This window comes from Microbacterium sp. AISO3 (genome assembly GCF_002204305.1).
In the GTDB taxonomy this organism is placed as follows: Bacteria; Actinomycetota; Actinomycetes; order Actinomycetales; family Microbacteriaceae; genus Microbacterium; species Microbacterium arborescens.
In genome coordinates, this window is the sequence record NZ_NHRF01000005.1 from 111,915 (window position 1) to 168,210 (window position 56,296).

At 71.2% G+C, this 56,296-nt stretch carries 54 protein-coding genes (2 of these 54 only partly in view); 31 read left to right on the top strand and 23 right to left on the bottom strand.

Annotated elements, in window-relative coordinates:
* On the top strand, positions 1-19 hold the final stretch of the coding sequence (locus tag CBF90_RS09275) for an Hsp20/alpha crystallin family protein (RefSeq protein ID WP_064956137.1). It extends 407 nt beyond the left edge of the window; 19 of the gene's 426 nt are visible here — the last part of the coding sequence; the start codon falls outside the window, past its left edge; the stop codon is at positions 17-19.
* 229 nt (positions 20-248) lie between these two features.
* On the opposite strand, the gene CBF90_RS09280 is transcribed toward CBF90_RS09275, so the two are convergent.
* Together CBF90_RS09280 and CBF90_RS09285 are read right to left on the bottom strand one after the other, a co-directional pair.
* The gene (locus CBF90_RS09280; protein WP_242435642.1) at positions 249-1,685 is read right to left on the bottom strand and encodes an HNH endonuclease signature motif containing protein; all 1,437 of its coding nucleotides are present in this window, start codon (positions 1,683-1,685) and stop codon (positions 249-251) included.
* A 187-nt stretch (positions 1,686-1,872) separates the two neighbouring features.
* The gene (locus CBF90_RS09285) at positions 1,873-2,304 is read right to left on the bottom strand and encodes a MarR family winged helix-turn-helix transcriptional regulator (protein ID WP_088380438.1); all 432 of its coding nucleotides are present in this window, start codon (positions 2,302-2,304) and stop codon (positions 1,873-1,875) included.
* A 35-nt stretch (positions 2,305-2,339) separates the two neighbouring features.
* On the opposite strand from CBF90_RS09285, the gene CBF90_RS09290 reads away from it, so the two are divergent.
* Both CBF90_RS09290 and CBF90_RS09295 read left to right on the top strand, forming a co-directional pair.
* A complete protein-coding gene (locus tag CBF90_RS09290) occupies positions 2,340-4,139 on the top strand; it encodes a DUF2207 domain-containing protein (protein ID WP_242435644.1) in 1,800 nt (599 codons plus the stop codon).
* 286 nt (positions 4,140-4,425) lie between these two features.
* Positions 4,426-4,758: a hypothetical protein gene (locus CBF90_RS09295; RefSeq protein WP_088380439.1), complete on the top strand. Its 333-nt coding sequence runs from the start codon at positions 4,426-4,428 to the stop codon at positions 4,756-4,758.
* Positions 4,759-4,834: 76 nt separating this feature from the next.
* Here CBF90_RS09295 and CBF90_RS09300 read toward each other — a convergent pair whose 3' ends face one another.
* From CBF90_RS09300 to CBF90_RS09315, 4 genes are all read right to left on the bottom strand, one after another.
* A complete protein-coding gene (locus tag CBF90_RS09300) occupies positions 4,835-5,899 on the bottom strand; it encodes a sodium:calcium antiporter (protein ID WP_088380440.1) in 1,065 nt (354 codons plus the stop codon).
* 93 nt (positions 5,900-5,992) lie between these two features.
* Complete coding sequence (locus CBF90_RS09305) at positions 5,993-7,231, bottom strand: amidohydrolase (RefSeq protein WP_036304663.1); 1,239 nt, start codon at positions 7,229-7,231, stop codon at positions 5,993-5,995.
* Between the two features lie 23 nt (positions 7,232-7,254).
* Positions 7,255-7,689, bottom strand: a complete 435-nt coding sequence (locus CBF90_RS09310; protein WP_103841198.1) for a VOC family protein — start codon at positions 7,687-7,689, stop codon at positions 7,255-7,257.
* Positions 7,690-8,044: 355 nt separating this feature from the next.
* Positions 8,045-9,067, bottom strand: a complete 1,023-nt coding sequence (locus CBF90_RS09315) for a lytic transglycosylase domain-containing protein (RefSeq protein ID WP_023952314.1) — start codon at positions 9,065-9,067, stop codon at positions 8,045-8,047.
* A 230-nt stretch (positions 9,068-9,297) separates the two neighbouring features.
* Here CBF90_RS09315 and CBF90_RS09320 point away from each other — a divergent pair, with 230 nt between their 5' ends.
* The 4 genes from CBF90_RS09320 (at position 9,298) to CBF90_RS09335 (ending at position 14,222) form a co-directional block, all read left to right on the top strand.
* Positions 9,298-9,771, top strand: coding sequence for an S-ribosylhomocysteine lyase (locus tag CBF90_RS09320; protein ID WP_023952312.1), 474 nt, complete (start codon positions 9,298-9,300; stop codon positions 9,769-9,771).
* 37 nt (positions 9,772-9,808) lie between these two features.
* Positions 9,809-10,453 (top strand): hypothetical protein, encoded by a 645-nt coding sequence (locus tag CBF90_RS09325; RefSeq protein ID WP_088380442.1) that lies wholly within the window; start codon positions 9,809-9,811, stop codon positions 10,451-10,453.
* Positions 10,454-10,534: 81 nt separating this feature from the next.
* Complete coding sequence (locus tag CBF90_RS09330) at positions 10,535-12,034, top strand: PepSY domain-containing protein (protein WP_088380443.1); 1,500 nt, start codon at positions 10,535-10,537, stop codon at positions 12,032-12,034.
* Between the two features lie 88 nt (positions 12,035-12,122).
* The gene (locus CBF90_RS09335) at positions 12,123-14,222 is read left to right on the top strand and encodes a glucose PTS transporter subunit IIA (protein WP_064956128.1); all 2,100 of its coding nucleotides are present in this window, start codon (positions 12,123-12,125) and stop codon (positions 14,220-14,222) included.
* A gap of 106 nt (positions 14,223-14,328) precedes the next feature.
* On the opposite strand, the gene CBF90_RS09340 is transcribed toward CBF90_RS09335, so the two are convergent.
* A complete protein-coding gene (locus CBF90_RS09340; RefSeq protein WP_088380507.1) occupies positions 14,329-15,954 on the bottom strand; it encodes an FAD-dependent oxidoreductase in 1,626 nt (541 codons plus the stop codon).
* A gap of 65 nt (positions 15,955-16,019) precedes the next feature.
* On the opposite strand from CBF90_RS09340, the gene CBF90_RS09345 reads away from it, so the two are divergent.
* Positions 16,020-16,574: a helix-turn-helix domain-containing protein gene (locus tag CBF90_RS09345; protein WP_023952305.1), complete on the top strand. Its 555-nt coding sequence runs from the start codon at positions 16,020-16,022 to the stop codon at positions 16,572-16,574.
* 98 nt (positions 16,575-16,672) lie between these two features.
* Here the strand turns inward: CBF90_RS09345 and pgi are convergent, their stop codons facing one another.
* Together pgi and aztA are read right to left on the bottom strand one after the other, a co-directional pair.
* Positions 16,673-18,358: a glucose-6-phosphate isomerase gene (pgi, locus tag CBF90_RS09350; RefSeq protein ID WP_088380444.1), complete on the bottom strand. Its 1,686-nt coding sequence runs from the start codon at positions 18,356-18,358 to the stop codon at positions 16,673-16,675.
* The gene (gene aztA, locus CBF90_RS09355; protein ID WP_023952301.1) at positions 18,355-19,074 is read right to left on the bottom strand and encodes a zinc ABC transporter ATP-binding protein AztA; all 720 of its coding nucleotides are present in this window, start codon (positions 19,072-19,074) and stop codon (positions 18,355-18,357) included. The genes pgi and aztA overlap by 4 nt, the downstream gene beginning before the upstream one ends.
* Before the next feature lie 54 nt (positions 19,075-19,128).
* Here aztA and aztB point away from each other — a divergent pair, with 54 nt between their 5' ends.
* From aztB to CBF90_RS09385, 6 genes are all read left to right on the top strand, one after another.
* The gene (gene aztB, locus CBF90_RS09360; protein ID WP_088380445.1) at positions 19,129-20,010 is read left to right on the top strand and encodes a zinc ABC transporter permease AztB; all 882 of its coding nucleotides are present in this window, start codon (positions 19,129-19,131) and stop codon (positions 20,008-20,010) included.
* Positions 20,007-21,254 (top strand): hypothetical protein, encoded by a 1,248-nt coding sequence (locus CBF90_RS09365; protein ID WP_064956125.1) that lies wholly within the window; start codon positions 20,007-20,009, stop codon positions 21,252-21,254. The genes aztB and CBF90_RS09365 overlap by 4 nt, the downstream gene beginning before the upstream one ends.
* Positions 21,251-22,153 carry a metal ABC transporter substrate-binding protein gene (locus CBF90_RS09370; RefSeq protein WP_064956124.1) on the top strand — a complete coding sequence of 301 codons (903 nt, stop codon included), beginning with the start codon at positions 21,251-21,253 and terminating at the stop codon, positions 22,151-22,153. The genes CBF90_RS09365 and CBF90_RS09370 overlap by 4 nt, the downstream gene beginning before the upstream one ends.
* Before the next feature lie 29 nt (positions 22,154-22,182).
* On the top strand, positions 22,183-23,367 hold the full coding sequence (gene aztD, locus CBF90_RS09375) for a zinc metallochaperone AztD (RefSeq protein ID WP_088380446.1): 1,185 nt from the start codon (positions 22,183-22,185) through the stop codon (positions 23,365-23,367).
* Between the two features lie 77 nt (positions 23,368-23,444).
* Positions 23,445-24,275, top strand: a complete 831-nt coding sequence (locus tag CBF90_RS09380) for a hypothetical protein (protein ID WP_088380447.1) — start codon at positions 23,445-23,447, stop codon at positions 24,273-24,275.
* A 57-nt stretch (positions 24,276-24,332) separates the two neighbouring features.
* Entirely contained in the window at positions 24,333-25,736 is a 1,404-nt protein-coding gene (locus tag CBF90_RS09385; protein WP_277921430.1) for an MFS transporter, read from the top strand.
* On the opposite strand, the gene CBF90_RS09390 is transcribed toward CBF90_RS09385, so the two are convergent.
* The 4 genes from CBF90_RS09390 to CBF90_RS09405 form a co-directional block, all read right to left on the bottom strand.
* Complete coding sequence (locus tag CBF90_RS09390; protein ID WP_023952290.1) at positions 25,711-26,922, bottom strand: MFS transporter; 1,212 nt, start codon at positions 26,920-26,922, stop codon at positions 25,711-25,713. The two genes, CBF90_RS09385 and CBF90_RS09390, sit on opposite strands and share 26 nt — an antisense overlap.
* Before the next feature lie 219 nt (positions 26,923-27,141).
* Positions 27,142-28,032: a DUF4097 domain-containing protein gene (locus CBF90_RS09395; protein WP_141097143.1), complete on the bottom strand. Its 891-nt coding sequence runs from the start codon at positions 28,030-28,032 to the stop codon at positions 27,142-27,144.
* A complete protein-coding gene (locus tag CBF90_RS09400; RefSeq protein WP_071918466.1) occupies positions 28,029-28,706 on the bottom strand; it encodes a response regulator transcription factor in 678 nt (225 codons plus the stop codon). The genes CBF90_RS09395 and CBF90_RS09400 overlap by 4 nt, the downstream gene beginning before the upstream one ends.
* Complete coding sequence (locus CBF90_RS09405) at positions 28,694-29,962, bottom strand: histidine kinase (protein ID WP_088380448.1); 1,269 nt, start codon at positions 29,960-29,962, stop codon at positions 28,694-28,696. Before CBF90_RS09405 ends, CBF90_RS09400 begins: the two co-directional genes overlap by 13 nt.
* A gap of 120 nt (positions 29,963-30,082) precedes the next feature.
* Between CBF90_RS09405 and CBF90_RS09410 the strand changes: the two genes are divergently transcribed.
* From CBF90_RS09410 to CBF90_RS09420, 3 genes are all read left to right on the top strand, one after another.
* On the top strand, positions 30,083-30,886 hold the full coding sequence (locus CBF90_RS09410; protein ID WP_088380449.1) for a Cof-type HAD-IIB family hydrolase: 804 nt from the start codon (positions 30,083-30,085) through the stop codon (positions 30,884-30,886).
* A 63-nt stretch (positions 30,887-30,949) separates the two neighbouring features.
* Positions 30,950-31,780, top strand: coding sequence for an aldo/keto reductase (locus tag CBF90_RS09415; protein WP_036304662.1), 831 nt, complete (start codon positions 30,950-30,952; stop codon positions 31,778-31,780).
* 23 nt (positions 31,781-31,803) lie between these two features.
* Entirely contained in the window at positions 31,804-33,882 is a 2,079-nt protein-coding gene (locus tag CBF90_RS09420; protein ID WP_071918463.1) for an alpha/beta fold hydrolase, read from the top strand.
* A 90-nt stretch (positions 33,883-33,972) separates the two neighbouring features.
* Here the strand turns inward: CBF90_RS09420 and CBF90_RS09425 are convergent, their stop codons facing one another.
* The 4 genes from CBF90_RS09425 to CBF90_RS09440 form a co-directional block, all read right to left on the bottom strand.
* Complete coding sequence (locus CBF90_RS09425; RefSeq protein ID WP_088380450.1) at positions 33,973-34,698, bottom strand: membrane protein insertase YidC; 726 nt, start codon at positions 34,696-34,698, stop codon at positions 33,973-33,975.
* A gap of 119 nt (positions 34,699-34,817) precedes the next feature.
* A complete protein-coding gene (locus CBF90_RS09430; protein ID WP_088380451.1) occupies positions 34,818-35,099 on the bottom strand; it encodes a DUF6412 domain-containing protein in 282 nt (93 codons plus the stop codon).
* Positions 35,099-35,638, bottom strand: coding sequence for a DUF805 domain-containing protein (locus CBF90_RS09435; RefSeq protein WP_088380452.1), 540 nt, complete (start codon positions 35,636-35,638; stop codon positions 35,099-35,101). The genes CBF90_RS09430 and CBF90_RS09435 overlap by 1 nt, the downstream gene beginning before the upstream one ends.
* A 111-nt stretch (positions 35,639-35,749) precedes the next feature.
* A complete protein-coding gene (locus CBF90_RS09440) occupies positions 35,750-36,535 on the bottom strand; it encodes a siderophore-interacting protein (protein WP_088380453.1) in 786 nt (261 codons plus the stop codon).
* Positions 36,536-36,635: 100 nt separating this feature from the next.
* Here CBF90_RS09440 and CBF90_RS09445 point away from each other — a divergent pair, with 100 nt between their 5' ends.
* Genes CBF90_RS09445 through CBF90_RS09460 form a run of 4 tightly spaced genes read left to right on the top strand, consistent with a single transcriptional unit; the run spans position 36,636 to position 40,423 of the window.
* Positions 36,636-37,622, top strand: coding sequence for a siderophore ABC transporter substrate-binding protein (locus CBF90_RS09445; RefSeq protein WP_242435645.1), 987 nt, complete (start codon positions 36,636-36,638; stop codon positions 37,620-37,622).
* Positions 37,623-37,678: 56 nt separating this feature from the next.
* On the top strand, positions 37,679-38,653 hold the full coding sequence (locus CBF90_RS09450; protein WP_088380455.1) for an ABC transporter permease: 975 nt from the start codon (positions 37,679-37,681) through the stop codon (positions 38,651-38,653).
* Entirely contained in the window at positions 38,646-39,668 is a 1,023-nt protein-coding gene (locus CBF90_RS09455; protein ID WP_088380456.1) for an iron chelate uptake ABC transporter family permease subunit, read from the top strand. The genes CBF90_RS09450 and CBF90_RS09455 overlap by 8 nt, the downstream gene beginning before the upstream one ends.
* Positions 39,665-40,423: an ABC transporter ATP-binding protein gene (locus CBF90_RS09460; RefSeq protein ID WP_023952270.1), complete on the top strand. Its 759-nt coding sequence runs from the start codon at positions 39,665-39,667 to the stop codon at positions 40,421-40,423. The genes CBF90_RS09455 and CBF90_RS09460 overlap by 4 nt, the downstream gene beginning before the upstream one ends.
* Positions 40,424-40,535: 112 nt before the next feature.
* Here the strand turns inward: CBF90_RS09460 and CBF90_RS09465 are convergent, their stop codons facing one another.
* The 3 genes from CBF90_RS09465 to CBF90_RS09475 all read right to left on the bottom strand — a co-directional run bounded on the left by CBF90_RS09465 (position 40,536) and on the right by CBF90_RS09475 (position 42,532).
* The gene (locus tag CBF90_RS09465; protein ID WP_023952268.1) at positions 40,536-40,754 is read right to left on the bottom strand and encodes a hypothetical protein; all 219 of its coding nucleotides are present in this window, start codon (positions 40,752-40,754) and stop codon (positions 40,536-40,538) included.
* Between the two features lie 25 nt (positions 40,755-40,779).
* Entirely contained in the window at positions 40,780-41,739 is a 960-nt protein-coding gene (locus CBF90_RS09470) for a DNA-3-methyladenine glycosylase (RefSeq protein WP_052007781.1), read from the bottom strand.
* Positions 41,740-41,839: 100 nt separating this feature from the next.
* A complete protein-coding gene (locus CBF90_RS09475) occupies positions 41,840-42,532 on the bottom strand; it encodes a winged helix-turn-helix domain-containing protein (RefSeq protein WP_064956109.1) in 693 nt (230 codons plus the stop codon).
* 403 nt (positions 42,533-42,935) lie between these two features.
* Between CBF90_RS09475 and CBF90_RS09485 the strand changes: the two genes are divergently transcribed.
* The 8 genes from CBF90_RS09485 (at position 42,936) to CBF90_RS09520 (ending at position 50,508) form a co-directional block, all read left to right on the top strand.
* Entirely contained in the window at positions 42,936-43,502 is a 567-nt protein-coding gene (locus tag CBF90_RS09485; RefSeq protein WP_237049203.1) for a toxin, read from the top strand.
* Entirely contained in the window at positions 43,499-43,792 is a 294-nt protein-coding gene (locus CBF90_RS09490; protein ID WP_023952259.1) for a GNAT family N-acetyltransferase, read from the top strand. The genes CBF90_RS09485 and CBF90_RS09490 overlap by 4 nt, the downstream gene beginning before the upstream one ends.
* A gap of 113 nt (positions 43,793-43,905) precedes the next feature.
* A complete protein-coding gene (locus CBF90_RS09495; protein ID WP_023952257.1) occupies positions 43,906-44,136 on the top strand; it encodes a hypothetical protein in 231 nt (76 codons plus the stop codon).
* Positions 44,133-44,492: a hypothetical protein gene (locus CBF90_RS18790; protein WP_023952255.1), complete on the top strand. Its 360-nt coding sequence runs from the start codon at positions 44,133-44,135 to the stop codon at positions 44,490-44,492. Before CBF90_RS09495 ends, CBF90_RS18790 begins: the two co-directional genes overlap by 4 nt.
* 150 nt (positions 44,493-44,642) lie before the next feature.
* Positions 44,643-46,103 (top strand): MFS transporter, encoded by a 1,461-nt coding sequence (locus CBF90_RS09505; protein ID WP_023952253.1) that lies wholly within the window; start codon positions 44,643-44,645, stop codon positions 46,101-46,103.
* 62 nt (positions 46,104-46,165) lie between these two features.
* Entirely contained in the window at positions 46,166-47,314 is a 1,149-nt protein-coding gene (locus CBF90_RS09510; RefSeq protein WP_088380457.1) for an exonuclease SbcCD subunit D C-terminal domain-containing protein, read from the top strand.
* A complete protein-coding gene (locus CBF90_RS09515) occupies positions 47,311-50,316 on the top strand; it encodes an AAA family ATPase (protein WP_088380458.1) in 3,006 nt (1,001 codons plus the stop codon). Before CBF90_RS09510 ends, CBF90_RS09515 begins: the two co-directional genes overlap by 4 nt.
* 9 nt (positions 50,317-50,325) lie before the next feature.
* Positions 50,326-50,508: a hypothetical protein gene (locus CBF90_RS09520; protein WP_023952247.1), complete on the top strand. Its 183-nt coding sequence runs from the start codon at positions 50,326-50,328 to the stop codon at positions 50,506-50,508.
* On the opposite strand, the gene CBF90_RS09525 is transcribed toward CBF90_RS09520, so the two are convergent.
* Both CBF90_RS09525 and CBF90_RS18895 read right to left on the bottom strand, forming a co-directional pair.
* Entirely contained in the window at positions 50,496-51,062 is a 567-nt protein-coding gene (locus tag CBF90_RS09525; RefSeq protein ID WP_242435646.1) for a nucleoside phosphorylase, read from the bottom strand. The two genes, CBF90_RS09520 and CBF90_RS09525, sit on opposite strands and share 13 nt — an antisense overlap.
* Entirely contained in the window at positions 51,059-51,190 is a 132-nt protein-coding gene (locus CBF90_RS18895) for a hypothetical protein (protein ID WP_023952243.1), read from the bottom strand. Before CBF90_RS18895 ends, CBF90_RS09525 begins: the two co-directional genes overlap by 4 nt.
* 143 nt (positions 51,191-51,333) lie before the next feature.
* On the opposite strand from CBF90_RS18895, the gene CBF90_RS09530 reads away from it, so the two are divergent.
* Positions 51,334-51,915 (top strand): hypothetical protein, encoded by a 582-nt coding sequence (locus CBF90_RS09530; protein ID WP_023952241.1) that lies wholly within the window; start codon positions 51,334-51,336, stop codon positions 51,913-51,915.
* Positions 51,916-51,940: 25 nt separating this feature from the next.
* Here CBF90_RS09530 and CBF90_RS09535 read toward each other — a convergent pair whose 3' ends face one another.
* Complete coding sequence (locus tag CBF90_RS09535) at positions 51,941-54,010, bottom strand: NAD(+) synthase (RefSeq protein WP_088380459.1); 2,070 nt, start codon at positions 54,008-54,010, stop codon at positions 51,941-51,943.
* Positions 54,011-54,080: 70 nt separating this feature from the next.
* On the opposite strand from CBF90_RS09535, the gene CBF90_RS09540 reads away from it, so the two are divergent.
* On the top strand, positions 54,081-56,296 hold the 5' portion of the coding sequence (locus tag CBF90_RS09540; RefSeq protein ID WP_088380511.1) for a bifunctional RecB family nuclease/DEAD/DEAH box helicase. 1,303 nt of this gene lie beyond the right edge of the window; the window shows 2,216 of its 3,519 coding nt (coding positions 1-2,216); it begins with the start codon at positions 54,081-54,083; its stop codon lies beyond the right edge, outside the window.

Sequence of the window (56,296 nt, forward strand, 5' to 3'; positions counted from 1 at the left end):
GGTGCCGATCGAGAACTGATCGCGCAGATCCGCGTTCGCACGACGGGCGGCCGCAGCTCCCTCGGGGGCGGCGGCCGCCCTTCGCGTGCGGGGCGGTGCCGAATGCGTCGCGGATGCGCGGATGCGCGGATGCGCGGATGCGCGGATGCGCCGATGCGTCGCGGCTGAGCCGATGCGTCACCGATGACCAACGGCGCGCGAGTCCGTCGTGCCCGGCCTCGGAACGTGCGCGGGCACACGCCCCGAACTCAGAACGGTGGAGATTCGTCCGTCGGTGGCCCGCCGCTTCCGGCATCCCGTGGCGGGCTCGCGGTGTCGATGGTGAAGCAGACGGCCGGTATGGGGACGTCTTCGCGGTAGGTCCTGCCGAGGGGTGAGGTCCATTCGAGAACCCCGCCTCCGATCTGTCTGACCTCCCACTTGGTGAACTGCTTCATCGAGTGGTGTCTTTGGCAGAGGTGGGCGAGGTTGAAGATGTGGGTGTGCCCGCCAAGGGCGTAATCGATCGTGTGGTCGATCTCGCACCGGATCGCGGCGCGCCGGCATCCGGGGAACCGGCAGTGCTGGTCCCGCACCATCAGGAGTTTCTTCATCGATGCGGTGGGCCGATAGGTGTCGATCTCGACCGGTGTGCGGATGACCGGGTCGATGAAGAGCCGGTCCCATTCGCTGACCTGCCCGGCGAGTCGTCGGACGGTGTCGGCATCGACGAGCCCGGCCCCGACGGCTTCGGCGGGGTTCTCGTCCTTGCCCATCAGTGTCCCCGCGGCGACGGCGACTTGCACGCGTGCCCGGATCGCCCCCAGCCCACCGGCCCGGTCGGTCCCGTAGGTCGGGTCGACCACGGGCGCGCCGCCGAGAACGAGGTCGCCCAGGATGTCCGCGCGCAGCTGGTCCATCGTCCGGGTATCGGCGGGCTCGCCCGCTTCTGCGGCATCCGCCGCCGAACTCTCCCCGGCATCCGCGCCGGCGCCCCGGCCAGCGGCATCCGCCCCGCCCGCCCCGGCACCGCCAGTGCCCGCGACCCGGGCGTCCTTCACCGACTGTCCCATCTGCGTGAGCCGGTCGAGCATCCCCGCCGCGATCACCGTGGGCAGACTGGCGACGAGGTTCGACATTCCGTCGGTTCCGTGGAACACGCGCACGCACCGTTCCGCGACCGCGGTCTTGTGCCGCTCTGTGAACGTCTGCGTATGCAACCGGGCCGCCAGGGTCTCCAGCGCACCCCGCACGCGGGAGGGCACATCCCGCTCACACACCCCGATCGCGGCCTCCGCGAACGAATCCCGCATCGCAGCCGGCACCCCCGCGCCGACGCGCACCACCAGATCCACGTGTCCGCGTTCGATCCGCCGCTGCACCCACGCGTCGAACACAGTGGGGTAGTCGTCGATGACCGTCATCGCGTGGTCGATCTCACCCTGCAGCCGGCGGTCGGTCAGCCGGGCCATCCCGGCCGCTTCGGCTGCCACCGACCGCAGCTCCATATCCGACGCCATGCCGCGCACGCCGTCGCGGCGCGCGTTGTGCAGGGCGGCGTGGCCCAGATCGGCCAGCGCCCGAGTGCGGGCGATGTCAGCGGCGTGAGAGAGGTCGAGCGCCTCCGCGTACCGCGAGAGAGCGAGCGCCTGCGACGGTGTGGGGGCCTCGCGTCCCACTTCGCCACCCACGCCATTCGCTGTCATGTTCCCATGGTGCCAGCAAGGTACGACATGTGAGTCGAATCTATGTTCGGTTAAAGAATGTCGGGTCACCGTCCCGCCTGGGGAGGAATCGACACCGCACGACGCCCCACGACACCGCACGACGCCCCACGACACCGCGCGACGCCCCACGACACCGCGGGACGCCGCCCGACCGCTCCGCCGGGCGTCAGGGCAGGCGGCGCAGCTTCGTCGTCAGCTGCTCGAGCTGCTCCAGCTCCTCGGTCGACAGCACCGACATCCGCTCGGCGATGGAGCGACCGTGGGCCGCAGCGAGCCGGCGGAAGGCTGAGACGCCCTCCGGGGTCGCCGTGAGCATTGCGCCGCGCCCATCCGTGGGGTCACCGCACTTGGTGATGAGGCCGCGCGAGACCATCCGGTCGACCAGGCGCGACACGCTCGGCTGGCTGATGAGCATGTTGGCTGTGACATCGCGCAGCCGTGCCCGATGACCGGTGCCGCGCACGACCGTGAGAAGGACGTCGTACTCGGCTTGCGTGAGCTCATCGCCGGCGAAGTCGTTGCTGATGTCGTCGAAGATCTCGTGCTGCGCGCGGAACAGGCTCTCCCACGCTGCCACGGCACGACGACGATCGCTCATGGCGACAACTTTACTGCCCGCCTAAGCTGGTCGGCATGATGCGTCGCACCCGGGCGGCACTCGCGGTCGTGGTCCTCATGCTGATCACAGGCCTTTTCGGACTGACGGCCCCCGCCGCGGCATCCGAAGACGAATCCGCCGATGTCGACGCGTTCGTCTTCGATTCGCTTTCCGTCGATTACACCCTCACCCGCGACGAGGACGGCACGGCGCGGATGCGGGTCGTCGAGACCTTCGTCGCCGAGTTCCCCGAGTCGGATCAGAACCGCGGCATGCGCCGTCTTCTGCCCGAGACCTACAACGGGCAGCCGCTGCATCCGCAGCTCATCTCCGTCACCGACGAGAACGGGCAGGCCCGTCCCGTCGACACCGACAGCGAGGACGGCACGCTCGGCATCCTGACGCGCGAGCCCGGGTACCTGCACGGGCGGAACACCTTCGTCTTCACCTACGACCTCGAAAACGTCGTGTGGGACTTCGCGGACACCGGGCTGGAGTTCTACTGGGACGTCAACGGCATCGACTGGAATCAGCCGTTCCGTGAGGTGACCGCGACGCTGCACATCGATCCCGTCCTCGCGGCCTCGCTCGCGGGGCGTCAGGCCTGCTACATCGGCGAGCAGGACAGCACGACTCCGTGTCCCGAGATCATCGCCTCACCGGACGGAACCACGATCACCGCCTCGGCGACCGACCTCGCACCGCACGAGACGCTCAGCTTCGCCGTCGGGTTCGACGAGGGCGCGTTCGAGGTATACGACACCGGGTTCCTGGCTTCGCCTCTGGGGTGGCTTCAGTCCGGGGCAGCGGTGCTCCTCGCCGGTGCCACCGGCTGGGCGCTGCGGAACCGCCGCCGGTACCTCCGCGACGATCCGGGGCGTCCGACGGTCATCGCGGAGTATGCACCGCCGCGCCGCATCGACGCACTCGATGCGGCGGTGCTGCTGCAGAAGACCTCGAAGGCGATTCCGGCCGAGATCCTCGAGCTCGCGCTCCTCGGTTCCATCCGCATCGTCGACGACGGCCACCGCCGCTGGGGGCGCGCGAAGCTGCAGGCGGAGCTCGTCGATCCCCGGGCCGCCGACGAGAACGGGCGCAGACTCCTGCGCGGCATGTTCCCGAATCACCGACGCGGTGAGGTCTACCGTTTCGGGACCTCCGACACGCGGCTGTCGTCCGAGTCCCAGCGGGCGCTGAAGATGGCGAAGGACAGCCTCCGCGGGCGCGACATGTACAAGCCGGTGCCGAGGGGAGTGCGCGGCTGGCCCGTCGCCGCCTGGGCGATCGCGGCGGGACTGGTGATCCTGTTCGGGGCGCTCGCGCTGAACGCATACGTCCACCCGGCGCTGCCCATCATCGGCATCGTGCTGGCGGGGGCGTCGTTCATCGTGGTCGTGTTCGCGGTCGCCGGCGATCCGTTGTCGGCCGCGGGCGCGGAGGTCCGTGATCACCTGCTCGGGCTCGACCTCTTCATCCGGTGGGCCGAGGCCGACCGCATCCGGATGCTGCAGTCGCCGACGGGCGCCGAGCGCGAACCGGTCGCGACGGACGACCCCCGCGAGGTCCTGCGGATCTACGAGCGTCTGCTGCCGTACGCCGTGCTGTTCGGCCGCGAGAAGGAGTGGGCCGAGCACCTGACGGCGGCCTACGCCGCAGCGGGTGTGAGTGCGCCGATCTGGTACTCCGGCTCGGGTGCCTTCGACGCCTCGTCCTTCTCCGCGGGCATCGGCACGCTCTCGTCGGCCGCGTCCTCGTCGTCGTCGACGTCGGGTGGCTCCAGCGGCGGCGGATCGGCCGGCGGGGGAGGCGGCGGAGGTGGTGGCGGCGGCGCCTGAGCGCTCGTCATCCGCGGCCGGCGCGCGACCCACGGACGCAGTTGAGGGCCCGACCGAAGAGGCATTCGGTCGGGCCCTCGTCCCTTTGCACCAAGAGTTTCCTGCAATCACATGCCGGTGGCTGCCACAGCAAAACAGCTACCGTGCGAGCACTCTATAACGACGAGGTAACGACGAGCAAGGGTTTTCCGTTATCTCTTCGTAATCATCGGAAACGCCGAGGCGCCACCTCGGCGGCATCCGGTTTTCGGCCTTCGCAGTGCCGCGGGTCTGTCAGGATGAGCGCGTGCACGCCCACGGCCGAGACACCGCCAGCGGACCCTTCGTGGTCACGCTCGTCGTCGACCTGCCGATCGCGAAGCCCGACGCCCTCGAGACGATCGCGTTCGTGTCGGATGGCGTCATCGAGAACGCAGGCACCGCCTTCCCGCGCGTGGGATTGGGGCGGGATGTGTGGGCCGAGGTGCAGATCCCCAAGTTCGCCGACCCGCCCCCGCTGGCGGTCGACGTGTGCTCGGACGTGTCATGGGATGTCGCGGCGACCGAGGCCGCGCGACTGGCCGATGCCCTCCGGCGGGTCGGATGGTCGGTGCGGTCGCCCCGATCGGACGAGGTCTGACCCGCTCACCCCGGCTGTGGGCTCACCCCGAGGCTGCGAGCTCACCCCGCGACTGCGGGCTCACCCCGCGGCCGGATCACCCCGCGACGGCGAAGAGCCCTGCCACCCCGGCAGCGTAGAGGACGAGCACGACCAGTGAATCGACGCCCATCCCGGCCACGCGCTTCGCGGGCCGGAAGATGAGTCCGACGACGTAGACGAGCGTCAGCAGCGCGGCCAGCGCGGTGAGGTAGATGTCAGCTCCATTCGCCTGCGGCAGCACGGCCCGCCCCGAGATCAGGGTGGCCACGAGGAACAGCACGGGCAGGAACGCATTGCCGCCGAAGATGTCGCTCATCGCGAGATTGTCATCGCCCTGGCGGATGGCCTGCAGCCCCGTGGAGATCTCCGGCAGCGCGGTCGCCAGTGCGAGGACGGTCGCTCCGAACAGGACCCCCGACAGGCCGATCTCGTCGGCGATGGCGTCGCCGACCCGTTCGAGCACGACACCGGCTCCGAGCGTCGCGAGCGCCGAGACGGCGAAGATCGCGACGACCGCGCGGGTGCGCATCGCGTGATGCGGATGCTGCGGCTTCGCGCGCCGGTGCCCCGGCCGGTGCTCGCTCGCACCGGGCGATGTGCCGTTCTCATGCCAGGGAAGGTGCTTCCCGGCGCGCTGCACGAGGAAGAGCCCCGCGAGCCACAGCGCCGCGATGAGCACGACGTCGGGGGTGAGGCGGGCCACGACGAGATCACCGGGTAGCTGGCTCCCCGCCATGACGACGGCGAGCACGGCGACCACGATCACGGCCTCGAGCACGAGGACGAGGGATGCTGCGCGATAGGTCAGCGGTCTGACCCCGTGCCCGCGCTTGCCGAACAGGTCGAGGATCACCAGCACCACGGTCTGCAGGGCGATGCCGCCGAGGATGTTGCCCACGGCGACCTCGAGATTGCCCGAGACGGCGGCGCTGACCGTGATGGCGATCTCGGGGAGGTTGGTCGCCACGGCAAGCACGATCAGTCCGCCGAACGCGCTGCCGATGTGCCAGCGCGCGTCGAGGACGTCGGTCGACTTCGAGAGCTGGATGCCGGCGACCCACACGACGGCGGCGGCAGCGGCGAACACCAGGAGGAGCAGCCAGAGGGGCAGGTTCGACATCCCCTCAGTGCACACCCGATCAGGCGTGTGCGTGTACCGCTTGCGTTCGCCCCCGGAACCGGCTCAGGACCCGGGACCGGTTCCGGATCCGGCTCAGCGGAGCCAGCTCGACCGGCCGAACCGCTCCCACCGCTCGACGATGTGCACGTCGCCGTCGTCGGTCGTCTCGAGCACCGTGGTTCCGCCGATGACCACGTGCTCGACGCGCGACTCCACGGCGAGCGGGTCGCCCGACCACAGAACGAGGTCGCCGTCGCGGCCGGCCTCGAGGGCGCCGACGCGGTCGTCGAGGCGCAGGATGCTGGCGGGGTTGGTGGTCAGCGCCTGCAGCGCGACATCCGCCGGGAGTCCCTCGCGCACCGCGAGGATCGCCTGCAGCCGGATCTGGTCGATCGGCACCACGGGGTGATCGGTCGTGATCGCGACCGTGACGCCCGCCGCGGCGATGAGGGCGAGAGCACCGATCGCCCGGTCGCGCAGCTCGACCTTCGAGCGCGAGGTGAGCATGGGCCCGAAGATGACGGGGATGCCCTTCTCGGCCAGGACGTCGGCGATCTTGTGCCCCTCGGTGCCGTGGTTCACGACGAGCCGGTAACCGAACTCCTCGGCCAGACGGATCGCGGTGACGATGTCGTCGTGCCGGTGGCTGTGCTGGTCCCACAGCAGCGTGCCGTCGAGCACCTCGGCGAGCGTCTCCTTGCCGAGATCGCGCTCGAACGGCTCGCCCTTGGCTGCCGCGGCATCCCGCTTGGCGACGTAGTTCTGTGCGCCGACGAAGGCGTCTCGCAGGACGGAGGCGACGCCCAGCCGGGTGGAGGGGGTCTGCTTCTTGTCGCCGTACACGCGCTTGGGGTTCTCGCCGAGGGCCGACTTCACCGACACGTTCTCGGCGATCACCTGCTCGTCGACGGTGCGTCCCCCCCAGGTCTTAATGGCGACGGTGCGCCCGCCGATCGGGTTGCCCGAACCCGGCTTGATGACGACGGAGGTGACACCGCCGCGCAGTGCGTCGCGGAACCCGACCTCGTCGATATCGATGCCGTCGAGCGCGCGGAAGCGGGCGCCGTTGGGGTCGGTCATCTCGTTGGTGTCGTTGCCCGACCATCCCTCGCCGTCCTCGTGGACGCCGAGGTGGCCGTGGGCCTCGACGAACCCGGGCAGGACCCAGCGTCCCGCGGCATCCACGACCTCCGCGCCCTCGGGAACGGGCGTCTCGGCGCCGCCCACGGCGGTGATCACGCCATCGGTGACGATCACCGTCCCGCCCTCGATGGCGGGTGCGGACACGGGGACGATGCGGCCGTTCACGACGGCGAGGATGCGGGGGGCCATGTCTCCGACCCTATGCCGGACGATCACTGGAGGCAGAACTCGTTGCCCTCGGGGTCTCGCATCTGCCAATACCGCTCGGGCCACGCACCCCACTGCTGTTCCACCAGCCGGACGACACTCGCCCCCAGCGCGACCAGGCGATCCTTCTCGGCATCCAGAGCCTCGGCCGTTGCGCGGCGAGCACCGTCGGCCGGTGCGACCGACACGTCGATATGCAGGCGGTTGCGCCCCCGCTTCGCGCCGTCAGCGTGGTGGAAGTACAGGCGAGGCCCGCGGCCCTCGGGATCTTCCGCGAGCCCTCGGCGGTCGAGGTCGTCATCGGTCAGGCCGGCATCGAGCTGTTGTCGGCGCATGTCGTCGGGCCAGTCGAGGCGCGGATAGCCGAAGACATCGGCCCAGAAATGCGAGAGCGCGCGTGGGTTGTCTGCGTAGAAGGTGATGTTGCCGAGCGTGTTCATGGTGACCTCCTCGTCGCGACCGACGGTACCCCCGACCACCGACACGGGGCGAGTACACCCGGCGTCGCGGCGAGGCAACGGGGCTGACCGCGGTGAGGCGTCGCCGTATCGTGAGCGGTTCACGAACTACAGGGAGGAACCACTATGAGCCTCAATGGGAACGTGCCCTTCGTCGCACCGGGTGAGATGCCCATCGACCCGATCGAGGAAGCCCCGACACTCGAGCCCACGGCCGAAGACCCGGTCGACGAGGACTGACCCGGCATCCCGAGCCCGCACACGGCGAAAGCGCACGTCCGCACGGTATCCGCGTGAGCGGACCGTGCGAACGTGCGCTTTCGTGAACTGGCAGAGATCAGTACCAGCCGGTCGACTGCGAGTGGCCCCATGCGCCGCAGGGCGAGCCGTAGCGGCCGGAGATGTAGCCGAGGCCCCAGCGAACCTGGGTGACGGCGCTGGTCTGCCAGTCGCCACCGGCCGAAGCCATCTTGCTGCCGGGAAGCGCCTGCGGGATGCCGTATGCACCGCTGCCGCTGTTGTAGGCCTGGTAGTTCCAGCCCGACTCCTTGTTCCACAGCGAGACGAGGCACGAGAACTGGTCCTGGCCCCAGCCGAACTCGCCGAGCATGTTGCTCGCGGCCTGCTGCGCGGCGCCGGGGGAGTTGTCTCCGGTCGAGGCGACGGCCGAAGCGGCGGGGGCGGACGACGACGAGGACGACGAGCGCGAGCTGTTCGAACGCTGCGCGGCAGCGGCCGCAGCGGCTTCCTCCTCGGCCTTCGCCTTCGCGGCTGCCTCGGCGGCCGCAGCCTCTTCGGCGGCGATCCGCGCGGCTTCCTCTTCGGCGGCCTTCTGCGCCTGAGCGGCCTCGAGGCGTCCGCGGAGGTCGGCCGTCTCGGCCTGCACGTCGTCGGTCGCGTCGGTCAGCTTGTCGGTCAGGTCGGGCAGGAGCAGCGTCGGGATGACGTCGGTGTCCTTCAGGCCCGCGATGCGCTCGCGCAGCTGCGACGTGTCGATCGTCGTGTCGCCCTCGATGGGGAGCGCCGCCGCCGACACATCGCCGGTCACCGTGGCGGCGTCCACGACGGATGCCTCGGCCGCGGCGACGGCGTCGCTCGTGGCCTGCTCGATCGCGCTCAGCGGCTTCGAGGTCGAGGTGGCCGCGGCGGTGACGAGCGCGGCGCGCTGCATGACGGGAGCGGGACCCGATGCCGTGGGCAGTGCGGCAGAGGCCGTCGTTCCCACCACCGCGGTCAGGCCCAGGGCCAGCCCGAGAGTGAGGGCAGCGGGGCGGACGAAGCGGCGGGATGCCGAGCTGGAGGCGGAGGTGGTGGAACGCCGCAGGTCGCGGCGGGTGGGCTGGCTTGACGAAGAAGTCATGCGAACAGGGGCGGTCCTTCGATGTTTGCGGGCACCGCGGCAGGCGGCGGGCGTCTCGGGCGGACGCACAAAACTCCCCGAGTCTGCGGGGTGAGTCTGGACGAGTCCCGGACAGGCCCTGGACGTAACCTGAGAGCGGAGGCGGGCCGACCCGGTGGCCCAGCGGGTTAATCTGGCCGGAACGACGGGCCGTTTCGGCCGTCCGATCGTCCGTGCCGAGGGAGGAAATCATGGCCGAGATCGAGAGCTTCACATTGGACCACACCGCCGTGCTCGCCCCGTACGTGCGGCGGATCGGCGTCGAGCACGGCCCCGGCGGCGGCACCATCACGAACTTCGACGTGCGATTCGTGCAGCCCAACGCGGGCGAGATCCCGACCGCCGGCATCCACACCATCGAGCACATGCTCGCGGGCCTTCTCCGCGACCGCATCGACGGCGTCATCGACATCTCGCCCTTCGGATGCCGCACCGGCTTCCACCTGCTGATGTGGGGCGAGCCCGAGGTCGCCGACGTCGTCGCCGCCCTGACCGGGAGCCTGCGCTTCATCGCCGACGAAGCGGTCGAGGCCGATATCCCGGGCGTCTCCGCCCTCGAGTGCGGCAACTACCGCGACCATTCCCTGCACTCGGCCCGCGAGTGGTCGAAGACCGTGCTCGATCAGGGCATCAGCCTCGACGCCTTCTCCCGCGTCGGGGTCTGACGACCCCGCGACCGACCGGCCGACCGAGCACCGCGACGTGACCTCCCCTCGCCACCAGCGCGCGCTGAGAGCCGGCGCGGCCGCGACGCTGGCGACGTTCGTCGCGCTCCTGTCGCATGTGGCAGCGGGGGGTGAACCGCCCTCGGGGCTGGGAGCCGCCCTGCCGTGGGCACTGTCGCTGGTGGTGAGCCTCGTCGTCGTCGGGCGTCGGCTCTCCGCGGTGCGGCTCGGAGCGGCGGTCACCGCGGCTCAGGTGCTCTTCCACGTCATGTTCGCGCTCGGTGTCGTCCCGCTGGCGGGATCAGCGGGTGTTTCGACGGCCGGAGCGAGCCAGACGACGCCGATGAGCCTGCATGCGGGACATATGTCGCTCCCGGCATCCCTGTCCGCGCCGGGCGCGCTCGCCGCGGTGGCACCGGATGCCGCGATGATCGGCGCCCACGTCCTGGCCGCCGTCGCGACCACACTTCTCCTGCACCGCGGCGAGCGACTACTCTCCGCGCTCCTCGGGCTCGCCCGGCGCATCGCCGTGCGTCTGCGCTCGGCGGCGCGGGATGCTGTTCCGCCGGCCCCGAACCCGCTGCGGGTGCGCGCGATCGTGTCGAGCGTCCGCATGCCCCGCCGGTGCGCCCTCGTCGCGGCGCCCGCGCGGCGCGGCCCTCCCGTTCTCCTCGCTCTCTGACGCCCCGGCGCCCGTCGGGGCGATCCGGCGTGCGCGCTCACCTTGCTTCGCGTGCCGGCACACCGACGACCGAGGAGTCTCATGTCCACCACCGAGTCGCGCACGCCCACCGGCGGCGCCCCCGACCCCGGCGGCGCGTCCGCCACCCCGTCCCGCGAACACGCCCCGCCGCGGCGACCGCGCGCGTGGGTGATGCCGCTGCTGCTGCGCATCCACTTCTTCGCCGGCATCCTTGTCGGCCCCTTCATCCTGATCGCCGCGGTCAGCGGGGCGATCTACGTCGTGACGCCGCAGCTCGAGCGCGTCGTCTACGCCCACGAGCTCAGCGCGCCGGTCACCGAGGCGACGCTCTCGATCGGCGACCAGGTGCGCATCGCGGAGGGGTACATCGGCGACGCCGCCTCGCTGGCGGCCGTCCGGCCCGCGCCCGCGGCGGGCGACACCACGCGCGTCATGTTCGCCCAGGACGGGCTCGGGCCGAGCGAGACGCGCGCCGTCTTCGTTGACCCGGGCACGGGGGATATCCGTGGCGACCTGACGGTCTACGGCACGAGCGGTGCGCTGCCGCTGCGCGCATGGGTCAGCGACCTGCACCGCAACCTCCACCTCGGCGAGCCGGGCCGCCTCTACAGCGAGTTCGCCGCGTCGTGGCTCGGCATCGTCGTCGTCGCGGGACTCGCGCTCTGGGTCGTGCGGCTGCGCAGGGCGCGCGTGAAGAAGGACCTGCTCCGCCCGAAGCGCGGTGCCACCGGGTATCGGCGCCTCTTCGGATGGCATGCGTCGCTCGGGGTGTGGCTCGTCGTCGGGGCGCTCTTCCTCTCGGCCTCGGGTATCACGTGGTCGACCTACGGCGGCGCGAACGTATCGACACTCCGGGCCGCGCTCTCGTGGCAGAACCCGACGTTGTCGACGGCGCTCGGCGACGACGGCCCCGCCGCCGCGGGCGCGCACGCGGACCACGGCGTCGTCGCGGCGCCGACGGCCGCGGTGTCGCCCGACACGTTCGACGACGTGCTCGCGGTCGCGCGCACCGAGAACGTGAACGTCGGCCTCATCGAGATCCGGCCGCCCTCGGCTGCGGGGCAGGCGTGGGTCGTCCAAGAGATCCAGCGCAGCTTCCCGACGGAGGTCGACGGTGTCGCGATCGACGGCGACACGCTCGCGGTCGTGGACCGGGTCGACTTCGCGGACTACCCGTTCATGGCGAAGCTCGCGCGGTGGGCGGTCGACCTCCATATGGGGTCGATGTTCGGGATCGTGAACCAGCTCATCCTCTTCGTGGTCGCCGCAGGGATCGCGACGATGGTCGTGTTCGGATACCTGATGTGGTGGAAGCGTCGGCCCACCCGCGACCCCGCTCGCCGGATGGGCACGGTCCCCGGCGAGGCCCTTCCGAACGCGCCGGTATGGGGTGTCGCGCTCGTGGCGGCCGTCGCGATCGGCATCGGGTACTTCCTTCCCCTCGTCGGACTGCCGCTCGCGGCCTTCGTGATCGCCGACGCGGTCGTGCAGGGATTCCGCGCCCGTCGCGCGCGGAGATCTTCCTCCGGGGGAGCGGAAACGAGTGTGGTCAGGCCATGACAGGTCAACCCCTCGTTCCCGGCGAATTCTCAGGGTAAAGTTCCGGGCGAAGAACTCCGGCCACCCGTCGGAGAACAGGAGAGAAGCCATGGCGACAAGCCCCGCTGAATCGATCGTCGACGCAGTCGGCGGTCCGGGAAACATCGAGAGTCTGACGCACTGCGCCACGCGCCTGCGTTTCCAACTGCGTGATTCGTCGAACGTCGATCAGTCGACGGTCGAGGCCATCCCCGGCGTCATGGGCGCCGTTCCGCAGGCCGGGAACCGGTACCAGGTCGTCATCGGCGGAGCCGTCCAGAACGTCTACAACGACATCAACGCGCTCCCCTCGATGTCGGGTGCCGGCGGTGGCGCTGTCGACGAGGACGACATCGACTCGGTCAAGGCGCGCGAGCGCGCGAAGGGCCCGCGCGGCAAGGTCGCCTGGCTCGACTCCCTGTTCGAGTTCCTGTCGGACTCGTTCCGCCCGATCCTCGGCGCACTGCTGGGCGCATCGCTGTTCATCACCTTCATGGCGCTGATGGCGACGCTCGGGGTCATCCCGGCCTGGAACGCCCCGGGCGTCGTCCTCGACCCCTCGTGGCAGTTCGTCAACCTGATGTGGCAGTGCGTCTTCATCTTCCTGCCGCTCATGGTCGCCTACAACGCGGCCAAGAAGGTCGGGGCCGACCCGTGGGTCGGCTTCGCGATCATGGCCGTCGTGATGCTGCCGCAGTTCTCGGGCCTCGCGACCCAGGAGGGCGCGCAGCAGATCAACTTCCTCGGTTCGGACATCACGACCGTCTCGGTCTTCGGTCTGCCGCTGACGATCTTCGACTACAGCTCGCAGGTGTTCCCGCCGCTGCTCATGGCGGGTGCGCTCGGGCTGCTCTGGAAGGGGCTGCGCAAGGTCATCCCCGAAAACATCCAGCTGATCTTCGTCCCCTTCCTGGCGATGCTGATCATGATCCCGCTCACGGCGTTCCTCATCGGACCCATCGGTGTGTACGCGGGTGCCGGTCTCGCGAACCTGCTGAGCTCGATCAACGACTTCTCGCCGTTCATCTTCGCGGTCGTCATCCCGCTCGCATACCCCTTCATGGTTCCGCTCGGCCTGCACTGGCCGATCAACGCGATCATGCTGCTGAACATCCAGAACCTCGGCTACGACTTCATCCAGGGCCCCATGGGTGCGTGGAACTTCGCCTGCTTCGGCGCGACCGCCGGCGTGCTGTGGATCTCGTGGCGTGCCCGTGACAAGCAGATGCGGCAGACGGCGACGGGAGCCCTCGCGGCCGGTCTGCTCGGCGGCATCTCGGAACCCTCGCTCTACGGCATCCACCTGCGCTTCAAGCGCATCTACCCCCGGATGCTGGTCGGATGCCTCGTCGGTGGTCTCATCATCGGCATCGGAGGTGGCGTCAAGACGCAGGCGTTCGTGTTCACGTCGCTCCTGACGATCCCCGCCTTCGACTCGGTCGTCCTCTACGGCATCGCCGTGCTCGCGGCGTTCGTCGTCGCGATGGCCCTCGTCATCATCAGCGACTACCGCACGCCCGAGCAGCGCGCCGAGTTCGAGGCGCAGCGCGACAAGGCCGAGGCGAAGGCCGGCGCGACGGCTGCCGGTGCTGCGGCAGCGCCTGCTGCGGCTGCGGCCTCGGGCTCGGGCTCGTCGACGGCGACCCCCGCGCAGACCGCTCCGGGAACCGCCACCGCGACCCTCGACAAGCCCGGCGCCACCGACGAGGTGTCGGCGGCCTTCGAGATCGCGTCGCCTCTCGACGGCACGGTCGTCGCCCTCTCCGAGGTGCCCGATCCGGTCTTCGGCGGCGGCGTCATGGGTCCGGGTGTCGCGATCGAGCCGACGGGGAACACCGTCGTCTCGCCCGGTGCCGGAACCGTCGCGGCCGCTCAGCCGACCGGTCACGCGTTCGGCCTCCAGCTCGACAACGGGGCCGAACTGCTCATCCACGTCGGCATCGACACCGTCAACCTGAAGGGCGAGGGCTTCGAGGTCCACGTCAAGGCCGGCGACCGCGTCGAGCAGGGCACCCCCCTCGTGACGTTCGACCGTGCCGTGATCGAGAAGGCGGGCTACCCGCTGATCACGCCGGTGATCGTCCTCAACGGCGACGCCTTCGCGACGGTCGACCCCGTGGGCCTCGGCTCCACGACCGCCGGTGCCCCTCTCCTGATCCTGGAGAAGTAGCCCCCGCTCCCTCCCTCCCTCCCCGAACGTCGACTCGCCACGAATCGCGGATGCCGGGCCTCCGGCATCCGCAGATTCTGGCGAGTCGACGTTTTGTGCTGCGGGGTCAGAGGAGGCGGCGGAGGAGGAGGACGCCGTCGAGCAGGTGTGGGGGACGAGATGCGGCGGGCGCGGACGCGACGGGGGCCCGGCGCTCGTGGATCTCCCGGCGCTCGACGACCTCCTCGCGCTCGACGATCCACTCGGCGGGGTCGAGCTCGAGCACGGCGCGCTCCTCGGCGGGCGTCGCGAACGGAGGATGCTCGTGCGCCTCTACGTCCTCGGGCCCGCGCGGCGGTCCACCGGCGTGCGACACGACGAGCAGGCGCCCGCCCGGGGCGACGTGGCGGAGGGCGGCGCGCAGGAGCGGGATGCGGGAGAACTCCGGGTCCCACGAGTGCAGGAAGCTCGTCGTCACGAGGTCGAACTCCCCGAGCTCCGCCGCGTCGATCTCGCCCGCGACGAAGGTCGCGTCGAGCTGAGCGTTCCGGGCGGCGGCCCGGGCGCGCGCGACCGCCGTCGGCGAGAGGTCGACCCCCGTCACCGACCACCCGCGCGAGGCGAGCCACAGCGCGTCACCGCCCTCGCCGCACCCCAGGTCGAGAGCGGTGGTCGGAGCGAGCGAGCCCGCCGCCTCGAGCTCGGCGATCACCGTCGAGGTCGTCTCGTTCACGCGGCCCGACCAGACCCGGTCCGTCTCGGCGTATCGCGCCTCCCAGTCGGCGGCATGACCGCGGCGGCGCTCCACAGCTGCCGCGGCGTCGAGGGCGACGAGAGCGGCGTTGACCGCTGCGCCGGCCATCGACCCGGCGCCCATCGACAGGGGCACGTTCGCCATCGGTGCGACGACGTTGCCGGCGGCCCACACGAGGGGGTGGCTCGTCGCCCCCGCCGCGTCGACCGCGATGAACGACCCGACCGGTCCGTCGGAGCGGGCGAGGTCGAGCCCCGCGAGGAAGCCGTCGTGAGGCTCGAGGTGTCCGCCGGTGAAGATGGCGTCGATCGCCACGCGCTGCCCGTCGGCGGTCACGACATCGCCGATCGCCGCGTCGTCGGCGTCGTCCGCCGCTTCCGCCGGGCCGGTGACGGCGACCACGGGCGACGCGACGGTGCGGATGCCGCGGGCACGGAGCCGCTCCCGGACGTCGTCGCCGAGGTCACCCGCTGCCGCTGTGAACGCCACGACGTCGGGGCTCCACTGCCGTACGAGCTCGATCTGGTGCAGGCTCATCGGCGACGTCGCGAGCACGCCGATCCGGCGATCGCGCACCTCCCAGCCGTGGCAGTAGGGGCAGTGCAGCACGGTCCGCCCCCAGCGCTCGGCGAGCCCGGGCACGTCGGGCATGCGGTCGGAGACGCCGGTCGCGACGAGAAGCGCTCGCGTCGTGATCCGCTCGGTGCTTCCGGCGAGGACGACCTCGAGGCCGCCGTCGATCTCGGTCACCGATGCGACGCGCGCCGAACGGAAGGCGACGCCGTAGCGCTCCGCCTCTTCTCGACCGCGCCGGCGGAGCTCGGAGGGCGAGGTGCCGTCGAAACCGACGACGGCGTGCATGTGCTCCGCGAAACGATTGCGCGGGGAGTCCGAGTCGAGCACGAGGGTGCGGCGGCGAGCCCGCCCGAGCATCTGCGCGGCGCTGAGGCCGGCGGGTCCGGCACCGACGATGACGACGTCCTGATCGAGGTTCTGCATGTCCACAGCATCCGGTTTCGAATGCGCGCTGGCAAACCCGTTTGCAGAAATGGCAAACTTGACCCATGACCGGATTGGATCAGATCGGCCCACGCCTGCGTGCGGCGCGGCAGGAACGCGGGCTCACCCTCGACGAGCTCGCGGAGCGGGCGGGCATGTCGACGAGCACGCTCTCGCGGCTCGAATCGGGCAAGCGTCAGGCGAACCTCGAGCTTCTCGTCCCGCTCACGCGGCAGCTCGGCATCCGCATCGACGACCTCGTGCCCGCCGAGCATCCCGATCCCCGGGTGCGTCGGCCCGCGACCATGCGGCACGGCCATGTCGTCGCACCGCTGACGCGCGAGACCTCGCCCGTGCAGACCTACAAGGTGACGTTCCCGCCGTCAGCTGAGGCGCCGTCGCCGCGGGTCCACGACGGCTTCGAGTGGTTCTACGTGCTGAGCGGACGCATCCGGCTCGTGCTCGACGACCAGGAGCTCATCCTCTCGCGGGGCGAGGCGGCGGAGTTCGACACCCGCACCCCGCATTCCATCAGCGCGGTCGGGACGCGCCCCGCCGAGGTCATCAGCATCTTCAACGCCGCCGGCGAGCGCATGCACACCCTGACGACCCCCTCCTGACCCCGCCCCGTTACCCGTCGACTCGCCGAGAACTGCGGATGCCGGCGCCCCGGCATCCGCGTTCTCTGGCGAGTCGACGGGGAGAGAGAAAGGGGGCGTCAGGAGTGGCGGTGGGTGCGATAGTAGGCGAGGAGAGCCTGGGTCGAGGCATCCTGCGCGGCGAGCGCGTCGGCGTCGCCCTCGATCGCGGGCGCGATCTGCAGGGCGAGCTGCTTGCCGAGCTCGACGCCCCACTGGTCGAACGAGTTGATGCCCCAGATCGTGCCCTGCGTGAACGTGATGTGCTCGTAGAGCGCGATGAGCTCGCCGAGCACCCTGGGCGTCAGCGCGGGCGCGAAGATCGACGTCGTCGGACGGTTGCCCGCGAACGTGCGTGCGGCGACGAGCGCTCCGGTCGTGCCCTCGGCCTCGACCTCCTCGGCGGTCTTGCCGAAGGCGAGCGCCTTCGTCTGGGCCAGGAAGTTCGCCAGGAACAGTCCGTGCACGTCGCGCCCGCCGTCGGTGAGCGGATGGGCCGGGTTGACGAAGGCGATGAAGTCGGCGGGGATCAGCCGCGTGCCCTGGTGGATGAGCTGGTAGAACGCGTGCTGGCCGTTGGTGCCGGGCTCGCCCCAGAAGACCTCGCCGGTGTCGGAGGTGACGGGGGTGCCGTCCCAGCGGACCGACTTGCCGTTCGACTCCATCGTGAGCTGCTGCAGGTAGGCCGCGAAGCGGTGCAGCTGCTGTGCGTAGGGCAGCACGGCGTGCGTCTGGGCGCCGAGGAAGTTGGTGTACCAGACGTTGAGCAGGCCCATGAGAACGGGCACGTTCTTCTCGAGCGGGGTGGATGCGACGTGCTCGTCGACCGCGTGGAAGCCGGCGAGCAGGTCGCGGAACGCGTCGGGGCCGAGCTCGATCACGAGCGACAGGCCGATCGCCGAGTCGACGGAGTAGCGGCCGCCGACCCAGTCCCAGAACCCGAACGCGTTGGCGGGGTCGATGCCGAAGGCCTCGACCTTCTCGAGCGCGGTCGAGACGGCGACGAAGTGGTGCGCGACGGCATCCGTCTTCTGCGCCTCGCTGTCGTCGATCGCACCGGCCTCCTGCAGCCCGGCCCACAGCCAGTCGCGGGCGAGGCGCGCGTTGGTGAGGGTCTCGAGGGTCGTGAAGGTCTTCGACGCGACGATGAACAGCGTCGTCTCGGGGTCGAGGTCGGAGGTCTTGTTCGCGATGTCGAACGGGTCGATGTTCGACACGAACCGTGCCTGGATACCGGCCGTGGCATAGGGGCGGAGGGCCTCGGAGATCATGACCGGCCCGAGGTCGGAGCCGCCGATGCCGATGTTGACGACGTGGGTCACCTTCTTGCCGGTGATGCCGGTCCATTCGCCGGAGCGAACCCGATCGGCGAACGCCGACATCTTCTCGAGCACGGCCTGCACGTCGGCGTCGATGTCCTGCCCGTCGACGACGAGCTCTGGTGAGGCGTCCGCGGGTCGTCGCAGCGCCGTGTGGAGCACGGCGCGGTCTTCGCTGGTGTTGATGTGCTCGCCCGAGACCATGGCGGCGTAGCGCTCGGCGACGCCGGTCTGCTCGGCCAGGCGCACGAGGGCGGCGACGATCTCGTCGGTGACGAGGTTCTTCGACAGGTCGACGTGCAGGTCGGCCAGCGGCATGCTCAGACGCTCGACGCGTCCGGGGTCGCTGTCGAACCAGCCGCGGAGGTCGGGGGTGAAGCCGTTCTTCAGCGACTCGAGGTCGTTCCAGGCGGCGGTGGTGGTGGCATCGATGGGAGCAGCGGTCACGCTCTCACGGTAGCCGCGCCGCCGTGTCCGCGTCCACGCGGCGCGGCGGGAGAACTCTCGACCACGCGCCCGTCGACGAGCCGGCAGACGGCGTCGACCTCGCCGAGCTCGGCCAGATCGTGCGTGACGGCGACGACGGCCGTGCCCGTGCGCGCCACGGCGGCCAGAGCGGATGCCACGGCGTCGCGGGACGCCGCATCCAGTCCGCTCATCGGTTCGTCGAGCAGCAGCAGGTCGGCGTCCTGGGCGAGAGCCTGCGCGATGTGCGCGCGCTGGCGCTGGCCGCCCGAGAGCAGTCCGAGCGGCCGCCGGGCCAGCGGGGTGAGCCCGACGGTCTCGATCGCCTCGGCGACGCGTGCGCGGTCGTGGCGGCGCAGTGGCAGGAACGGTCCGCGCTCGCGCCAGCGCCCCATCGCGACCAGGTCGGCCACGGTCAGCGGCAGGCGGGCGCCGTCGTTCGAGGTCTGCGGCACGAGACCGACGCGGATGCCGGGGTCCCGGCGCACCGTTCCCGAGGTGGGGGCGAGGAGTCCGGCCGCGATGGCGATGAGCGTCGACTTCCCCGAGCCGTTGGCCCCCACGATCGCGAGGAGCTCACCGCCCATCAGGTCGAGATCCACCCCGCGGAGGGCGAGGTGTCCGTCGAAGGCGACGGTCACCTCACGCAGGGCGACGACCGGGCCGCGGGCGACGGGAGCGGGGCTGAAGCTGGGCATCGACTCAGTATTGCAAATGAAAACGGTTCTCACTTTCATGTAAGGTCGTCGACCGTGTCCCTCCTCTTCGACCCCTTCGCCGTCACGTTCGTCCAGCGCGCGCTGCTCGGCGGCACGCTCGTCGCGGTCGTCTGCGGCATCGTCGGTACGTGGGTCGTGCTGCGCGGCATGGCGTTCCTCGGCGAGGCGATGGCGCACGGCATGCTCCCCGGGGTGGCCGTCGCCACCCTCACGGGCTTCCCGCCGATGGCCGGCGCCGCCGTCAGCGCGGCGGCGATGTCGCTGGGTGTCGGCGCGTTGCAGCGGCGCGGCCGTCTTTCCGCCGACACGAGCATCGGCCTGTTGTTCGTCGCGAGCCTCTCGCTCGGAATCATCGTCATCTCGGCCTCGCGCAGCTTCGCAACCGATGCCTCCGCGATCCTCTTCGGCGACATCCTCGCCATCGGGTCGGCTGATCTCGTCGCCCTCGCGGCCGCCCTCGCCGTCACCGTCGCCGTCGCGGCGCTCGGGCACCGGTCATTCGTCGCGCTGACCGTCGACCCGCGTCAGGCGCAGCTGCTCGGTCTCCGGCCCCGTGCCGCCCACATCGTCCTCGTCGGGCTCGTCACGCTCGCAGTGGTCTCGGCGTACCAGGCGGTCGGCTCTCTCCTGGTGGTGGGCATGCTCCTCGGGCCCGCCGTCGCGGCCGGCCAGTGGACCCGGCGCATCGTCCCCACGATGATGCTCGCCGCTGTCATCGGCACCCTGTCCGTCGCCGTCGGCCTCCTCGTCTCGTGGCACGCCGCCACCGCCGCCGGGGCCACCGTCGCCTTCACCGCGATCTGCTCGGGGGCCATCTCGACCGGCATCCGCGCCCTCATCCGCATTCCGACCCGCCCGGACGGACGCCGCGCGCCGGCGTCCGTCATCCCGAACACCCCGGAAAGGACCGCATGAGAACTCGTGCACCTCTCTCGCTCATCGCTCTCACGGCCGGTGCAGCCCTCCTCGCCGGCTGCCAGGCCACTCCCTCGGACTCGGCCGCCGAGACTCCCGACGCCGATGCCACAGCACTCGGCGACGGGCACGGCGCCATCGCCGGAGCGCGCGAGCTCGCCGAGCCCGCGCTGCACCTCACCAGCATCGGAACCGACGGTGCCGTGCACCACCTCGACCTGATCGACGAGCAGTCCGAGCTCCTCGGCGAGATCGCTCCCGCCGACACCCTCGACAGCGAGGGACGCTTCCTCTTCGCGGGCCGTGAGGGCGAGGTGTCGATCATCGACAGCGGCGTGTGGACCTGGAACCACATCGACCACTTCCACTACTACGAGGCTCCGTCCCGCATCCTCGGCGAGCTCGAGGGCTCCGGCGCACCGCGAACCGTGACGAGCGACCTCGGGGTCGGCGTCTACTTCGACGGCGGCGACCACGGCGACGACCGCAGCGGCGAGGCCGTGCTGCTCGACTTCGACGCGCTGAAGAAGGGCGACATCGTCGAGAGCTTCCGCCTCGACCTCGATGCCCCCGGCTCCCTCGTCGCGCCGATCCCCGGGGGAGCGCTCATCGCCGATGCGCGCGCGGGCGAGATCCGCCGTGTCGACGCCTCGGGGACGGAACTCGACACCACGCCCTGCACCGAGCCGGCCGGGTCCATCACGACCAATGTGGGCGTCGTCGTCGGCTGCGCCGACGGTGCCGTGCTCGCCGTCTCGGATGCCGCGGGAACGACTCTCGAGCGCGTCCCGTATCCCGAGGGCGGGCCGAGCCGCGCCCTGTCGTTCGCCAACCGCGAGGGCCGGCCCACCGTGGCCGGTCGAACCGAGTCGTCGGCGTTCTGGCTGCTCGACACCCGCGAGCGGTCGTGGACGGCACACGACGCCGGCGAGCCCATCGTCCGCGTGACGGCGGTCGACGACGCCGACGACACCGTGGTCGCACTCGCCGCCGACGGCTCGGTGATCGTCATCTCCGGTGCCACGGGAGGGCAGCTCTCGCGCACGGAACCGCTGGTGGCGGCGTCCGTCGCCGACCCCGCGCTCATGGCAGGCGTCGACCTCGTCGCGGATCAGCGTCGCACCTACCTCAACGGGCCGGCGGAGCGAACGCTGTTCGAGCTCGATCCCGCTGACGGCGGCCGGGTGGCCCGGAGTTTCCCGACCGAGCATGCGCCCGCTCTCTTCGCGGAGACGGGCCGATGAAGCGGGTCGCGCTGGCTCTCGGCCTCTTCCTCGCGGGAGCGGTCTCGCTCGCCGGCTGCTCGGCGGGCGGAAGCGACCGCCCGACCGTCGTCGTGACGACCAACATCCTGGGCGACATCGTGCAGAATCTCGCCGGCGACGAACTCGACGTCGTCACCTTCATGCCGCGAGACGCCGATCCGCACTCGTTCGAGCTCTCGGCCCAGGACGCGGCGGCGATGCGCAGCGCAGACCTCGTCGTCTCGAACGGTCTCGGGCTCGAAGAGGGCGTGCAGCACCACGTCGACGCATCTGCCGCCGATGGCGTGGCTCAGTTCGTCGCGGGTGACCACGTCGAGACCCTCGGGTACCTCGACTCCGACGCCGTCGACCCGCACTTCTGGACCGATCCGACCCAGACCGCCCGTGTCGTCGACGCACTCGCCCCGGTCCTCGCCGACCTCGCCGGTGACGGCGGACGGAACGTGACGGATGCCGCCGACGAATACGCCGCGGAACTGGAGACGGTCGACGCCGAGATGGCCGCCGGCCTGGAGGCCATCCCCGCCGAGCACCGGGCCCTCGTCACCAACCATCACGTGTTCGGCTACCTCGCGCGCCGTTACGACGTGCGCATCCTCGGCGCGGCCGTCCCGGGCGGGACGACCCTCGCGGCCCCCAGCGCCTCCGACCTGCGGGAGCTCGTCGATGCGATCGATGCGGCCGGCGTCCGCACCATCTTCGCCGACTCGTCGCAGCCGGACCGGCTCATGCGCGTCCTCGCCGACGAGGCGGGGCGCGACGTGTCCGTCGTGCCGCTGCTGACCGAGTCGCTCGCCCCGGAGGGGCAACCCGGCGACACCTACCTCGACATGATGCGCCAGAACCTCCAGCGCATCACCGACGGCCTCACCCGATGAGGCATTTCCCTGGAAAGGAAACCCACCCCATGAAGAGAACCCTGCAGTTCGGCGTCCTCGCCGGCGCCGCAGCCCTGGTGCTGGCGGGATGCTCGTCCTCGCCCGCCGCGACGTCCAGCCCGTCGGGCGACGCGTCGGCCGAGGCGTCCGCGCCCGCCGGTCCGCGCGTCGCGCTCGGCTACGAGGGCGGCGTGCTCGTCCTCGGCGGCGAGGAGCTCGAGGTGATCGGAGACTTCGACTCCGAGGACTTCATCCGGCTCAACTCGGCCGGTGACGGCCGTCACGTCATGGTCACCACGTCGGAGGGCTTCCAGCTGCTCGACGTTCAGCAGCCTGAGCTCACCGACCTCGTCGTCCCGGCGGCCGCCGCCGGACACGTCGTCGTTCACGGCGGCAAGACCGTGCTCTACGACGACGCGACGAGCGACACGACGATCTTCGACACCGCCGACCTCGCACAGCTCGACGGCACGCTGCCCGACGCCGAGGTGATCCCCGGCGTCGAAGCGCACCACGGCGTCTCGGTCGAGCTCGAGGACGGCACACTGCTGACCACCGTCGGCGGAGAGGCCGGGCGCACCGGCATCCGCGTGCTCGATGCGGACGGCGCCGAGGTCGCGTCCAACGCCGACTGCCCGGGCGTCCACGGTGAGGGCACCGCCGAAGGCGAGCGCGTCGTGTTCGGCTGCGAGAACGGCGCGATCATCTACGACGGCGGCGAGATCACCAAGGTCACCTCGCCCGACTCCTACGGCCGCATCGGCAACGCCTTCGTCGCCGAGGACAGCCCGCTCGTCGTCATGGACTACAAGGACGACCCCGACGCCGAGGGCTACCTGCTGCGCAACATCGCCCTCGTCGACACCGAGGCGAAGTCGCTGACCAAGGTCGCGCTGCCCGCCGGCGTCGAGTACACCTTCCGCGGCATCGCGCGCGGGCCGGCCGGCGAGGCCGTGCTGATCGGCACCGACGGATCGCTGCACTGGATCGATCCCGCCACGGGGGGCATCACGAAGTCCCTGCCCGTGGTCGACCCGTGGGAGGGTCCGGCCGAGTGGCAGGCTCCGCACCCGGCCGTCAAGGTCGCGGGCGACATCGCCTACGTCACCGACCCGGCGGACAGCGAACTCGTCGCCGTCGACCTCACGACGGGCGAGATCGTGCAGACCGTGAAGCTGCCGCACGTTCCCAACGAGATCGCCGCCGTCTCCTGACGCGCCGCGCCGCCGCATCCGCTCCGGTCACCGGGGCGGATGCGGCGGACGTCCGACGCCGCCGTTAGCCTGGCGTCGTGCCGGCCGTCTCGACCTCGCAGCGCACGTATCGCTACCTGCGCCTGACCCTCGCGGGCGCGCCGGTGGCCATCATGCTCGCGGTGCTCTTCGCGATCCCCGACGTGGGAGTGCTCCCCAGCGTCAGCCACTACTTCTACAGCTCCGCCCGCACCGTCTTCTCCGCCGCCCTGGTCGCGGCAGCGGCCTGTCTGCTCGCCCTCTCCGGGCGGGGGCCGCAGCGGGTGCTGCTGGATGTCGCGGCGCTCCTGGCTCCGCTCATCGCCATCATCCCCACGCCGATCTCGGCCGGCGAGGTGGTCGGCATCGTCGTCGACTGCGCCGCCCCGTGCGTCCCCGCCGGGTTCACGGATGACCTCGACAACGCCCTGGCGACCTATCTCGTGATCGGCGCCGTCGTGCTCGCGATCGGCCTCGTGCTGGCGCGACGCGGCGACGTCGCCCTCCGCGACGCGGGGCCGACCCTCGCCCTCGCGGCGGCGGTGCTGGCGGGCGTCGCCCTCGTGTGGACGCTCGTGCCGCAGCTGCTCGTCCGCTACGGTCACGCCGTCGCGGCGTTCGGATTCTTCATCATCATCGCCCTCGTCGCGCTGGCCGAGGCGCTTCGGCCCTCCGACGCGCATCCACCCGCGAAGCGGATGCGGATCGGCTACGTCGTCGTGGCGATCGCGCTCCTGCTCGACCTTGCCACCACTGTCGTGTCGGCGGTGCTGTTCGACCTTCCCGTCGTGCTGGCGGGAGAGCTCGTCGCCCTGGCACTGTTCCTGGTGTTCTGGATGATGCAGACCGCCCAGAAGTGGTCGCTCGCCGACCCCGCGCTGCGAGCCTGACGGGCGACCCGGAATCCGCTCTTCTCCGTGTCGGCGACCGGGTCTACTGTTCGTCCCATGACCGCCCCGCTCAGCGCCGTGGAGACCTCGCGCATGCGCGCGTTCCACCAGGTGCTCGGCAACACCCTGCTCGCGAACGTGACCTCGAGCTTCCTCTGGTTCGCCTTGACGTTCTGGGCGTACCTCGCGACGCAGAACGTGCTGGCGACCAGCATCATCGGTGGGTCGTACATGCTGCTCGTCGCCGTGTTCGGGGTGGTCTTCGGGGCCCTCGTCGACCACATGAAGAAGAAGGCGGTGATGGTGCTCTCGAGCCTCATCACCCTGTCGACCTATCTCGGCGCCGGCGCGATCTACCTGCTGTTCCCGGAGTCGGTGCTCGTCGATTGGGGCGGGCCGTGGTTCTGGGTCTTCGCGGGGTTGATCCTCGTGGGAGGAGTGGTCGAGAACCTGCGCAACATCGCGCTATCGACCACCGTCACCCTGCTCGTGCCGAGCGACCGCCGCGACCGGGCGAATGGCCTGGTCGGAACGGTGCAGGGCGTGGCGTTCATCGTCACGAGCGTCTTCTCGGGTCTCTCGATCGGCCTCCTCGGAATGGGCTGGACCGTCGTGATCGCGGTCGTCGCGACCGCGTCCGCCCTCGCCCACCTGACCTTCGTCTCGATCCCCGAGCGCGGCGTCGCCGCGGCGAACGAGGCCGTGACGCCGGCCTTCACGTTCCGCGGTGTCCTCCCGGCGATCCGGTCGGTGCCCGGGCTGCTGGCTCTGATCCTGTTCACGACTCTCAACAACCTCGTCGGCGGGGTGTTCATGGCGCTCATGGATCCGTACGGGCTGACGCTTTTCACGGTCGAGGCGTGGGGCGTCGTGCTCGCGGTCACCGGCACCGGATTCATCCTCGGCGGCGCGCTCGTGGCCGCTCGCGGCCTCGGACGCAATCCCGTGCGCACGCTGCTTCTCGTCAACGTCGGCGTCGCCGTGCTCGGCATGACGTTCGCGATCCGCGAGTGGTGGTGGCTGTACGCCCTCGGGATCTTCGTCTTCATGATGCTCATGCCCGTCGCCGAGGCCGCCGAGCAGACCGTCATCCAGCGCGTCGTGCCGTTCCACACCCAGGGCCGCGTCTTCGGGTTCGCGGCGTCGGTCGAGTCGGCGGCGTCTCCGATCTCGGCGTACCTGATCGGACCGCTCGCGCAGTTCGGCCTCATCCCCTTCATGCGCAGCGACGCCGGAGAACGCAGCTTCGGCTGGCTGCTCGGTGGCGGTGAGGCTCGCGGCATCGCCCTGGCCTTCGTCACTGCGAGCGCCCTGATGCTCCTCATCGTCATCCTCGCGTTCGCCTCACCGCAGTACCGGCGCCTGAGTCGGGCGTACGCCGACGCGCCGCCGCCCGATCCCGCGGACGCGACGGTGGTCCCGGTCGCAGGCGCGGTCAGGCAGCCCGACGCGGCGCCCTGAGCCCGAGCACCGCGAGCAGACCGGCGACCGCGACCATCGCGAGGGTGCATCCGGCGACGCCGGGCCACCCGAGATCGTGGAAGGCGTATCCCAGGAGCCAGCCGAACAGGCTCGAGCCGCCGTAGTAGCCGAGGTAGTACAGCGATGCGGCCTGAGCTCTCGTCTGCGATGCGGCCGCAGCGGGAGCCCAGCCCGAGGCGATCGCGTGAGCGCCGAAGAAGCCGGCGGTCAGGACCAGCAGCCCCACGAGCACCGCGATCACGTGGGGCACGGCCGTCACGATGATGCCGATCGCCATGACCGCCAGTGCGGCCAACAGCACCGGCAGCCGGCCGTGCCGCCCCGCGAGCGATCCGGCCCACGGCGAGGCGACGGTCCCGGCGAGGTAGGCGAGGAAGAGGAAGCTCACGACCCACAGCGGCAGCGAGTACGGCGGTGCCACCAGGTGGAACCCGAGGTAGTTGTACACCGCGACGAAGCCGCCCATGAGCAGGAACCCCTGCGCGTAGAGGGCCAACTGGCGGCGGTCGCGCAGGTTCGTCACGAGCCGGGCGACCAGCGCCGGGCCCGAGGCGCCGGTCCGCCGCTGCGGCGCGAAGCCCTGTGCCGGCGGCGTCAGCCAGAGGAAGAGCGCCGCCGACGCGGCGCACACCGCTGCGACCGCGAAGACTCCGCCGCGCCACAGGCCGACGTCGCCGAATGGCCCTGCGACGAGCCGCCCGAGCAGCCCGCCGATCGTGGTGCCGGCGATGTAGCTGCCCGCCGCCGTCGCGGTGTGGGCCGCGTCGACCTCTTCCGACAGGTACGCCAGCGCGATGGCGGGCACGGCGCCGAGCGCCGCGCCTTCGAGCAGCCGGGCGCCGAGCAGCAGCGGCAGGGTGGGGGCGAGGGGGGCGAGCAGGCCGAGCACCGTCGCGGCGATGACCCCGATCGCCATCGCGGGCACGCGGCCGATGCGGTCGGCCACGACCGACCAGGGGATGACGCTGACGGCGAGACCGAGCGTCGAGACCGAGACCGCGAGGGCTGCCGTCGCCGGCTCGACCCCGAACTCCGAGCCGATGAAGGGGAGCACGGCCTGCGGCGAGTACAGCTGGGCGAAGGTCGCCACGCCTGCGAAGAACAGTCCGGCGATGAGCCGGCGGTAGGCGGGCGAGCCGGGGAGATGACCGGTGAACGCACGCACCCGGCCAGCCTACGACTGCCGCGATCGCCCGCCGGACGTGAGAAGGGCCGGCCGACTCAGAATCGTCGACCGGCCCTGTCATCCCTTGCACCAGAGATCACACCGCGCAGTCGGGGGAACTGCGTGCCTCGAATTTATAACGGCCAGATAACGGGATGCAACGGGTGAGCGGTTCTCATCAGCGGTGCATAGGGATCGTTCAGAATCGCCCGTCGGACCTCAGCGTCCCTCGCGCAGGACGACCGAGCCCGCCGACACCCGGACCTCGACGCGGTTGCGCGATGACGGGTCCTCGGTGAGGCCGTTGACGACCGAGCCCGCCTCCTGCGTCGCGCTGACGGCGTAGCCGCCGCGGGGAAGGGTCAGGTCGGCGCCGCCGGCCTCGGCGGTGATCGTCACCGACGTCGGCGCGGTGCCCGACAGCGTTCCCGACAGCCGGCCGGCGCTGACGTCGACGGTCGCCTCGCGGACACCGTCGAGGTCGACCGACACGCGTCCGGCGGACACCCGCGCGTCGAGACTCGTCGCGGAGCCGGCCGCATCGACCGATCCGGCGTCGGCTCGCAGCGCGAGAGCGCCGAACTCGCCGTCTGCACGCAGCGCTCCCGCCCCGACGCTCAGCTGGGCGTCGAGCCCGGCGAGGCTTGCGGGCAGGACGAGGGTCGCCCGCGACGATCCGCCCCACAGGCGCCATCCGCTCCACCAGTCGCGGTCGGAGTCGACCACGAGGCGGTCGCCCTCGCGGGCGAGCTCCCACGCCTCGGCGCCTCCCGTGCCGGTCACGGTGAGCGTCGCTTCGTCGACGTCGCCGAAGGAGACCTCGACATCGGCTGCTGCGGCATCCATCTCGAGCAGGTTCACGCCCGCGGTCGGTGCGGAGATCGTCGAGGTCGCCGCACCACCGCTGACGATGGTCGACACGACACCCGTGCCCGCGGTGAACAGGACGAGGGCTGCTCCCGCGGCGATCGTGAGTCCCGCGATCACCCGGGCGGATGACGACGGTCCCCGGGACGGTGCCGGCCCGGTCGGCGGCATGTCGCCCGTGACCGGCGGCTCGACCGGAGGTTGCGGCGGAGTGGCGGGAGGCGGGGTCAGGGTCGTGCTCATCGCACTGCTCCGTTCTGCGGCTGCGAGCCGCCGTATTCGAGGTGGACGAGCGCGGCGAGCACGCGACGGTTGCCGTGCTCGTCCTGCTCGAGATCGAGCTTCTGGAAAAGGGAGGTGATGTACTTCTCGACGCTCGCCTCGCTCAGGAACATCGCCCCGGCGATGGCCTGGTTGCTGCGGCCTTCGGCGATGAGGGCGAGCACCGTCCGCTCGCGTTCGGTGAGCCGCGACATCCGCTCGTCGCGTGAACGGCGCGTCAGAAGCTGCGCGACCACCTCGGGGTCGAGCACCGTGGCTCCCGACCCGATGCGCTCGATCGTCGCGAGGAACTCGCCGACGTCGGCCACACGGTCCTTCAGGAGGTAGCCCAGGGCTGCTCCCTGCGAGGTGATGAGCTCGCTCGCGTAGCGCTCCTCGACGTACTGGCTCAGCACGAGGATCGGCAGCCGCGGGTTCTCGGCGCGCAGCGCGAGGGCCGCGCGGATGCCCTCGTCGGTGAACGTGGGCGGCAGCCGGACGTCGAGGATGCAGAGGTCGGGACTGGTCTCGGTCACGGCGGCCGAGATGCCGTCGGCGTCGGGGAGGGCGGCGGCGACCTCGTGGCCCGCGTCGGCCAGCAGCCGCACCAGCCCCTCGCGCAGCAGCGTGGAGTCCTCGCAGATCAGGATGCGCACGGGACGCTCACCTCCAGAGCGGTCGGTCCGCCGGCCGGACTGTCGAGACGCGTCGTGCCGCCCGCCGCCGTGATGCGGTTGATGATTCCGTCGAGCCCGCCTCCGGGGATGACCCGGGCGCCTCCGACGCCGTTGTCCTCGACGCGTGCCCAGAGCGTGTGGTCGTCGCGATGGCGGACCACCACGCGGCATTCCCCGGCCCGCGAGTGCTTGGCGGCGTTGGTGAGCGATTCCGCGATGGCGAAGTACACGGCCGCCTCGGCGGTACGGCTGCAGCGCTGATCGACTCGCACGTCGAGGCTGACGGGGACGTGCGAGCGGGCGGCGAGCGCCGACAGCGCCGCGTCGAGCCCCCGGTCGTCGAGCACCGAGGCATGGATGCCGCGGGCGAGCTGACGCAGCTCGGTGATGGCCGCCTTCGTCGACGTGTGCGCCTCGGCGAGCAGCTCCTTCGCGGCAGCCGGATCGTCGTCGATCTTCTGCTGAGCCAGTCCCAGCGTCATGCCGACCGAGACCAGACGGGGCTGGACGCCGTCGTGCAGGTCGCGCTCGATGCGGGTGCGCTCGAGCTCTCCGGCACGGACCGCGCCCTCGCGCTGGACGCCCGCGGTGCGTGCTGCTTCGACGAGCTGGGCCTCGCGAGAGGGGAGGAGGATCGATGTGGCGAGGATGCGGTGCAGGAGAGCGATGCCCACGAGCACGGCTGCCGGCACGATCACCATCAGCACGCCGGCCACGACGGCGCCCTCGAGCGGCACGGTGATCCAGGTCGACCCGATCGTGACGTCGCTGGTGGCGTACAGCGGCGCGAAGAGAAGGGCGACGCCCGACGCGAGCAGGCTCGCCAGGCTGAGCACGATGAGACCCAGCACGGTCGAGATCGCCGCGTGAGCGACCCCGCGCCACATCCGGCCGTCTGTGAACTGCAGCCAGACCGTGCGCAGCCAGCCGCCGAACCCAGGCCGTCCGCTGCTGCGCGCCGACAGCGGGGGCAGCCCCCACCCGTAGAGGCCGTCGACACGCGCGTACTCGAGCCAGCCGGTCAGCCAGAGCGCGTAGACGAAGCCGACGAGGATCGGCAGGCCGAGGCCGAGCGCCGGAGTGAGGCCGATGCCGACCGCCATGAGCGTCAGGATGACGGTGAATGCGGCGGTGCCCGCGAAGCCGAGGGCGGCGAGCTGGGCGAGCGCGCCGAGCGGGCGCGCCCACATCAGGGCGCGGGATGGAGGGGCGGTGCTGGCGACGGCTGTGGTCATGGCTCCACGCTAGGACCGCGGCCCGGTGCCGCGCAGGCGAGCGGCCCGGAGACCCGCGTTCGGGTTATCCCCCGGGAGGGCGCGGCCGCACCCGCTGGTCGCGTCGGAGAGGATGGGGGAGTGACCTCTCCCGACATCCGCCTGATCGCCGTCGACATGGACGGCACGCTCCTCGACGCGGACGGCCGCATCCCGGACGGGCTGTGGCGGCTGCTGCCGCGGCTCCGCGACCGGGGCATCGTCTTCGCTCCCGCGAGCGGGCGGCAGCTCGCGACGCTGCGGCGGCAGTTCGCCGATGCGCCGGTCGAGCTGGACTACATCGCCGAGAACGGCGCGTACGTCGTGCGCGACGGCGCGGAGGTCAGCTCGGATGCCGTCGACGCGGAGTTCGCGGCATCCGTCGTCCGTCGCATCCGCGGTCTCGACCACCTCGATGTCGGCCTCGTCGTCTGCGGCAAACGGTCGGCGTACATCGAGCGCGCGGACGCCGCCTTCCTCGCCGAGGCCGACACGTACTACGCCGAGCTCGCGATCGTCGACGACCTGACGTCGGTCGACGATGAGATCCTCAAGCTCGCCGTCTACGACTTCGCGCTCGCCGAGGACTCGGTCGCACCGGAGCTGTTCGACCTCCGCGAGAGCCACCAGGTCGTGGTGTCGGGGCAGCACTGGGTCGACATCATGAACCCCGGGGTCAACAAGGGACGGGCGCTGTCGCGGTTGCAGGAGACGCTCGGGATCGGGCCCGAGCACACGATGGCGTTCGGCGACTACCTCAACGACCTCGAGCTGCTCCAGCAGGCCCGCTATTCGTACGCGATGGCCGAGGCCCACCCCGAGATCGCGGCGGTCGCGCGCTACAGCGCCCCCTCGCACACCGAGGCGGGAGTGCTCACCGTGATCGAGGAGTTCCTGGCGCGCTGAGCGGCGCGATCGGTCTGCGCAAGCCCGCGCCGCAGACCGCGGTGACGGCGTAGCGTGTGCGGCATGGTCACGATTCCCACGGTCTCGCTCAACGACGGCTCCGACTTTCCCGAGCTCGGGCTCGGCACCTACAACCTGCGCGGCCCGGAGGGCGTCGACGCCATCGCCGCCGCGATCGACTCCGGCTACCGCCTGCTCGACACAGCGGTGAACTATCAGAACGAGTCGGAGGTCGGCGAGGCCGTGCGCCGCAGCGGCATCCGCGACGAGCTGATCATCACGACGAAGGTGCCGGGGCGCGACCACGGCTTCGACGAGACGATCCGCAGCGCCGAGGGGTCGCTCGGCCGGCTGGGCGTCGAGAAGATCGACCTCTACCTCATCCACTGGCCGAACCCCAGCCAGGGGAAGTGGCTCGAGACCTACCGGGCAATGCTGGCGCTGCGCGACGAGGGGCAGGTCGGGTCGGTCGGGGTGTCGAACTTCACCGAGCCGATGCTCGCGCGCCTCATCGAGGAGACCGGAGTGGCCCCAGCGGTCAACCAGGTCGAGATGCATCCCTACTTCCCGCAGGCGGGACTGCGCGCGTTCCATGCCGCCAACGGCATCCGCACCGAGAGCTGGAGCCCCCTGGCACGGCGCAGCGAGCTGCTGAACGAGCAGGTCATCGCCGACATCGCGGCATCCCACGGCGTCACGGGCACCCAGGTCGTGCTGCGCTGGCACACGCAGCTGTCGTCGACCCCGATCCCGAAGTCGGCCGACCCGGTACGCCAGCGCGAGAACGCCGACGTCTTCGACTTCCTGCTGACCGGCGACGAGATCACGGCGATCAGCGCCCTCGAACGCGGCCGGCTCTGGGACGGCGACCCCGACACGCACGAGGAGATGTAGTCCGCGCCGGATAGCGTGGAGGCATGACGACGCCGTTCGACTCTCTCGACGACTACTACGCCCTTCCCCGCATCGACGCGGCGGCGACCTCGCCCGACGGCTCGCACGTCGTGCTGACGGTCGCGACCCTGACGAAGGATCGCACCGGCTACGAGCGCTCGCTGTGGTCGGTGCCCGCTGACGGCACCGGCGTGCCGCGCCGGCTGACCCGCTCGACCACCGGCGAGTCCGGGGCCGTGTTCACCTCCTCCGGCGACCTGCTGTTCGTCTCGGCACGTCCCGACAACGACGCTGCGGACGGCGCCCCCGCTCAGCTCTGGCTGCTCCCGGCCGCCGGTGGCGAGGCGCGTCCGGTGACCCGGCTGGCCGGCGGGGTCTCCGCGGTCGTGACGGCGGCGGACTCCGACCGCATCGTCATCGCGTCGTCGCTGCTTCCCGACGCCGCCACGATCGAGGCCGACGCGAAGCTGCGGGCGGAGCGGAAGAAGCTCAAGGTCTCCGCGATCATCCACGACACGTACCCCGTGCGGTACTGGGATCACGACCTCGGCCCCCACGAGCCCGCGCTATTCGCCCTCGACCTGAACGACCTGGCCGACGCGCCCGCCGTCATCGCGACCGCCGACCAGGCCGTCGACGAGGTCGTCGGCGCGACGGCAGCACCGGAGGCCGCCGATGAGCCGTACCCCGCGGGCCTGCCGCGACCGCGCATCCTGCTCCGCGGCCGCGTAGCGGGCACGGCGGGAATGGCGCTGACGCCCGACGGCGCTACCCTCATCGCCTCGGTGCCCGAGCCGCAGGGACGCGACGCCCGCTACCGTCTCGTCGCGATCGACACCGAGACGGGCGAGCTTCGCGTCGTCCGTGACGAGGCCGATGTCGACGTCGAGATGCCCGCGATCAGCCGCGACGGCGCGCGGGTCGCATACGTCCGCACGGCGAAGTCGACTCCGGCGGGTCCCGCCGACCAGGAGCTGTGGGCCGGTGCCCTCGACGGCTCCGGCGCGCAGCGCCTCGCGTCGCGCTGGGACCGGTGGCCGAGCAGCATCCGCTTCGCCGACGACGACTCCGCACTCGTCGTGACTGCCGACCACGATGGTCGCGGCCCGGTCTTCACGGTGCCGCTCGACGGTGGTGACGCCGACGAGGTCACACAGATCACGCAGGACGACTTCGCGTACACGCATGTCGAGCCGGTCTCCGGGACGACAGATGTCGTCGCGCTCCGCTCGAACTGGATGACACCGCCGCATCCCGTCCGTATCGCAGCCGACGGCGCCGTGACACCCCTTGCGAGCCCGGCCCCGTCGCCCGCGACGACCGCCTCGATGGTCGAGGTCGAGACGACCGCCGACGACGGAGCCCGCGTGCGCGGCTGGCTCGTGCTGCCCGAGGGAGCGGATGCCGCGGCCCCGGCGCCGCTTCTGCTGTGGATCCACGGCGGACCGCTCAACAGCTGGAACGCGTGGAGCTGGCGCTGGAGCCCGCTGCTGGCCGCCGCGCGAGGCTATGCGGTGCTGCTGCCCGACCCTGCCCTGTCCACCGGGTACGGGCTCGACTTCATCGCCCGGGGTTGGGATGCCTGGGGTGCTGCGCCCTTCACCGACCTCATGTCGATCACCGACGCGGTCGTCGCGCGAGACGACATCGATGAGACGCGAACGGCCGCCATGGGGGGATCGTTCGGCGGCTACATGGCGAACTGGGTCGCGGGGCACACCGACCGCTTCGACGCGATCGTGACCCACGCGAGCCTGTGGGCGTTCGACCAGTTCGCCGGCACGACCGACTTCGCGCCGTACTGGCAGAGCATCTTCAGCCCCGAGGGCGCGATCGCCAACTCGCCGCATCGTTTCGTCGCCGACATCCGGACGCCGATGCTCGTGATCCACGGCGACCGCGACTACCGTGTGCCGATCGGCGAAGGGCTCCGGCTGTGGGCCGACCTCAACGAGCATCACGCCGCCGAAGACGGCACGAGCCCGCACCGGTTCCTGTACTACCCCGACGAGAACCACTGGATCCTCTCGCCGCAGAACGCGCGCGTCTGGTACGAGACGGTCTTCGCGTTCCTCGAGGAGAACCTGCCCGCGCGCGCCTGAGCGCCGTCGGGTCGCGTTTCGCGGCCCTCGCTTGACAGGAGTGGCCGCTTCCCCGCGCGGGAGGGGGCCACTCCTGTCAGGTGAGCGGGTTCACGCCGCGATGGGCGGAAGGATGCGGCGCAGGATGAGGCGCTGCACCAGCGTCCAGGCGACCGTCACGACCAGGTACAGGCCCGCCGCAAGGGGAACGAACACCGCGATGACGGCGGTCGCGAACTGCGCGACCCCGAGCACTCCCGACAGGGCGGCCGGAGCATCCGTCACCCGGAAGGCGCGCCGCGTCAGCTCGCCGACGAGCGCGATCGAGGCGATGACGACGCCGAACACGAGGCCGGTGGTGAGCGGCAGCGCCCCCGAGGCGACGGTGCCCGCGAGGCTCGACCCGAGGGGGACCCCGAAGAGCGTCTCGGCGAGCAGCCCGTTGGCGTGCCCCGCGATCGTGGGGTGGATGAACACGCCGTACAGCAGTCCCACGACGGGGGCCTGCACGAGCAGCGGCAGACAGCCCGCCGTCGGCAAGACGTTCTCGTCGCGGTACAGCTTGAGCGTCTCGCGCTGCAGTCTCTCGCGATCGGTGCGGTATCGCTGCTGGAGCTCGCGCAGCCGGGGCGCCAGGCGCGCACGAGCGCGGTCTGCGCGCGCCTGGGCGACGCCCGCGGGGATGAGTGCGGTGCGCACGACGACGGTGATCAGGATGACGGATGCCGCGGCGGAGAGGCCGCCGAGCGCGGGTTCGAGCGCCGCGGTCAGCGCGGCGAGGGTCGAGGCCACGGCGTCGAGCGCGGCGGCGAGGGGCGGGAAGGAATACAGGTCCATGAGGAGTCCGATCGACGAAGCTGAACACACGGGGGATCAGCCGTGAGGGGACGCCGGACGGCGCGATGCGGAGGCCTCGGGCGCGGGTGCGCGCGGGTGTAAAGCCGTTCCGGACGTGGCTACGCGGCTGAGGCCGCGAGCCCCGGGGCGCGGGGGCGGCGTCTCCCGGGTGCGTCCGGGTCGCTCTGCGCCAGCAGCGTCGAGGGTGAGATCGACCGCCGGGGGTGTGGTCGTCGCGAGCCCGCGGCCCCGGTCGTGGCGGCGGTCGCCGAAACCGAGACGACCGCGATCGCGATCGCGAGCAGCGCCACCGCGGTCGCCGCTGCGAGCCCGCTCGAATCACCGAGCGACAGGGCGCCGACGATCGACAGCAGCATCGGGAGCACGGAGAGGAAGGGCATCACACCACCTCGGTCCGCACTCCGCCGGCGGCGCGCTCGAACAGGGCGGCATCCCCGTCGAAACGAGCGCCCTCGGGGCGCGACCGTCGCAGGGCGAGCAGGAGCAGGATGAAGCCGCCCACCGGCAGCAGGTTCAGCAGCACCCACCATCGCGAGAGGTTCGAGTCGTGCAGCCGCCGCACCGCCACGGTGAAACCGGGGACGACCGTCAGGGCGACCCACACGGCCGAAGCCCAGAGGTAGACGCCCAGAAGAGCGGAGAGCGGATCGGTCGGAGCGATCGGTCCGAAGAGCTCGAGGCCGCGCCATCCCCACCAGCCGAAGGGGTGGAGGCCGAGATCGAGCTGCGGCCAGCGCCCCGACAGCATCCGGGGGATCACGAGAAGCAAGATCACGGCGGCGGCGAACCCGACCGCCATCCACCACCAGTACTCGCTGCGGCTCGCGCGCCCGCGCAGACGGAAGGCGTGCGCGACGAAACGTCGCATCGCCTGGGGCAGCGAAGCGTTCGGCAGCGGTGCTGTCGAGACGGCCTCCATCCCGCGATGCTAGCGGAGCGGCGCGGCGCGGGGCGGTCTTCGCCTGTCAGCTCTGGCCCCGTCCCGCGTGGTGAGTGGGCGGGAAGTGCCAGGTGAAGCGACTCCGAGGGCTCAGTGGGGTGCGTGATACTCGGGCTCGCCACGCTTCCAGTAACCCTTGACGGTGATCCGCTCGGGGTCGAGGCGCCAGCGGTCGAGGAGTAGCGCTCGAGCCGGTCGCACGATCGACTGCTCGGCGGCCACGAAACCGAACACGGCGCCGGCCGGTCGGTCCCCGCCGCCGAGCGCGGCGAGACGAGCGGCGAGCGCAGCGCCGGCGGATGCCGATCCGCGGTGCACCTGCTCGACGACGACGCCCGGGGGCGTGGAGATGGGCAGCTCGTGATCACCGTCGGGCACTTCGATGAGCACGCGCCCGACGGCGGCGGCATCCATGTGATGGGCGAATCGCCGGATCGCGGGCACGGCGGTCTCGTCTCCGGCCAGGAACCAGCCGTCGGGGCGCCCCGTGAGCACCGCGGATCCGCGCGGTCCGCCGATGCCGATCGTCGACCCGATCTCCGCCGTCGCCGCCCAGTCCGCAGCCACCCCGTCGCCGTGCAGGGCGAACTCGAGATCGAGCCAGCCCTCGTCGGCGTCCCAGGCGAGCGGGGTGTACTCGCGGCTCGGTGCCGCCCGCATCTCGTCGATGCTCTCGGGGGCCACCTCGGGGAAGAACACGCGGACGTGGTCGTCGCAGCCCGGGGAATCGAAGTCCCGCAGGTCGGCGCCCTTGAGCCGCACGCGGACATAGGCCGGAGTGAGCCATTGTCGGGCTGCCAGGCGGACGAAGCGGAAGCGCAGGTCGAGCGCTCGGCGAGCGATCCGGAACGAGGGGGTTGCGGTCGATGCGGACATGAAGGTTAGGCTAACCTACACAGCCGTCGGGGTCTCGATCCCGGCATCCGGTCGCCCGTCGACCAGCATCCGATACGCACCGCACCAGGAGATACGTCACGTGAGCCATGCATTCCGCCGTCCCGCACTCGTCTCGATCGCGCTCGTCGCAGCCTTCGGCCTCGCCGGGTGCGCGTCGTCGGCCAGTCCGGACGCCGAGCCCGGCGGCGACGCGACCTCGGCCGCGACCGTGACGGTGACCGACAACCACGGCGAGATCGAGGTTCCTGTCGCCCCCGAACGCGTCGTGGCGCTCGACAACACGACGTTCCAGACGCTGAGCGACTGGGATATCGAGCTCGTGGCGGCACCGAAGCCGCTGATGTACGACCTGTGGCCCAACCTGTCCGGCGGCGACGACGTGCTCGACGTCGGGCTGCACCGCGAGCCCGACCTCGAGGCCATCATCTCGGCGCAGCCCGACCTCATCGTCGGCGGCTACCGCTTCCGCGACATCTACGACGACCTGACGGCGATCCAGCCCGCGACGATCGAGACCAGTGCGCGCGAGGGCGAGGAGCAGGTCGCCGAACTGAAGCGCCAGGTCGAGATCCTCGGCCAGGTCTTCGACCGCGAGGATGACGCGAAGAAGCTCGCCGACGACCTCGATTCCGCCGTCGCAGACGCGAAGGCGGCCTACAACGGCACCGACACGGTCGTGGGCCTGCTCACCTCGGGCGGCAAGATCTCGTTCGCGGCGCCGGTGGAGGGGCGCGGCGTCGGCGCCGTCTTCCCCACGCTCGGTCTCGTGCCCGGCATCGATCGCGGGGCGGAGAACGCCTCGCACGGCGACGACATCAGCGTCGAGGCGATCGCGGCGGCGAACCCGGAGTGGCTGATCGTGCTCGATCGCGACGCCATGTTCGGCGAGGACGGCTACGTCTCGGCGAAGGAGCTCATCGAGGGATCCGAGGCCCTGCAGAACGTTCCCGCCGTGCAGAAGGGGCAGATCGTGTACCTCGCGCCGAGCTTCTACCTCGACGAGGGAATCCAGGCTTACACCAAGCTCTACGCCGACATCGCGACGGCGTTCGCCGCGGCGGCCTGATCGTCGTCTCGGGGAGCCCCGTCCGGTACCGCCGGGCGGGGCTCCCGTAACCCGTCATGACTGCGCTCACCGTCCCCGCCCGCGTGCGCGGGCGTCTCGCCCTCCCGGCCGCGATCATCGTCGTGGCCGGTCTCGTCGTGCTCTCGCTCTTCGTGGGCGTCTACGACCTCACCTCCGACGGCGTCGGCTCCGAGATGCTGTGGATCACGCGGATCCCGCGCACGCTCGCCCTGGTGCTCGCCGGCTGCGCGATGGCGGTCTCCGGCCTCGTCATGCAGCTGCTGACCCAGAACCGCTTCGTCGAGCCGACCACCACCGGGACCACGGAGTGGGCCGCGCTCGGCCTCCTCGCGACAGTGCTCCTGGTGCCCGACGCGCCGCTGATCGTGCGGATGGTCGTCGCGAGCATCGCGGCGTTCGCCGGAACGCTGGTCTTCCTCGCGATCCTGCGCCGCATCCAGCTGCGCTCGTCGCTGATCGTGCCCCTCATCGGCATCATGCTCGGCGCCGTCGTCTCGGCCTTCACGACCTACCTCGCCGTCAGCGCCAATGCCCTGCAGATGCTGGGCACCTGGTTCATGGGAAGCTTCACCGCCGTGGTCCGTGGCCGCTACGAGGTGCTGTGGGTCGTCGGCGTCGTCGTCGTGCTCGTCGCGCTCTTCGCCGACCGGCTGACGGCGGCGAGCCTCGGAAAGGATGTCGCGACGACGCTCGGCGTCGACTACGACCGGGTGCTCCTCCTCGGCACAGCCCTCGTCGCCGTCGCGACCGGGGTCACGACCGTCGTCGTGGGCTTCCTGCCGTTCCTCGGGCTCATCGTGCCCAACCTCGTGTCGATGTGGCGGGGGGACAACCTCCGCGCGAACCTTCCCTGGGTGTGTCTGGGCGGAGTGGCTGTCATCGTCGTCTGCGACATCGTCGGCCGCGTCATCCGGATGCCGTTCGAGGTGCCGGTCTCGATGATTCTCGGCGTCCTCGGCGCGGCCGTGTTCGTCATGCTGCTCCTCCGGCAGCGCGGGAACGATGGCTGAGGCCGTGCGCGGCACCGTGCGCGCGTCGTCCGCGGATGCTGCGACGCGGCGACCACGGGTGTGGCTGCGGTTCGTCGTCCTCGCCGTCGCGGTCGTCGCGGCCGCCGTCCTGCTGCTGACCTGGAACATCCCCCTCGATCCGGCGCAACGCGGCTACTGGCTCGCCGTGGATCTGCGGGTCACGACGGTTACGACGGTCGCGATCGTGGCCTGCTGCCAGGCGGTCGCGACGGTGCTGTTCCACACGGCGACGGGCAACCGCATTCTCACGCCCTCGATCATGGGGTTCGACGCGCTCTACGTCGTGATGCAGACGGGCCTGGTGTTCTTCTTCGGGGGAGCTGCGCTCGCGGCGACCGACGGACTCGCCAAGGTGGCTCTCCAGAGCGTGCTGATGGTGGCTTTTGCGACCCTCCTGTACGGATGGCTCTTCGCCGGCAAGCGGGGAAACCTGCACATCATGCTGCTCATCGGCATCGTGCTCGGGGTCGGGTTCGGCTCACTCTCCACGGTGATGCAGCGGCTGCTGACGCCGAGCGACTTCGATCTGCTCTCGGCACGGCTGTTCGGCAACCTGAGCAACTCGAACCCCGAGTACCTGCCGTGGGCTGCGGCGATCGTCGGTGTCGTCCTCGTCGTGGTGTGGCGCCGCCGCCGCCGTCTCGACGTGCTGACCCTCGGTCGCGACGTCGCCACCAATCTCGGACTCGCCTACAAACGCGAGGTCACCGTCCTGCTGATCCTCGTGGCGGTGCTCATCTCGGTCTCCACGACGCTCGTCGGGCCGATGACCTTCTTCGGGTTCATCGTCGCGACACTCGCGTATCAGCTCGCCGGATCGTCCCGGCACGCCGTCGTCCTCCCGTTCGCGGCTCTGCTGGGGATGACGACGCTCCTCGGCGGCTACTTCGTGCTGCGGCACGTGTTCTACGCGGCGGGCATGCTCACCGTGATCATCGAGTTCGTCGGCGGGCTCTTCTTCATCGTCTACCTTCTGCGAAAGGGCGCGCTGTGATCACCCTCACCGACGTCTCGAAGTCCTACGGCGGCCTGCGCGTGCTGGGTCCCATCGACCTCCGGATCCCGGCCGGCGGGGTGACCGCCCTCGTCGGGCCCAACGGCGCCGGCAAGTCCACGCTGCTCACGATCGTCGGGCGCCTGACCGAGCCGACAACGGGCACGGTCACCGTCGGCGGTCTCGATGTCGCGCGCACCCCGAGCCGCGAGCTGGCGCGCGTCGTGTCGATCCTGCGGCAGGAGAACCACTTCGTCACGCGGCTCACGGTGCGCGATCTCGTCGGCTTCGGGCGCTTCCCCCACTCCGGAGGACGCCTCACCCCCGACGATCGGCGCCACGTCGACGAGGCGCTGCGCTTCCTCGATCTGGAGGATCTCTCCCACCGCTACCTCGATCAGCTCTCCGGCGGGCAGCGCCAGCGCGCCTACGTCGCGATGGTGCTCGCTCAGGACACCGACTGCATCCTGCTCGACGAGCCGCTCAACAACCTCGACATGCGCCACGCCGTCGGGATGATGCGGCAGCTGCGACGGGCGGCGGATGAACTGGGCAAGACCGTGGTCGTCGTCATCCACGACATCAACTTCGCCGCCGCCTATGCCGACCGCATCGTCGCCCTCACCGGGGGAACGGTGGCGTGCACGGGGACACCGCGCGAGATCATGCGCCCCGATGTGCTCGAGAGCGTGTTCCAGACGCCGATCGCGGTCCGCGACGACGGCGAGTACCCGCTCGCGGTCTACTTCCGCTGACCTCGGCGCACCGAGTGGATTTCACCTGGCGTGGGTTTCACCTGGCAGTTGTGGCCGCATCCGGTGCATGGATGGGGCGCGAAGTGTCAGGTGAGGTGGCTCAGGCGGCGGGTCAGAGCTGCGCGCCGTCGTCGTCGCGATCGTAGACGCCCTCGTTGCGTCCCCGGCGCGACTCGTAGGCGATGAGCCATCCCACCGAGATCGCCGCGGCGAGCACGAGACCCAGCCACACGTTGTTCATCACGAGGCCGAACACGATGCCCAGCACGAAGACGAGGGCGGCGCCGAGTGCCCAGTAGGTGTGTCCGCGCTGCCATCCCCGATTCGCCATGCCCCGAGCTTACGACGCGGCTGCCTCAGCGGTCGCGATGGTCTTCGGGATGCAGGCGCGGGCCGCGGCGCGGTTCGAACACGCCGCCGGCGTAGATGAGCCGGATGACGCGCTGCCGGTGGCCCCGCCACGGCTCGAGCAGTTCGAGCATCCCGTCGTCGTCGACGCGGTGGCCCGTCAGGGCGTAGCCCACGGTGTGGCACAGGTGGTAGTCGCCCACGCTCACGGCGTCGGGGTCGCCGAAGGCGCGGATGCGGGTCTCCGCCGACGTCCACGGTCCGATCCCCGGCAGGGAGGTCAGGATGCGTTCGTGCTCGTCGCCGCCGTGGGCCCCGGCGACCGCACGCTCGATCGAGGCGCGCCGCTGGGCCGCGCGCACGACGGTGCGCGACTGCGGTGGCTCGAGGCCGGCGCGATGCCACGCCCAGCTCGGGATCAGGTGCCAGTCCGCGGGAGGAGCGAACATCGGGCGCGGCGTGGGACCGGGGGCGCGCTCGCCGTACCAGGTGACGATCGCACGCCAGGCACCGAACGCCTGAAGCCCCGTCACCTTCTGCTCGAAGACGGCGCTCGCGAGGTCGTCGAAGACGAGGTCGGTCGCGCCGAGGCGGATGTCGGGATGCCGGTGGTGGATGTCGGCGATGAGCGGATGCCGCGTCCCGTCGAAGCCCTCAGGATCGTCGTCACCGCCGCACAGCCGAGGCAGCTGCTCGATCGCCCACTCCGCGCCGGGGCCCCACGCGGCCGCTCTCACGAGCGAGCGCCCCACCCGCAGAGCGAGCGTCGCGACCCCGCGCGGCGTGCGGCTGACGCGCCAGATCACCTCGCCCGACGTGGTCATCGTGGGATCGTGGGCCCCGTGCTGCTGGTGGCGCACGGCGCGGGCGACGTCGATCGGCGCAGCCGGCCGGTACTCGGTCTCGACAGGGGGCGACGACGGCGGCGCGGCATCGAGACCGCGGATCGCCGGGCGGCGACCCGGCATCCGTCCCGTCGTCACCGCGCTCATGCCGACACCCTACGTCGGAACCTCCGACATCCCGCCGTGAGCGGCGTCGATCGGCACCCCGGTCGGGTGGGGCGCGTCAGAAGCGGTCGGGCGACGGCGTGCCGTGGCCGTAGCGGATGACCACGTCGGCGTGGCGGTCGAACCGGTAGCCGACGCCGCGGACGGTGCGCACGATGTCCTCGTAGCGCCCGAGCTTCGCGCGCAGACGGCGGACGTGGACGTCGATCGTGCGCTCTCCCGGCGCCTCCTCGTCGGACCCGTTGTTCCACAGCGACTCGACGAGCTCGGAGCGCTCGATCGTGCGTCCCTCGCGCAGCACGAGGTACTGCAGCAGCTCGAACTCCTTGAAGGTGAAGGCGGCGGACTCGCCGTCGATGAAGACGCGCTTGCGCGAGATGTCGACGGTCACGCCGCCGGGGACGTGGTCCTCCGCCGGGACGTCCTGCTTCGTGCGGGCGACCGCGCTGGGCTCGTGCAGCGCGAGGCGGACGACGTCGACGTCGCGTCCTCCGGCGCCGACCGGTGCCAGGGCGACGGTCGCGTAGGTCTCGGCGTGGGGGGCGAGCTCGCCCAGCGTGCGGCGCAGGGCCTCGACGAGCGTCGAGAGCGAGACGCCGTCGGCGGCGGCCTTGGCCTCGTCGATGCCGACGTACAGGGCGAAGCCGCGCGGCGCGGTCGAGGCCGCGGCGGCGGGTGCCGGGGGAGGCGTCTCGACGGCGCGGAGGTGACGAGCGGGGGCGGCAGGGGCGAGAAGAGCGGTGTTCGACATGGGAGGTTCGTCCTCGGAACGTGAACCCGGGCTGTCAGAGCCTGCGGCGGGTTCGGGTGTGCGTTGCGTGAGGCCCAGAGGGGGCCGGTGAGCGAGCATCCGGATGTCGGCGTTGTGGGCCGGGCCATCGGAACTCGGGGATCCGCGGCCGCGTTCAGAAGCGGCGGAGGATCAGGCGGGGTTCACCTGTCAGCGGCACATTCGGCAACACATGACAGCACGCTGCGACATCATCATGATGTCGGCAGTTCCGTTCGCCTCCCGGGCGGACAGAGTGCGTGCGATGTCAGTCATGGGGTTGATTATGACGATCCGTGTCCGGATGTGTCAAACACACCAGTGCCTCGCGTCCTTCGATGACGGAATGTGACAGATTGCTCAATCCTCGCTACGGTGCACGATCGTGGCTACGCGGATCCGGATCGTCGGCACCTCCGGCTCGGGGAAGAGCGTGCTCGCGGACCGAGTCTCGGCGCGGACGGGGCTGCCGCGGCTCGAGCTCGACGCCGTCTTCTGGGACGCCGACTGGCGGATGCGCGACCTCGACGAGGCCCGCGCCCGGGTCCGGGAGTTCGTGCGGCAGCATCCGGACGGGTGGGTCGCGGACGGCAACTGGACGTCGCGTCTGGGCGACATGCTCGATCCGGGCTCACCGGACGGCGCCGACACGGTCGTGTGGCTCGACCTGCCGCGCCGACGTGTGATGCGTCAGGTCGTCGGGCGGACGCTGCGCCGAGTGGTGCGGCGCGAGGAGCTGTGGCACGGCAACCGCGAGCGCGCACGAAATCTCCTGAGATGGCACCCGGAGCGGAACATCATCCGGTTCGCGTGGACCAACCATCCCGTCACGCGCGAGCGCATGCTCGGGCGCATCGCCGCGGGGGAGCGGATCGTGCGGCTGCGCGATCGCTCGGAGATCGACGCCTGGCTGGCCTCGCTGCCGCCGGCCGGGCGTAGCGTGGGCCCATGAGCGATCTGACATTCACGAATGAGAAGGACGCCTCGCGCTACGCGCTGCACCGGGGAGACGACCTCGTCAGCGTGCTCGACTACCGCGACGACGGGCGCACCGTGGCGCTCACTCGCGCCTACACGATCCCCACCTTCCGCGGGCACGGCTATGCGGCGGAGGTCGTCGAGCGTGCCGTGGCCGACATCGAGACTCTCGGCGACCGGACGATCAGCCCGGTCTGCTGGTACGTCGCCGACTGGTTCGAGGCGCACCCCGAGCGCGCGGACATTCTGACGCCGCGCAGCTGACCGCCGCGTCGTTACGAGGCGGCGGGATACGTCCCTCGGCGCGCGCCTGTCAAGACGGTGCTCGCGAGAGGATGCCGGGGCCAGACTGGGGCGATCGATCGAAGGAGACAGTCATGAACCGCGATCTTCCCGAGGGCGTCGTCGACCCCGACGGCGCCGGTGCCACCTCGCTCGCCGCGAGCGAAGCCGAAGACGACGCCGTCCGCGACGCGGACAGCCCCGCCGACCTCCCGATGCCCGACGGCGACAGCCCGGACGGTTTCGTCGAGAGCGCCGAGATCCAGCAGGGCCTGGACCCCGACCTCGTCACCGACGAGCAGGCAGACGAGGAGGAGCAGCGATGAGCGGTCAGGCCGACGAGATCGACTCGAGCGTCTCGGACTCCGCGACGCAGGACGCTCCCGAGACCGGTCGCGGCGGCACGCGGGCGACATCTGCGGGAACCGGCGGCGACGTGACGCCTCCGAAGGAGGACACCCCGGTCTCGCCTCCGGGCGTGCAGGACGGTCCGGCGCTGTCGATGCACGACACGACCGAGCAGGAGCGCCTCGACGGGCTCGTCGCGCAGCTGCGCGCGGATCTCCCGGGCGAGAACCGCGCGACGGTCGAGAAGTACGTGCGTCAGCGCGTCTCGGAGGTCGGCCTGAACGTCGGCGACGACGAGATCGCGCGAATCGTCGACGACCTCGCCGCCGACTGACGAATGACATCGCGAATGCCCCGGGGTACGGTCCCGGGGCATTCGTCGTGGTGGCGCCCGGGCCTCTCCGGAAGCCCGGCCTCTACGGGGCCCGGGCCGACAGTGCAAGGCCGCGCACGGCATCTCTCGACGGGCATAGCCTGACCCACGATGAGTGACACGGCGAGCATCCCGCTGTCGGTGCACCAGCGGTGGCGGGCCTTCTGGGTCTGCGTCGCCGTTGCGGCGCTGACGATCCTGGACCTGACGAAGGTCAACGTCGCGCTGCCCTCGATCGAGAAGGCTTTCGGCGCGGGCTCGACGGAGCTGCAGCTCATCGTGTCGGGCTACGTGCTCACGTTCGGGCTGACCCTCGTGCCGGCCGGACGCATCGGCGATCAGCGCTCGCGACGGGCGCTGTTCGTCATCGGGCTCTCGCTCTTCGCCGCCACGAGCGTCGTCTGCGCGCTCGCGCCGGATACGGGGGTGCTCCTGGCCGCCCGGCTCGTGCAGGGCGTGGCGGCCGGCATCCAGATGCCCCAGGTCATCGGTCTCGCCCAGGAGATGTTCCAGGGGGCCGAGCGCGGGAAGGCCTTCGGGCTGTTCGGCGCCACGATCGGCATCTCGACGGCGTTCGGCCCGACGCTCGGTGGTCTCATGATCGCGCTGGGCGGGGCCGAGGACGGCTGGCGCTACATCTTCTGGATGAACGTCCCGCTGACGATCGCCGTTCTCGCCGGTGTGATCTGGCTGCTCCCGAGGACCCGCGAGTCGCGGCCGGCCCGTCTGCAGCTCGACCCGGTGGGCCTGCTGCTGTTCGCGCTCGTCGTGATCGCCTTCATGGCCCCGTTCCTCCTCACGACGGGCGCGCAGGGCGACGATCCGCAGCGGTGGTGGTCGCTCGTGGCCTTCGGGGTCTTCGCCGCGATGTTCGTGTGGTGGGAGCGACGCTACGCGGCATCCGGCAAGCACCCCTTGATCCCGCTCGAGCTCTTCGCCATCTCGTCGTATCGAAACGGCACGCTCATCCAGGCGGTGTACTTCATGGCGCTCCCCGCCATGTTCCTGCTCACGACACTCTTCCTGCAGCTCGGAGTGGGCCTCGAACCGGTGTTCGCGGGGATGGTGTCGATCGGCTTCGCCATCGCCAGTGCGGGCGCCTCGTACGTCGGCGGTCGCATCGTGACGCGCGTCGGTCGCCCCCTGGTGGTCGGGGGACTGGTCATCATGCTCGCGGCGGTCGTCGCGCTCGCTCTCGTCGCATACTTCGTGCCGGCCGGGATCGTCGAGTTCGCGATGGCGGGCGTGCTGACGGTCGGCGGCTTCGGCGGCGGTCTCGTCATCTCGCCGAACCAGACCCTCACCCTCGCCGACATCCCGGTGAAGCAAGGCGGTCTGGCCGGCTCCGTGGGGCAGCTCGTGCAGCGCATCGGCACCGCCGTCGGAACGGCCGTCGCACTGTCGCTGTTCTACTCGACGGTGTACCGCCTCGGTGGTGGATCGACGCCGCGGATCGACGTCTATCACGATGCCTACGCCCTCGGGATGGTCTCGGTCGGCCTGTTCCTCGCGCTCGCCCTCGTGCTGGGCGTCGCCGACCTCGCGTCCCGACGGCGGGCGGCGCGGGCCTGAGTCTGGCGGCTTCCCCGCGGGGCATCGCCGCGATGTCCGACCCTCCTCCTACCCTGGTCGGCATGCGGATCCTCCACACCTCCGACTGGCACATCGGGCGGACCTTCCACGGTCATTCGACGCTCGACGCGCTGCGGGGCGTGCTCGAGGAGCTCACCGCGCAGGTCCGCGAGCACGAGGTCGACGTCGTCGTCGTGGCCGGCGATGTCTTCGACTCGGCCGCACCGGCGGCGGGGTGCTACGCCCTCCTCTCCGACACCCTCCGCGGCATCGCCGACGCCGGTGCTCGCGTCATCGTCACGAGCGGCAACCACGATTCCGCCGCCCGCCTCGGGTTCCAGGCGGGGCTGCTGCGCGAGGGCATCCACGTCCTCACCGACCCGGCCGCGGTGGGCACTCCGATCACGATCGCGGATGCCGACGGGCCGGTGCACTTCTACGGCATCCCGTATCTCGAGCCGGCGCTGCTGCGACACCTGTGGCCCGAGGCCCGGTCGCAGGCAGCCGTGATCGATCGCGCGATGGGGCTCGTGCGCGACGACCTGGCGGTGCGCGGCGGGCGGTCGGTCGCGATCGCCCACTGCTTCGCCGCGGGTGTCGAACCGACGCCGCACCTCGAGCGGGACATCCAGCAGGGCGGCCTCGACGTCGTGCCGCTGGCGGCATTCGCGGGTGTCGACTACATGGCTCTGGGGCACATCCACGGTCGCCAGCAGCTGGCCCCCGCCGTGCGCTACGCGGGCGCGCCGCTGCACTACAGCTTCGGCGAGGGCGACAAGCCCCGGGGCTCGTGGCTCGTCGAGCTCGACGCCGACGGCTTCGTCGACGCTCGGTGGCTCGAGCTGCCGGTTCCGCGTCGGGTCGTCACCCTGCGCGACCCCCTCGCCGACGTTCTGGCCGATCCCGCTCACGAGCAGCACGCTGATGCGTGGATCTGCGTCGAGTACACCGACACCCTGCCCGAGCGCGATCCGATGCGCCGTCTGCAAGAACGCTTCCCGTTCTGCGCGAAGGTCGTGCACGTACCGGCGGATGCCGCGCCGAGCGACGCGCGCACCTACGTCGACCGCGTGCGCGCCGCGCGCAGCGACGCCGAGCTCGTCGAAGCGTTCCTCGTGCACGTCCGCGAGGGGGCCGGTGCCGACGAGCGCGAGCGCGAGCTGTTGGCCGACGTCCTCGACGAGCGGATCCGCGTGGAGGCGATGGCGTGAAGCTGCATCGCCTGGAGCTGACCGGCTTCGGTCCGTTCCGCGAGAAGCAGACCGTCGACTTCGACGCCTTCGATCGCGACGGCGTCTTCCTCATCTCGGGCCGCACCGGCGCGGGCAAGTCGAGCATCCTCGACGGGGTGAGCTTCGCGCTCTACGGCTCGGTGCCGCGTTACGACAACGGCGAACGGCGTCTCCGCAGCGACCACAGCTTCCTGGGCGACCCCACCGAGGTGCGGCTGGAGTTCACCGTCGGCGGGCAACGCTGGCGCGTGACCCGAGCGCCGGAGTACGAGCGGCCCGCGAAGCGCGGCGACAAGCTCACGACCGAGATCGCGCGCGCCGAGCTCGAGCAGGACGTCGACGGCGAGTGGGTGGGCCGGGCTGCGAAACCCCGCGAGGTCGCGCTGCTGCTCGACGAGGTGCTGGGGCTGAACGCGCAGCAGTTCCAGCAGGTGATCCTGCTGGCGCAGAACAAGTTCTCACGATTCCTCCTCGCTCGAAACGATGAGCGGCAGCAGCTGCTGCGCACGCTGTTCGGCACGAAGCGCTTCGAGCAGTACAAGGACGATCTCGAGGAGCGTCGGCGCTCCGCGCAGCGCGAGCTCGACGCCGCGGGCGATCAGGTGCGTACGCTTCTCGAGCTCGCCGAAGCGGCCATGACGCAGCAGAGCGGCGCCATCGGCGATGACGGGGCGACGGACGAGGCGGCGCCGCTCGACCTCGCCGGCCGACGCGATGTCGTCGAACGAGCACGCCGTCGTGCCAATTACCGCGTGGAACAGGCCGACGAGCTCCGCCAGCAGGCGGAGTCGCGGCAGACCGCTCTCGCGGCGACCTATGCCGAGCTCGTCGAGCGGGTGCGGGTGCTGGACGATCTCGCCGCAGCGCGCCGGCGCCTGGCCGACCTCGACGCGGTCGCCGACGAGGTGGCTGCGGGTGAACGCCGACTCGAGCGTGCGCGTGCCGCCGAAGCGCTCCGCGCGACGCTCGAGCAGGCCGACCGGTCCGACGAAGCGGCGGGGGAGGCCCGCATCGCGGTGGAGCGCGCCGAGAGGCGCTGGACGGAGGCGGGCGGACGCGTCGACGACGACATCGCCGCTCTCGTCGAGGCCCTCACAGGCGACATCGCCCGCTGGACGGACGCGCTCGAGCGCGAGCACGAGCTGACGCACGCCCTCGAGGATCGAGACGCGACCGCGGGCGAGATCGCCCTCCTCGAGGAGCAGGCGACGCTGCTCGACGCACAGCACGCGCTCCTGCCCGCGGAGCGCGAACGGCTCTCGACCGAGCTCGCGGCGGCGACCCTCGCGGCGGCGCGCGGCGACGAGCAGCGTGTCCGGGTCGACGAACTCGCTGCTCAGGCCGAGGCGGCCGGTGAGGCGGAACGTCTCGCGGGTGAGCTCCGCGAGGCCGAGGAAGCCTATCTGCGCACGAGTGATGTCGCGGAGGCGGCGGCTGCCGCCGTCACCGACCTGCTGCGGCGACGAGTGGCCGGTCGGGCGGGAGAACTCGCCGCCGAGCTGTCCGACGGCGCGGCCTGCCCGGTCTGCGGGGCGCTCGAGCACCCGCATCCCGCGCCCCCGGCGCCCGACGGTGTGACGGACGACGATCTGGCCGACGCGGAGTCGGCGCGCGATGCCGCCGCGGCCGAGGCGCGCGGCGCGGGAGAGCGCGCCGCGCTGCTGCGCGCGGACCACGCCGCTGCGATGGCAAGTGCGGGCGGTCGCGGGAGCGATGAGCTCGCAGGCATGCTCGCTCGGGCCCGGGACGAGCTGACATCCGCCGAACACGCCGCAGAGCGTGTCGCCGACCTCACCGAGAAGCGCGACGTGCTCGACCGTCTCGACGCCGAGGCGGCCGAGGAGCGCTCGCGCCTGTCGGCCGTGCTGGCCGATGCGCGCGAGCGCTCGGCTGTGGCCACCACGACCCTCGCCCGCCTGGAGCGCGACGTGGCCGACGCGCGGGGGCCGTTCGCGACGGTCGCCGAGCGCATCGCGGAGGCGACCGAGCGGCGCGACCTCGCGCGAGCGGTGATCGAGGGCCGGCGGGCGCTCGCCCACAGCGAGGCGACCGCGGCCGGTGCCGCGAACGACCGCGCGCAGCGCATCGAGGCATCAGTGTTCGCCGACGTCGGCGAGGTGCGCGAGGCGCTGCTCCCCGAATCCGAGCGGACCTCCCTCACGCGGCGCGTCGCCGAACACGCCGCCGACGTCGCGGCCACGCGCGCCCGCCTGCTCGAGCTCGAGCTCGCCGCCGCGGGGCTGCCCGACGAGCGGCCCGATCTCGACGCTGCGGCCGAAGCGGTCGCTGCCGGAGACCGCGCCCGCAGCGAGGCGATCGCCGCGCACCGCGACGCCGTCAACGCCGCCGAGACGATGGGCGATCTCCTCCGGCGCATCGACGACGCGTTCGTCGCGGTGTCCGGTCTCGCCGAGCGGACGGCGACCGTGACCCGGCTCGCCGACACCGTCGCCGGCCGTGCGCCCAACACCCGCAAGATGGACCTCGAGACCTTCGTGCTCGCCGCCGAACTCGAAGAGATCGTCGCCGCGGCCAACCTGCGGCTGCGCGACATGTCGTCGGGCCGGTACACCCTCCACCACAGCGATGCGCTGCAGGCTCGTGGTGCAGCCTCCGGCCTCGGGCTCGAGGTGCTCGACGCGCACACCGGCCGCCTCCGCTCGCCGCAGTCGCTGTCGGGAGGAGAGACCTTCCTTGCCTCCCTCGCCCTCGCGCTCGGTCTCGCCGAGGTCGTCACGGGTCGTGCCGGCGGCATCCGCCTCGACACGCTCTTCGTCGACGAGGGATTCGGGTCGCTCGATCCCGAGACCCTCGAGCTCGCGATGCGCACCCTCGACGAGCTGCGCGCGGGCGGCCGCACCGTCGGCGTCATCAGCCACGTCGAGGGCATGAAGGAGCAGCTCGCCGCGCAGATCGTCGTCGAGGCGACGCGTGAGGGCCCGAGCATCATTCGACAGGAGGCGCTCAGTGAGCGCGACTAGGCTGGCGCCGTGAGGACTTTCTGGACCGTCGTCGGAGTGATCGCCGCGATCTTCGTGGCGTGGGTGATCGTCGACATCGTGCTGCGCCTGGCCGTGTTCGCGGTCAAGCTCGGGCTCGTCGCGGTCGTCGCCCTCGTCGTGTTCCTGCTGCTGCGTCGGCTGTTCGCGCGCAGCAGTGATCAGACGCCGTAGTCGGCCCGGATCCGCTCGTACAGGGCGCGACTGCACGCCGCGACGGCGTCGTCCCACCCGGTTGTCGCGCCGTCCTGGGCGTCGTCCGACACCGCTTTGAGCACCCGGATGGGGATGCCGAAGCGCTGGGCGACCCAGATGTAGACGTAGGTCTCCATGTCGACCAGTTGCGCGCCCAGCGACTGGATCAGGGCGACCGCCTCGGCGTCGTCGACGAAGACGTCGCCCGTCGCGATGCGCACCCCGGCACCGCCGGTTTCGACGCGCTCGGGCATCGACAGATGCCGGCCGCGAACCCCCGCCAGGTCGAACACGTCGTGCTGGACGGCGTCGCCGACCTCGTAGATGCCGGGGCCGAGAGCGCCGGCCACCGCTCCCGCGGTCCCGACGACCACGATCTCGTCGTACGTGGTGCGGTCGAGCGCGCGGGTCAGCTCATGTGCGGCGAGCAGCTTGCCGGGGCCCGTGAGCAGGATGTCGAACCCCGGGATGTCGTCGGGGAAGCCGATCAGCTCATCGCGGTGCGCGACGACCAAGAGCCGTCGCACGGTCACGCACCGCCCCGGGCGAGGATGCCGAGGATGCCGGAGATCAGCAGGTAGGCGCCGATGCCGCCCACCACGACCCAGATCGCGATGCGGGCGGAGGATGGCCGCTTGTCGTCGCCGTTGTCGAGGCTCATCCCGCCAGCCTAAGCGAGGTCGCGTCGGCGGATCGCGCGGGCGGCCCGGGAACCGGATTGACCCGGTCGCCCGCCCTGGTGCGAGCACGTGCGGTCGCTAGACTCGACCTGAGGTCAGACCATCCAGAGGCGGGAGCGACGGAATGAAGACGGTACTTCTCGATACGCCCGCGGGGATCACCGCACGGCTCGGGTGGGATCCCGCCATCACGGTGCACCACCGGCGGCGGATGATCGCGCGTGAGCTCGTCGCTCAGGCTCTCGGCTGCGACGAGAAGGATGTCCGCATCGAACGTGAGGCTCCTCGCGGCTTCGGCTATCACACGCGCCTCATCGCATCGCGCGACGGCGTCGAGGTGCCGCTGGCGATCACGACGGCGAGCTTCCGTGCGGCGACGGTCGTCGCGGTCAGCGATCCGGGGCTGCCGGTCGGCATCGACATCCGCGACGCGCATCCCGAACCCGCCGACCTCGCCCGGATGCGCAAGCACTCCCGGCTCTTCGCCGGGGCCGACACCCTCGACCTCGTCGACCACTGGGTTCACGTGCAGGCGGTGCTCGAGGCCGACGGCCGCGGTGTCCGCGTCGCGCCGGAGCAGGTCCGGCTCGACCCGGGCCGGCACCGCGGCTGGATCCCCGACCGCAACATGAAGTACACCCTCGTCGACATCTCGCGCGACGGGTGGCTCATCACCCTCGCCTACGGCACTCTGCCGACCGCCTGACCGGGCCGTCCGGGTCGCCGACGCGTCAGTCGACGAGGTCGGGCAGCGCCCGCCGGAGCTCCGCGAGCCACGCCTCGGGGTTGCCGTCCGACGGTGCACGCCAATCGCCCCGGGGCGACAGCGACCCCGCCGCGGCCACCTTGGGGCCGTTGGGGATCGCGCTGCGCTTGAACTGCGCGAAGCCGAAGAACCGCTTGATGAACACCTGCAGCCAATGCGTGATCTCGGCGAGGTCGTACGTGTAGCGGCTGTCGCGCGGGAAGCCGACCGGCCAGTCGCCGGCATCGGCATCCGACCAGGCGTGCTGGGCGAGGAAGGCGATCTTCGACGGGCGGAACCCGTAGCGCAGGACATGGTGCAGCGCGAAGTCGTGGAGGGCGTAGGGGCCGATCGTCGACTCCGTGGACTGCACCTTGCCGTCTTCGCCCGCGGGCACGAGCTCGGGGCTGATCTCGGTGTCGAGAACCGACTGCAGTACCGCCACGGCCTCGTCGGTCAGGTCGGTTCCCGTCCCCTCCCGGTGCGCGATCACCCAGCGGATGAGGTGCTGCATGAGCGTCTTGGGCACACCGACGTTCACGGCGTAGTGGCTCATGTGGTCGCCGACGCCGTAGGTGGCCCAGCCGAGCGCGAGCTCGGAGAGGTCGGAGGTGCCGATGACGATGCCGTTCAGGCGGTTGGCGAGCCGGAACAGGAAGTCGGTCCGCACACCGGCCTGGACGTTCTCGAACGTCACGTCGTACACGGGCTCGCCGGAGGCGTAGGGGTGTCCGATACCGCGCAGGAGCTCGTTCGCGGCGGGGCGGATGTCGATCGTCTCGATCGTCGCGCCGATCGCCTCGGCGAGCGCGACGGCATTGGACTTCGTGTGGTCGCTCGTCGCGAAGCCGGGCATCGTGTAGGCGAGGATGTCGCTGCGCGGCCGGCCCATGCGGTCCATCGCGCGGGCGACGACGAGCAGGGCATGAGTGGAGTCGAGCCCGCCGGACACGCCGATCACGGGGCGGGGCCCGCCGATGGCCCGCATCCGCTGCTCGAGGCCGGAGACCTGGATGTTGAACGCCTCGTAGCAGTCCTGGTCGAGGCGCGCCGGGTCGTCCGGCACGAACGGGAAGCGGTCGAGCGTGCGCCGCAGCCCGATGTCCTCGGCGGGCGGGTGCAGGAACGTCTCGACGGTGAGGAAGTCGGTCGCCGTCGTGCGGCGATTGTCGTCGAACGTGCCCTGGCGGTACCGGTCCTGGCGCACCCGGTCGAGGTCGACGTCGGCCACGCTGCGGCGCGGCCCGTCGGGGAAGCGCTCGGTCTCGGCGAGGAGCGAGCCGCCCTCGTAGATCATGGTCTGGCCGTCCCACGAGACGTCGTTGGTCGATTCGCCGAGACCTGCCGCCGCGTAGGCGTAGACGGCGAGGCATCGCAGCGACTGCGACTGCACGAGCGTGCGGCGGTCGTCGGCCCGGCCGATCGTGATGGGGGAGCCCGACAGGTTGACGAGCACCGTCGCCCCTGCGAGAGCCGCGCGCGACGAGGGCGGCACCGGAACCCACATGTCCTCGCACACCTCGGCGTGCAGGACGAGGCCGGGGACGTCGCGGACGTCGAAGAGGAGGTTCGTTCCGAACACGGTCTCGTGCGAGCCGATGCGGATGCCCTCGCCGTCCCACTCCTCGCCGGCGGCGTACCAGCGGCGCTCGTAGAACTCGCGGTAGGTGGGCAGGTGGGCCTTGGGGGCGACACCGAGGATCTCGCCGCGATGGATGACGACGGCGCAGTTGTACAGGCGGCTGCGGTGGCGGAGCGGGGCACCGACCACCAGCACCGGCATGAGATCGACGGATGCCGCGACGATGCGCTCGATCGCCGCGTCGACGGCATCCAGGACCGCGTCCTGCAGGACGAGGTCGTCGATCGCGTAGCCGGTGAGGCACAGCTCGGGGAACACCGCGACCGCGACGGAGTCGGCGTCGCACGCGTGCGCCTCGGCGATGACGGCTTCGGCGTTGGCGGCGGGATCGGCGATGGACACCGGAATGGTGCAGGCGGCGATCCGCGCGAAGCCGTGGGCGTACGCGCTGGCGAAGGGGAGCGACTCGTTCACCCTCCTCAGTCTGGCACCGGCGTCGGCGGTGTCGCACCCCGCGGTTAGGGTCATTGAACGGAAGGGGATCATGCGATACATCGAGGACGAAGGCCGGATCGTCTGGAGCGCGAGCGACCTCAAGGCTGCGGCCGAGTGCGAGTTCGCGTGGCTGCGCGCGATCGACGCCAAGCTCGGACGCGTCGCCGCCGTCGACGAGCCCGACGACCCGACCCTCGAACGGGCCGGCCGTCTGGGCGACCGGCACGAAGAACGTCAGCTCGCGGCGTACCGCGCCGAGTTCGGCGATCGTGTCACCGAGATCCCCGAGACGCGGTCATCGGATGCCGCGGGCCTGGCGCGGGCGGTCGCGCTCACGCGCGAGGCTCTCGCATCGGATGCGCGGGTGATCTACCAGGCCGCGTTCGCCGATACCGACTTCGTCGGGTTCGCCGACTTCCTGCTGCGCGACGAGGACGACCGGTGGGTCGTGCAGGACACCAAGCTCGCCCGTCATGCCCGGGTCACCGCGCTGATGCAGCTCGAAGCGTATGCCGTCCAGCTCGATCGCGAGGGTGCGCGCGTGGCCGATCACGTCGAGCTGCTGCTCGGCGACGGCACGGTGTCGCGGCATGCCCGGGCCGACATCGCGCCCGTGTTCGCCCTGCGCCGCGAGCGTCTGCGCTCCCTCATCGCCGATCGTGATGTCGCCGCAGGTGCGGCGGGGGAGGCCATCGCGTGGGGCGACGACCGCGGAGATCTGCGGATCGCGGCCTGCGGACGCTGCGCGACGTGCGACCTCGAGGTCGTCGCTGCGCGCGACCTGCTGCTCGTCGCCGGGATGCGGCCGATCCAGCGCGAGCGGCTGCGGGCCTCCGGCGTCATCACGATCGACGAGCTCGCGGCAGCGCGCGAGGCGCCGGGCCGGATGTCGTGGGACACGTTCACGGGGCTCCGCACCCAGGCGCGGCTGCAGCTCGAGAGTCCCGCGGGCGGCGTCACGGCCACGCTCCAGGGTGATACCGAGGACGGCCCGAGCGCTGCGCCCCTGCCGACCTATGAGGTCGTCTTCCCGCGGGCACTCGGCGCGCTTCCCCGGCCAGACCTCGGCGACCTGTTCTTCGATTTCGAGGGAGACCCGCTCTACACCGAGGGCGCGGGTCGCCACTGGGGCATCGACTACCTGTTCGGGTGGGTCGACCTGCGCGAGCAGTACTCCGCGCTGTGGGCCCACACGTTCGACGAGGAGAAGGCGGCGTTCCAGACCTTCCTCGAGTTCGTCGCCGTGCAGCGGGCCGCCCACCCCGCGATGCACATCTATCACTACGCGCCATACGAGCCGACGCATCTCCTCGCGATGGCCGCGCGCTACGGCGTCGGCGAAGCGGAGGTCGACCGACTGCTGCGCGACGGTGTCTTCGTCGACCTGTACCCGATCGTCCGCCGGGCGCTTCGGGTGGGCTCGCGCTCGTACTCGATCAAGAAGCTCGAGCCGCTCTACATGGGCGCCGAGGTCCGCACGAGCGACGTCCAGAAGGGCGACGACTCGATCGTCCGGTACGTCGAGGCGCGTGCGCTCGCCGAGGCGGGTGACGCCGACGGCGCCGCCGCGATCCTCGCCGACCTCGCCGACTACAACCGGTACGACTGCGTGTCGACGCGGCGGCTGCGCGACTGGCTCGTCGACCGGGCGCGCGAAGCGCAGCTCCGCCCGTCGGCCGACGTCGAGCCCGAAGAGCGCGCTTACGAGCCGTCGCCGCGGGCGACGGCGCTCTCACGGCTCGCGGATGCCGCTGCCACCGACGACCCCGCCGGTGCGGAGGCTCCGGCAGTCGTTGCGCTCCGGCTCGGGGCAGCGGCGATCGACTACTACCCGCGCGAGGCGAAGTCGTTCTGGGCCACGCACTTCCTCCGTCTGCGCGAACCGCTCTCGATGTGGGAAGACACCCGTGACGTCGTCGCCGTCGCGTCGGAGCGCAGCCGGGTGCTCGAGGACTGGCATCGCCCCGAGGGTGCCCGGACCGACCGGCGCATCCTCGAGCTTCGCGGCGAGGTCGCGCCGGGCACGCGGCTGAGCGTCGATTCGTCGCCCTTCGCGATCTACGAGTCGCCCGCGCCGTTCCCGACCGAACCGCGGCCGCGCTTCATCCACGCCGACCGGCGCGTTCGGGTCGTCGAGGTGCTCGATGACGGCGCGATCGTCGAGGAGCTCGCCGCGGGGGCCTACATGTGGTCCGAGCTGCCGATCGCGCTGACCCCCGCGGCGCCGCCGCCCGCGGGCAGCCAGCAGGCGGCGATCGACGCGTG

What these genes read in the sequence shown, in the direction of transcription:
- CBF90_RS09430 (WP_088380451.1), bottom strand. Translation starts at nt 35,099, where the DNA reads ATGCCCTTCCTCTCCGTGCTCCCGATGCTGCTGTCGATCGTCGGCGCC.
- CBF90_RS09340 (WP_088380507.1), bottom strand. Translation starts at nt 15,954, where the DNA reads ATGCAGAACCTCGATCAGGACGTCGTCATCGTCGGTGCCGGACCCGCC.
- CBF90_RS09320 (WP_023952312.1), top strand. Translation starts at nt 9,298, where the DNA reads ATGGCCGAGATCGAGAGCTTCACATTGGACCACACCGCCGTGCTCGCC.
- CBF90_RS09310 (WP_103841198.1), bottom strand. Translation starts at nt 7,689, where the DNA reads ATGAACACGCTCGGCAACATCACCTTCTACGCAGACAACCCACGCGCG.
- CBF90_RS09365 (WP_064956125.1), top strand. Translation starts at nt 20,007, where the DNA reads ATGAGAACTCGTGCACCTCTCTCGCTCATCGCTCTCACGGCCGGTGCA.
- CBF90_RS09530 (WP_023952241.1), top strand. Translation starts at nt 51,334, where the DNA reads ATGAAGACGGTACTTCTCGATACGCCCGCGGGGATCACCGCACGGCTC.
- CBF90_RS09385 (WP_277921430.1), top strand. Translation starts at nt 24,333, where the DNA reads ATGACCGCCCCGCTCAGCGCCGTGGAGACCTCGCGCATGCGCGCGTTC.
- CBF90_RS09405 (WP_088380448.1), bottom strand. Translation starts at nt 29,962, where the DNA reads ATGACCACAGCCGTCGCCAGCACCGCCCCTCCATCCCGCGCCCTGATG.
- CBF90_RS09415 (WP_036304662.1), top strand. Translation starts at nt 30,950, where the DNA reads ATGGTCACGATTCCCACGGTCTCGCTCAACGACGGCTCCGACTTTCCC.
- CBF90_RS09335 (WP_064956128.1), top strand. Translation starts at nt 12,123, where the DNA reads ATGGCGACAAGCCCCGCTGAATCGATCGTCGACGCAGTCGGCGGTCCG.
- CBF90_RS09420 (WP_071918463.1), top strand. Translation starts at nt 31,804, where the DNA reads ATGACGACGCCGTTCGACTCTCTCGACGACTACTACGCCCTTCCCCGC.
- CBF90_RS09370 (WP_064956124.1), top strand. Translation starts at nt 21,251, where the DNA reads ATGAAGCGGGTCGCGCTGGCTCTCGGCCTCTTCCTCGCGGGAGCGGTC.
- aztD (WP_088380446.1), top strand. Translation starts at nt 22,183, where the DNA reads ATGAAGAGAACCCTGCAGTTCGGCGTCCTCGCCGGCGCCGCAGCCCTG.
- CBF90_RS09290 (WP_242435644.1), top strand. Translation starts at nt 2,340, where the DNA reads ATGATGCGTCGCACCCGGGCGGCACTCGCGGTCGTGGTCCTCATGCTG.
- CBF90_RS09440 (WP_088380453.1), bottom strand. Translation starts at nt 36,535, where the DNA reads ATGTCCGCATCGACCGCAACCCCCTCGTTCCGGATCGCTCGCCGAGCG.
- CBF90_RS09395 (WP_141097143.1), bottom strand. Translation starts at nt 28,032, where the DNA reads ATGAGCACGACCCTGACCCCGCCTCCCGCCACTCCGCCGCAACCTCCG.
- CBF90_RS09315 (WP_023952314.1), bottom strand. Translation starts at nt 9,067, where the DNA reads ATGACTTCTTCGTCAAGCCAGCCCACCCGCCGCGACCTGCGGCGTTCC.
- CBF90_RS09470 (WP_052007781.1), bottom strand. Translation starts at nt 41,739, where the DNA reads ATGCCGGGTCGCCGCCCGGCGATCCGCGGTCTCGATGCCGCGCCGCCG.
- CBF90_RS09425 (WP_088380450.1), bottom strand. Translation starts at nt 34,698, where the DNA reads ATGGACCTGTATTCCTTCCCGCCCCTCGCCGCCGCGCTCGACGCCGTG.
- CBF90_RS09465 (WP_023952268.1), bottom strand. Translation starts at nt 40,754, where the DNA reads ATGGCGAATCGGGGATGGCAGCGCGGACACACCTACTGGGCACTCGGC.
- CBF90_RS09280 (WP_242435642.1), bottom strand. Translation starts at nt 1,685, where the DNA reads ATGACAGCGAATGGCGTGGGTGGCGAAGTGGGACGCGAGGCCCCCACA.
- aztA (WP_023952301.1), bottom strand. Translation starts at nt 19,074, where the DNA reads ATGCCCAGCTTCAGCCCCGCTCCCGTCGCCCGCGGCCCGGTCGTCGCC.
- CBF90_RS09345 (WP_023952305.1), top strand. Translation starts at nt 16,020, where the DNA reads ATGACCGGATTGGATCAGATCGGCCCACGCCTGCGTGCGGCGCGGCAG.
- CBF90_RS09505 (WP_023952253.1), top strand. Translation starts at nt 44,643, where the DNA reads ATGAGTGACACGGCGAGCATCCCGCTGTCGGTGCACCAGCGGTGGCGG.
- CBF90_RS09330 (WP_088380443.1), top strand. Translation starts at nt 10,535, where the DNA reads ATGTCCACCACCGAGTCGCGCACGCCCACCGGCGGCGCCCCCGACCCC.
- CBF90_RS09455 (WP_088380456.1), top strand. Translation starts at nt 38,646, where the DNA reads ATGGCTGAGGCCGTGCGCGGCACCGTGCGCGCGTCGTCCGCGGATGCT.
- CBF90_RS09300 (WP_088380440.1), bottom strand. Translation starts at nt 5,899, where the DNA reads ATGTCGAACCTGCCCCTCTGGCTGCTCCTCCTGGTGTTCGCCGCTGCC.
- CBF90_RS09490 (WP_023952259.1), top strand. Translation starts at nt 43,499, where the DNA reads ATGAGCGATCTGACATTCACGAATGAGAAGGACGCCTCGCGCTACGCG.
- CBF90_RS09495 (WP_023952257.1), top strand. Translation starts at nt 43,906, where the DNA reads ATGAACCGCGATCTTCCCGAGGGCGTCGTCGACCCCGACGGCGCCGGT.
- CBF90_RS18895 (WP_023952243.1), bottom strand. Translation starts at nt 51,190, where the DNA reads ATGAGCCTCGACAACGGCGACGACAAGCGGCCATCCTCCGCCCGCATC.
- CBF90_RS09305 (WP_036304663.1), bottom strand. Translation starts at nt 7,231, where the DNA reads ATGGCCCCCCGCATCCTCGCCGTCGTGAACGGCCGCATCGTCCCCGTG.
- CBF90_RS09475 (WP_064956109.1), bottom strand. Translation starts at nt 42,532, where the DNA reads ATGTCGAACACCGCTCTTCTCGCCCCTGCCGCCCCCGCTCGTCACCTC.
- CBF90_RS09450 (WP_088380455.1), top strand. Translation starts at nt 37,679, where the DNA reads ATGACTGCGCTCACCGTCCCCGCCCGCGTGCGCGGGCGTCTCGCCCTC.
- CBF90_RS09435 (WP_088380452.1), bottom strand. Translation starts at nt 35,638, where the DNA reads ATGGAGGCCGTCTCGACAGCACCGCTGCCGAACGCTTCGCTGCCCCAG.
- CBF90_RS18790 (WP_023952255.1), top strand. Translation starts at nt 44,133, where the DNA reads ATGAGCGGTCAGGCCGACGAGATCGACTCGAGCGTCTCGGACTCCGCG.
- CBF90_RS09510 (WP_088380457.1), top strand. Translation starts at nt 46,166, where the DNA reads ATGCGGATCCTCCACACCTCCGACTGGCACATCGGGCGGACCTTCCAC.
- CBF90_RS09285 (WP_088380438.1), bottom strand. Translation starts at nt 2,304, where the DNA reads ATGAGCGATCGTCGTCGTGCCGTGGCAGCGTGGGAGAGCCTGTTCCGC.